The sequence below is a fragment of the Elusimicrobiota bacterium genome, from assembly GCA_016182905.1.
GTDB lineage: Bacteria > Elusimicrobiota > Elusimicrobia > UBA1565 > UBA9628 > GWA2-66-18.
Genome location: JACPFR010000044.1, coordinates 1 through 57,671, shown reverse-complemented (window position 1 = coordinate 57,671; position 57,671 = coordinate 1). Strand labels below are relative to the sequence as shown.

General features: G+C 68.1%; 44 protein-coding genes and 1 tRNA gene (1 of these 45 running past the window's edge). 38 read left to right on the top strand and 7 right to left on the bottom strand.

Annotation, left to right across the window (positions count from 1 at the left end; translation table 11 throughout):
• Together HYV14_13695 and HYV14_13690 are read left to right on the top strand one after the other, a co-directional pair.
• Window positions 1-806, top strand: partial view of a hypothetical protein gene (locus HYV14_13695; protein MBI2387040.1) — the 3' portion only. The gene continues 541 nt to the left of window position 1, outside the view; 806 of the gene's 1,347 nt are visible here — the last part of the coding sequence; its start codon lies beyond the left edge, outside the window; it ends in the stop codon at window positions 804-806.
• A gap of 7 nt (window positions 807-813) precedes the next feature.
• Window positions 814-1,575, top strand: coding sequence for a hypothetical protein (locus HYV14_13690; GenBank protein MBI2387039.1), 762 nt, complete (start codon window positions 814-816; stop codon window positions 1,573-1,575).
• A 240-nt stretch (window positions 1,576-1,815) separates the two neighbouring features.
• Here HYV14_13690 and HYV14_13685 read toward each other — a convergent pair.
• Window positions 1,816-1,872 (bottom strand) — tRNA-Phe (locus tag HYV14_13685).
• 158 nt (window positions 1,873-2,030) lie between these two features.
• On the opposite strand from HYV14_13685, the gene HYV14_13680 reads away from it, so the two are divergent.
• The 3 genes from HYV14_13680 to HYV14_13670 are packed head-to-tail and all read left to right on the top strand — an operon-like array spanning window position 2,031 to window position 5,595.
• A complete protein-coding gene (locus tag HYV14_13680; GenBank protein ID MBI2387038.1) occupies window positions 2,031-3,296 on the top strand; it encodes a hypothetical protein in 1,266 nt (421 codons plus the stop codon).
• Entirely contained in the window at window positions 3,293-4,303 is a 1,011-nt protein-coding gene (locus HYV14_13675) for a hypothetical protein (protein MBI2387037.1), read from the top strand. The genes HYV14_13680 and HYV14_13675 overlap by 4 nt, the downstream gene beginning before the upstream one ends.
• The gene (locus HYV14_13670; protein ID MBI2387036.1) at window positions 4,300-5,595 is read left to right on the top strand and encodes a hypothetical protein; all 1,296 of its coding nucleotides are present in this window, start codon (window positions 4,300-4,302) and stop codon (window positions 5,593-5,595) included. Before HYV14_13675 ends, HYV14_13670 begins: the two co-directional genes overlap by 4 nt.
• Before the next feature lie 34 nt (window positions 5,596-5,629).
• Here the strand turns inward: HYV14_13670 and HYV14_13665 are convergent, their stop codons facing one another.
• Window positions 5,630-8,692, bottom strand: a complete 3,063-nt coding sequence (locus HYV14_13665) for an FAD-binding protein (GenBank protein ID MBI2387035.1) — start codon at window positions 8,690-8,692, stop codon at window positions 5,630-5,632.
• A 286-nt stretch (window positions 8,693-8,978) separates the two neighbouring features.
• Between HYV14_13665 and HYV14_13660 the strand changes: the two genes are divergently transcribed.
• Window positions 8,979-9,428, top strand: coding sequence for a MarR family transcriptional regulator (locus HYV14_13660; GenBank protein MBI2387034.1), 450 nt, complete (start codon window positions 8,979-8,981; stop codon window positions 9,426-9,428).
• Between the two features lie 55 nt (window positions 9,429-9,483).
• Entirely contained in the window at window positions 9,484-9,666 is a 183-nt protein-coding gene (locus HYV14_13655; protein MBI2387033.1) for a hypothetical protein, read from the top strand.
• Between the two features lie 281 nt (window positions 9,667-9,947).
• Here HYV14_13655 and HYV14_13650 read toward each other — a convergent pair whose 3' ends face one another.
• Together HYV14_13650 and HYV14_13645 are read right to left on the bottom strand one after the other, a co-directional pair.
• On the bottom strand, window positions 9,948-10,862 hold the full coding sequence (locus tag HYV14_13650; protein MBI2387032.1) for an SIS domain-containing protein: 915 nt from the start codon (window positions 10,860-10,862) through the stop codon (window positions 9,948-9,950).
• Window positions 10,859-11,716: a class I SAM-dependent methyltransferase gene (locus tag HYV14_13645; GenBank protein ID MBI2387031.1), complete on the bottom strand. Its 858-nt coding sequence runs from the start codon at window positions 11,714-11,716 to the stop codon at window positions 10,859-10,861. Before HYV14_13645 ends, HYV14_13650 begins: the two co-directional genes overlap by 4 nt.
• A gap of 101 nt (window positions 11,717-11,817) precedes the next feature.
• Between HYV14_13645 and HYV14_13640 the strand changes: the two genes are divergently transcribed.
• A complete protein-coding gene (locus HYV14_13640; protein MBI2387030.1) occupies window positions 11,818-12,459 on the top strand; it encodes a hypothetical protein in 642 nt (213 codons plus the stop codon).
• Here the strand turns inward: HYV14_13640 and HYV14_13635 are convergent.
• Complete coding sequence (locus HYV14_13635) at window positions 12,456-13,871, bottom strand: acyl-CoA dehydrogenase family protein (GenBank protein MBI2387029.1); 1,416 nt, start codon at window positions 13,869-13,871, stop codon at window positions 12,456-12,458. The two genes, HYV14_13640 and HYV14_13635, sit on opposite strands and share 4 nt — an antisense overlap.
• Window positions 13,872-14,057: 186 nt before the next feature.
• Here HYV14_13635 and HYV14_13630 point away from each other — a divergent pair, with 186 nt between their 5' ends.
• The 12 genes from HYV14_13630 to HYV14_13575 all read left to right on the top strand — a co-directional run bounded on the left by HYV14_13630 (window position 14,058) and on the right by HYV14_13575 (window position 25,533).
• Window positions 14,058-14,687: an ATP-dependent Clp protease proteolytic subunit gene (locus HYV14_13630; GenBank protein MBI2387028.1), complete on the top strand. Its 630-nt coding sequence runs from the start codon at window positions 14,058-14,060 to the stop codon at window positions 14,685-14,687.
• A 158-nt stretch (window positions 14,688-14,845) separates the two neighbouring features.
• On the top strand, window positions 14,846-15,943 hold the full coding sequence (hrcA, locus tag HYV14_13625; protein ID MBI2387027.1) for a heat-inducible transcription repressor HrcA: 1,098 nt from the start codon (window positions 14,846-14,848) through the stop codon (window positions 15,941-15,943).
• Window positions 15,940-16,482: a nucleotide exchange factor GrpE gene (locus HYV14_13620; GenBank protein MBI2387026.1), complete on the top strand. Its 543-nt coding sequence runs from the start codon at window positions 15,940-15,942 to the stop codon at window positions 16,480-16,482. Before hrcA ends, HYV14_13620 begins: the two co-directional genes overlap by 4 nt.
• Window positions 16,479-18,341 carry a molecular chaperone DnaK gene (gene dnaK, locus HYV14_13615; protein ID MBI2387025.1) on the top strand — a complete coding sequence of 621 codons (1,863 nt, stop codon included), beginning with the start codon at window positions 16,479-16,481 and terminating at the stop codon, window positions 18,339-18,341. Before HYV14_13620 ends, dnaK begins: the two co-directional genes overlap by 4 nt.
• Before the next feature lie 26 nt (window positions 18,342-18,367).
• On the top strand, window positions 18,368-19,504 hold the full coding sequence (gene dnaJ, locus HYV14_13610) for a molecular chaperone DnaJ (protein ID MBI2387024.1): 1,137 nt from the start codon (window positions 18,368-18,370) through the stop codon (window positions 19,502-19,504).
• Between the two features lie 115 nt (window positions 19,505-19,619).
• Window positions 19,620-20,393, top strand: coding sequence for a 16S rRNA (uracil(1498)-N(3))-methyltransferase (locus HYV14_13605; GenBank protein MBI2387023.1), 774 nt, complete (start codon window positions 19,620-19,622; stop codon window positions 20,391-20,393).
• Window positions 20,390-20,905 (top strand): hypothetical protein, encoded by a 516-nt coding sequence (locus HYV14_13600; protein ID MBI2387022.1) that lies wholly within the window; start codon window positions 20,390-20,392, stop codon window positions 20,903-20,905. The genes HYV14_13605 and HYV14_13600 overlap by 4 nt, the downstream gene beginning before the upstream one ends.
• A gap of 172 nt (window positions 20,906-21,077) precedes the next feature.
• Window positions 21,078-21,416: a histidine triad nucleotide-binding protein gene (locus HYV14_13595; GenBank protein MBI2387021.1), complete on the top strand. Its 339-nt coding sequence runs from the start codon at window positions 21,078-21,080 to the stop codon at window positions 21,414-21,416.
• Between the two features lie 63 nt (window positions 21,417-21,479).
• Window positions 21,480-21,677, top strand: coding sequence for a 30S ribosomal protein S21 (locus HYV14_13590; GenBank protein ID MBI2387020.1), 198 nt, complete (start codon window positions 21,480-21,482; stop codon window positions 21,675-21,677).
• A 70-nt stretch (window positions 21,678-21,747) separates the two neighbouring features.
• Entirely contained in the window at window positions 21,748-23,502 is a 1,755-nt protein-coding gene (dnaG, locus tag HYV14_13585) for a DNA primase (protein ID MBI2387019.1), read from the top strand.
• Between the two features lie 14 nt (window positions 23,503-23,516).
• A complete protein-coding gene (locus HYV14_13580) occupies window positions 23,517-25,238 on the top strand; it encodes a sigma-70 family RNA polymerase sigma factor (GenBank protein MBI2387018.1) in 1,722 nt (573 codons plus the stop codon).
• 1 nt (window position 25,239) lies between these two features.
• Complete coding sequence (locus HYV14_13575; GenBank protein MBI2387017.1) at window positions 25,240-25,533, top strand: hypothetical protein; 294 nt, start codon at window positions 25,240-25,242, stop codon at window positions 25,531-25,533.
• Between the two features lie 9 nt (window positions 25,534-25,542).
• On the opposite strand, the gene HYV14_13570 is transcribed toward HYV14_13575, so the two are convergent.
• Window positions 25,543-25,938, bottom strand: coding sequence for a response regulator (locus tag HYV14_13570; GenBank protein MBI2387016.1), 396 nt, complete (start codon window positions 25,936-25,938; stop codon window positions 25,543-25,545).
• 3 nt (window positions 25,939-25,941) lie between these two features.
• Window positions 25,942-26,616 (bottom strand): hypothetical protein, encoded by a 675-nt coding sequence (locus tag HYV14_13565; GenBank protein MBI2387015.1) that lies wholly within the window; start codon window positions 26,614-26,616, stop codon window positions 25,942-25,944.
• Window positions 26,617-26,709: 93 nt separating this feature from the next.
• Between HYV14_13565 and HYV14_13560 the strand changes: the two genes are divergently transcribed.
• The 18 genes from HYV14_13560 to HYV14_13475 form a co-directional block, all read left to right on the top strand.
• A complete protein-coding gene (locus tag HYV14_13560; protein ID MBI2387014.1) occupies window positions 26,710-28,263 on the top strand; it encodes a FecR domain-containing protein in 1,554 nt (517 codons plus the stop codon).
• Between the two features lie 10 nt (window positions 28,264-28,273).
• Complete coding sequence (locus HYV14_13555) at window positions 28,274-29,518, top strand: hypothetical protein (protein MBI2387013.1); 1,245 nt, start codon at window positions 28,274-28,276, stop codon at window positions 29,516-29,518.
• 106 nt (window positions 29,519-29,624) lie between these two features.
• A complete protein-coding gene (locus HYV14_13550) occupies window positions 29,625-47,078 on the top strand; it encodes a hypothetical protein (protein ID MBI2387012.1) in 17,454 nt (5,817 codons plus the stop codon).
• On the top strand, window positions 47,075-48,046 hold the full coding sequence (locus HYV14_13545; protein MBI2387011.1) for a PorV/PorQ family protein: 972 nt from the start codon (window positions 47,075-47,077) through the stop codon (window positions 48,044-48,046). The genes HYV14_13550 and HYV14_13545 overlap by 4 nt, the downstream gene beginning before the upstream one ends.
• Before the next feature lies 1 nt (window position 48,047).
• Window positions 48,048-48,938: a hypothetical protein gene (locus HYV14_13540; protein ID MBI2387010.1), complete on the top strand. Its 891-nt coding sequence runs from the start codon at window positions 48,048-48,050 to the stop codon at window positions 48,936-48,938.
• Window positions 48,939-49,107: 169 nt separating this feature from the next.
• Window positions 49,108-49,848, top strand: coding sequence for an HNH endonuclease (locus HYV14_13535; protein MBI2387009.1), 741 nt, complete (start codon window positions 49,108-49,110; stop codon window positions 49,846-49,848).
• 58 nt (window positions 49,849-49,906) lie between these two features.
• A complete protein-coding gene (locus tag HYV14_13530; GenBank protein MBI2387008.1) occupies window positions 49,907-50,476 on the top strand; it encodes a hypothetical protein in 570 nt (189 codons plus the stop codon).
• A gap of 118 nt (window positions 50,477-50,594) precedes the next feature.
• Window positions 50,595-50,978, top strand: a complete 384-nt coding sequence (locus HYV14_13525; protein ID MBI2387007.1) for a hypothetical protein — start codon at window positions 50,595-50,597, stop codon at window positions 50,976-50,978.
• The gene (locus HYV14_13520) at window positions 50,975-51,544 is read left to right on the top strand and encodes a tyrosine-protein phosphatase (protein MBI2387006.1); all 570 of its coding nucleotides are present in this window, start codon (window positions 50,975-50,977) and stop codon (window positions 51,542-51,544) included. Before HYV14_13525 ends, HYV14_13520 begins: the two co-directional genes overlap by 4 nt.
• Window positions 51,545-51,566: 22 nt before the next feature.
• Complete coding sequence (locus tag HYV14_13515) at window positions 51,567-51,911, top strand: hypothetical protein (GenBank protein MBI2387005.1); 345 nt, start codon at window positions 51,567-51,569, stop codon at window positions 51,909-51,911.
• 71 nt (window positions 51,912-51,982) lie between these two features.
• On the top strand, window positions 51,983-52,228 hold the full coding sequence (locus HYV14_13510) for a hypothetical protein (GenBank protein ID MBI2387004.1): 246 nt from the start codon (window positions 51,983-51,985) through the stop codon (window positions 52,226-52,228).
• A gap of 4 nt (window positions 52,229-52,232) precedes the next feature.
• On the top strand, window positions 52,233-52,535 hold the full coding sequence (locus HYV14_13505; protein ID MBI2387003.1) for a hypothetical protein: 303 nt from the start codon (window positions 52,233-52,235) through the stop codon (window positions 52,533-52,535).
• Window positions 52,536-52,702: 167 nt separating this feature from the next.
• A complete protein-coding gene (locus tag HYV14_13500) occupies window positions 52,703-53,248 on the top strand; it encodes a GNAT family N-acetyltransferase (GenBank protein MBI2387002.1) in 546 nt (181 codons plus the stop codon).
• 49 nt (window positions 53,249-53,297) lie between these two features.
• Complete coding sequence (locus HYV14_13495; GenBank protein ID MBI2387001.1) at window positions 53,298-53,735, top strand: GNAT family N-acetyltransferase; 438 nt, start codon at window positions 53,298-53,300, stop codon at window positions 53,733-53,735.
• A gap of 120 nt (window positions 53,736-53,855) precedes the next feature.
• Window positions 53,856-54,392, top strand: a complete 537-nt coding sequence (locus HYV14_13490; protein MBI2387000.1) for a hypothetical protein — start codon at window positions 53,856-53,858, stop codon at window positions 54,390-54,392.
• A gap of 89 nt (window positions 54,393-54,481) precedes the next feature.
• Window positions 54,482-55,900, top strand: a complete 1,419-nt coding sequence (locus HYV14_13485) for a FecR domain-containing protein (protein MBI2386999.1) — start codon at window positions 54,482-54,484, stop codon at window positions 55,898-55,900.
• On the top strand, window positions 55,897-57,117 hold the full coding sequence (locus tag HYV14_13480) for a hypothetical protein (GenBank protein ID MBI2386998.1): 1,221 nt from the start codon (window positions 55,897-55,899) through the stop codon (window positions 57,115-57,117). Before HYV14_13485 ends, HYV14_13480 begins: the two co-directional genes overlap by 4 nt.
• On the top strand, window positions 57,117-57,671 hold a 555-nt coding region (locus HYV14_13475), incomplete at its 3' end, for a hypothetical protein (GenBank protein ID MBI2386997.1). The genes HYV14_13480 and HYV14_13475, both read left to right, overlap by 1 nt.

Sequence of the window (57,671 nt, the reverse complement as noted above, 5' to 3'; positions counted from 1 at the left end):
CCGATCTCGCGCAGATTTCTGCCGCCAAGGAAACCTCCACGGCGCACGTAGCGGCGATGCAAAAGGCTACGACGACCTGCAACGAGTTACAGGAGCGCTCGAAGACTGCGCTCACCGCCATCGAGACCCTGGAGAAAAACGCCAAGGCGAAGGCCGAGATGGTCAGCGATCTCACAGAGAAAAGCCTCACTCTGGAGAAGAAGGTCGAGGAGTACGAGGGCAATTTGGCGGCGCTCCAGTCCGAATTCGCTGCCATGAAGGACAAGATCGAGGGGCTCCTGCCCGGCGCCACGAGCGCCGGCTTGGCCTCTTCATTCTCCACACTGCGCAAGCGTCACGAAGAGGCCCGGAAGTGGTGGATGAAGGTCCTCTTCGCGTGCATCGGATCCCTGCTGATCATCGCCTACTTCGACGGCGGCTTGTCGGGACTCCAGGAGTGGGATGCGATCAGGCGGCACTTCGTTCAACGCCTGCCGTGGATCGTGCCGCCGATCTGGCTCGCCATCGTCGCCGGGCGCCAGTACATGATGGCCGTCCAGATGGAAGAGGAGTACGCGAACAAGGAAGCGGTTTCGACGTCCTTCGAGGGCTACAAGCGCGAACTGGCGTCTAACCCCGAGGCCTTGCAGGCCTTGTGCAACCGCGTCCTTGAAATCTTCGCTCGGCGTCCCGGACGCATCTACGAGGGGAAGCAGCAGGACGTCACGCCGCTCACGCCCGCGGTCGAGGCGGTACAGAAGCTCATCCCGGCGACGGTCGAAGCTGTGATGGCGAAGATCAAGGGAGTCCCGGCCGGCGGAGCCTGAGTCCGCAGTGCCCATCAAGAAATTGCCAAAGCCTGCCTCAGAGGAACGGGATTCATTGAAGTCCGAGAAATTGCCAGTGCGCGACAGTCTGCTTATCGCGGCACAAGGCGCTCTATCGTTCGTTCCGCACGTTGGAAGCGTTCTAGCACTCCTGCTCGACAAATGCGTCCCTACGGCCCTTCAGGCCCAACGAGATGAACTGTTAGCAACTTTGCATGACGACTTGGAGCGAGTGAAGCACAGGATCAGCGATGAGCGTCTTCGCTCCCAGGCCTTCAATATAATGCTTGTGCGAGTTCTACGAGATGCTGTGGTAGAACCTGCCAAGGAAAAGCAAGCGGCATTTCGGGCGATCCTGCTCAACGAGGCCATCGGTCCATCGACGAACCCGGAGGCGGAGTTGTTCGTCAAAATAACCGAGGACCTGACAGTCGAGCACATCCAGACCCTGCGGGTGCTTCACAATCCAGGAAGAGTCGTGAAAGAGAATCCTCAAGTGTCGGAAGCCATTCGTTCGGCAACCAGCCCGAATAGCTTCCGGCCAGCGCCTCTAAGCCTCGCGTCTCTTTTGCTACAGCCAGCGTTGCCCCATATTCCAAAGGACCACTGGAAAGTCTTGCTCACTGGGTTGGCGAGTTGCGGCCTGATCGAGGACATGGGAGAGACGTGGGGTGGTTGGGATAGGGCGATTGATCCTCGCCACGTCACGTTGAAGCGAATCACCACGCTTGGCGATAGATATATAGCCGCTATTACATTCAACGAATAAACGCCCTCTGTGTTGTGGCAGTAGTTGGTTTGCTCATCGCCGGAGAGTGAATCGCGTGGCATTTGCCAGTGACGGACCCGGCAATTGGGCCGTAGCGAGAGTTCTGATAGTGTCCACGACGGGCAGGAGTATTTTGTCGAGATGTTTGTCGAGATGACGGCAAAAACGCACATCCAACGACAAATCGCGATTTGCTGAAAAGGTCGCAAAACGCGGAATAAGTCGCTTAAAGGCGGGATTTGGCGGGGGCGGCGTCCGTCTTTTCAGACCGGTGCTCTACCACTGAGCTACCCCGCCGAGGTGAAGATACTATCAAATCGCGCCCCCGGTTTTCGCCCAGGGTCCCGGCGCCCCACCTCGTCTGCGGACTGTCCAGCGGGGCGGGCTTGGCCTTGGGTCTGCGCTCATGACGGTCATTGGGGGGAAGATATTGCGATATCTGATAGGATGGGAGCATGAAGCGCGCCGTCGCCGCGTTATTCTGCCTGACCCTCCAGGTTCGCGCCTGGGGCTTCTCGACCACGATGCCGACCGACGTTCCGGTGACCATCATCGTCGACAAGCCGACCCGCGGGAGCGGGGAAGGGGGCGCCTCGCCGCGCGAGCCCCGCGAGCCGCGCGAGTACTCGAGCCCCTCGGCGACTTCCGCCGACCCCGCGGAGGCCCTCGAGACGCTGGCCGTGATCGTCGCGGCCCCGGTGATCGTCGTCGGCGGCGCCATCTACCTCGCGGGCAAGGCCTTCACGGACTGGCTCGAGGAGCGACGGCTCGCGCGGGAGAGGGCGGAGCGGGACGCGGCGGAGTACCGGCGTTGGCGCGAGGAGGAGGATCGCCGCGAGGCCGCGGTGATCGCCGACCTCCAGCGGCGAGAGAATGCCGGCCGCGAGGCGGAGTGGAGCCGTGTCGGGATGCTGCTCGACGGGCTCGTCGACAGCGCCGAAGCCGCGGAGCTCGGCGCGGACATATTCCCTTACGATGACGCCGTCCTCGAGACCGAGCGCGTCGTGAAGCTCCGCAGCGGCAAGAACAAGTTCGCCCGTCAAAACGAGTACAACGCCGACATCTTGGCGGCGTATAAAGAACTATGGGCGGATCCTTCGTTCCGGACGACGCTTCGCCTGGTCACCCCCGTGCATTACAAAGGCCTTATCGCCTGGGAAAGCTCGTTCAATCCCGACAACAAGAAAAACTGCGGGTTCGCCAAAAAGAAGTGCGGCGGCAAGCCCGGAGCGATGCTCATAGGCGTCGGGCTGCTCTCGATGGTGCACGAAAACGCGACCGATCGAAAGGGCGCCGCCCTGCTCGTTACAAGCGAGGTCGACGAGCGACTCGACCCCGCGAAAGCGATCCGCGGCGGCCTACGCTCGCTTCGCCTGGTCGAGGAGAAGCTCACGGACATATACCAGGAGGCTCATGCGGCGCCCGACGACGAGGCTCTGCGGGAGTTCATCATGATCGGACACAACGTCGGCTACCCCGCTTTAAGAAGAGCGCTCCGCGAAGGGCCGCGCGATTACAATAAGCCGTTGTCGAGCCTCCGACTGGCCGATATGATGAAGCCGCGCGCGGGCAAGCCGCCTTTGTTGGAGGAAATCCTGAATAAGGGCGATCAGCCGGAGAAGTTCCAGAAGGAGGCCCGGCGATACCTCAAGAACGTGGCGGATTGGATCGAGGTCGCCAAACCTAAACCGCCGAAGCCGCCGAAGGAGAGCAAGCCATGAGAGCCGTCATCGCCGCCGCCTTGCTGCTGACGTCGTCGCCAGCCCTGGCTTGGGACAAGGTCTATGACGGAGCGGGCGTCGAACGCTTCGTCGAAAGGGACGGCAAGCTGTGGGCGTTGCCTGGCTTGTCGAGCTCGACGGACCGCGGCACGTCGTGGGTGGAAGGTCTCGACGCGGGCGGACTTCTCGATTCCGACGTTTCGGACGATCGGCGCGAGATCGCCGTCCTCCCCAAAAATTACCTGCATCTCCAGAAGTTGGACGACGAGGAAGAGACGCTGAACGAAGGCGTCCAGGCCCTTGTCGCGATCGCGGCTCGTTTCCTGGGCCGTTCGGCGATGGTGATCGGCTTCTCTCGGGACTCGAAGGACGACAAGGTCGGCGTTCTGATCTCGCGCGACGACGGCGCCTCCTGGACGACGGTGTTGAGCGGGCCGCTCGGCTGGCGCGTCCGGCCGTATGTGTTGGATGATAAGCGCGCGTGGATCTGTTCGACCGATGGGATTTCCGCCGTATGGCGCACGACGAACGGCGGCAAGGACTGGGACCGCTCGAAGTCCTCGACGCCTCTGTTCGGCGCGTGCGACGCGCTGTTCTTTCTCGACAAGAAGCGAGGCTGGGCGTCGATCGCCTCCGGCGCGGCGCGGACGATCTACGCGACCGACGACGGCGGCGACGAATGGGAAGCCCGCGGGACGATCTCGCTGTCGACCGCCGGTTCCGTCTCGCTGGCCTTCGCGGACAAGAACCGCGGCTGGGCGGCGGCCCCGGGCGCGTTCTGGGAGACGGCCGACGGCGGCAAGACCTGGGCCTCCAAGCCGGCTCCCCCGTCCGCCGTCCTTCCCGAAGCCGTGGCCCTGCGCTACGTCGAGGGGCGGGGAGGAGGCCGCCTGCTGTACGGCACTTCGCGCTCGGAGGACCTCCCCGAGGACGACGAGGCGAACGTGACCGGCCGCGAGACGCGCTCGCGCGGCGAGATATGGAAGCTGGAGGCCCCGGCCCCGTGAACCTCGCGGCGCTCCTGATCTTCCTGGCGTCCTCCGCCCCGGCCTCGCCGGCGTCGGACTCGCTGAAGACCGTTCGCTCCGAGATCAAGTCGATCTCGCTGCGGCCCTACGAGTACGAGCGGGAGGCGCGGGTCTTCAGCGTGTTCTGGGGCCTGCACGTCGCCGATACGATGCGCGCCGTCCGGGCCGGCGAGCCCCGGCCGTACCTCTCCTACGACCGCGAAGAGCGCATGTACTTCGACTGGCGCTCGCGCGAGAACGCGCGCCGCGGCGTCGGCGATCCGTGGTGGCGCCTCGAGGATTACGAGAGACGGAAGCTGTTCGGCGAGCAGTTGGCGCGGGAACGGCGGATTTTCGACTCCGTCCTCGACGATCACGCGACCTTGCCGCGCCGCGAGCGCTACCGCGACTGGCTGCTGGCGTCGGCGCCCGCGCCGGAGGCGTCCCGCATCCTGCGCGAGGCGCGCGACCTGGCGGCGGCCGGGCGCCGCGCGGAGGCCTTGACGCGGCTCGAGTCCGCGGGCGCCGACGCGGACTTCTCGCCCGAGCTGGTGCTGGCGCGCGCCGCCCTGCGCATGGCGGCGGGGGAGATGAAGCTGCCGTGGGACGAGTGGGACCGCTTCTACGAGGTCTTGAAGGCTCGCGACCCGAAAGGCGCCCGGCGCGAGCTGTCGTGGGAGATGCTGTGCCGCGCGGAGCAGTCGCGCAGCGGCGACTGGAAGTTCTCGCACTCCTACGGGAACCCGACGGCGGAGGAGTGGGACGCGCTCGTCCGGGCGGTCGGCCTCAAGCCGGGGGACGCCGACTTCGCCGCGCTGCGCGACTACCTGAAGGCGCACCTCGCGGCCGCCGCGGCGGCGGCCAAGGCCGCCCGCGGCCGCCCGGCGTGCGGCCTGGTGCGCGTGTCCGCGTCCGGCGGCGGCGACGCGGCGACGATCTCCGAGGGTCTCGCCAAGCTCGAGCCTTACGGCGGGCGCGGCGTCCTCCTGCTCGCGCCCGGGCGTTACGACGAGGCCGTGGCGGTGCGCGGAGGCCGCGTCGCGCTGCGCGGCCCGGGCGCGACCGTGGCCGCCCCGTACGGGCGTCCCGCGGTGAGCGTGCAGGGGGCCGAGGGCTTCGTCCTGGACGGCGTGGCCCTGTCGGCCCGGGGCGCCAACGCCTTCGAGATCCGCGCCAGCCGGGGCGCCACGCTCAAGCGCTGCGCGATCGAGGCCGAGGCCGGCCGAGGCCTCTACAGCGACGGCTCCGCCGAGGTGACGGTCGCCGATTGCTCGACGGCTGTGGCCCCCTGAGCGGTCGCACCCCGTCAAACATCCTGGCTCGTGATCAGCGCCGGCGGAAGGCGAGCGCGGTCATGACGGCCGCCAGGAAGGCGGTCAGGTTCTGTACCAGGTAGCACAGATACATCAGGTACTTCGACTCCGCGCCGGCGGGGACGGCAGCGAAGTGGGGCAAGATCAGCCAGCCGGCGAGGACTTCCGCGGCCATGACCGCCGCGAGCGCTAGAAAGCCCCTCCAGCGGGTCAGGTTCGAGCGCCGCAGCAGTCCGAGCGTCAGGCCGCTGGCGGCCAGCGCCAGGGCGGAGAACGCGGCCAACGGCGCCAGCGCCAAGGCCGTGCCGCCGAGCGAGAGCGCGGCGAGAGTGGACAGGGACCAGATCCAGATCGTGCGGGTGCCGACGAAGCCCCAGGCCATGGCCTCCGAGGCGTCACCGATCGCGCCTTCGCGCGCGATTTTCTCGAACTGCGGCATCATCAGCCAGGTGAAGCCGAAGCCCGACAGGATCTGGAACGGCACGAGCAGGGAATCGAGCCAGGCCGCCGACGGCGCCGCGGCGAGGGCCAGCGGCCCGCCTAAGAGCAGGATGAGCCCTAATCCCGCGAGCGCCAAAGCGGTGCGGCCCACGGCGGCCGCCTTCGCGGCGGGACCCGGGATCGCCGCGTGCCGGTCGTACCAGGCCTTGAGCCCGAGCACGATCGCGAAGCCGCCGGCCTGGGCGAGGTTGCGGTAGGTCATCAGCTCCTGGCCGAGATGCGCGAAGTCCATCGTCATCACCGAGGCGGAGACGAGGCCGATCGCGGCCGTGCCCGTGGAGATGTCGGCCGAGCGGTTGCGCAGCAGGCGGTGGATCTGCGGGGCGATGTAGGCGAAGGCGAGCAGGTTGGCCGTCCAGAACGCGGCCTGCGCCAACAGCGGGAACGCGAAGACGCTCGAGGCGACGGCGAGAGCGGTGAGGACGGCCGGCAGGACCCAGTCGCGCGGACGCGAGGTCTCGACCGACGGCCGCGCGATCGCCTCGGCCAGGCGCGCCGCGCGCGCGACCGCGCCCGGGATCGCGGAGTCGGCCGACAGCGCGAAGCTCTGCGCGCCCGCGAGGTACAGGTCGGGGTCGGCGGCGCTGGACAGCCGGTCTTCGCCGAGCGCGAACTCGTCGGCGTCCAGGCCGCGGCCGCCGGCGCGGCGCAGAAGCCCCGCCTTCTCGAGCGAGGCCGTCAGCGGGTCCGCGCGCAGGGCGCGCCGGTCGTAGCCGGACGCCCAGATCAGGGCGCCCGTGATCGCGGCGGCGCCGGCGGCGCTCCGGAGCGTGAGCGCGGCGCCGTCCCACGCGGCCTTGACCGAGCCGCCGGCGCGCGCGTCGAAGCGCGCGCCGAGCGCGTGGACGACGACGCGGCCGCGGGCGGCCTCGTCCTGGAGGTCGGCGTAGGTCGCGGGCGTGATCGGCGTGCCGAAGGCCTTCCACTCCTCGAGGGACCGGCGCGCCGCGTCGGGGTCGTCCTGCGCGCGCTTGATCGCCTCGGGCGCGGCGTGCGGGGCGGGAATCTGGAGCTGGGCCGAGGCCAGGGCGTCCTTGACGAACAGATGGACGATCAGGCCGCCGTTGAGACGCAGGAGGTCCATCACGGCTTTCGCGGCGGACTCTCCGCTGCCGATCACGGCGACGGTGCGGCCTCGAGGAAGGAGGGCGAGATATTCACGGACCTCGGGCGAACCGAGCAAAGAATCGTGCACGACCGGTAGGCGCGGCGGCGCGCGGCCGCGGCGCAGGGCCTGCACCGCGGCGGCGAGGCGGGAGGCCTGCGCCTCGAGGTCCGCGCGTCCGTTGAGGACGAGGCGGGCTTTTTCCGGCAAGGCCGAGGCGGCCGGCGCCGGGTCCTTGGTGTGCTGGACCTCGCCGCCGACCTGGCCCTGGGCCAGGACGAGCTTGCGCGCGAGCACGAGATGGCCCGCGGCGGTGCGTATCTCCCAGAGTCCGTCGGCGCGCTTGCGCGCGGTATTGACAGGAGCGTTCTCAACGATCCGGGAGCCCAGGCGCTCGACCTCGTCCGCGGCCAGCGCGAAGTGCTGCAGCAGCTCGACGCGCGCCGAGGCGACCGCGGGGTCCTCGTCCTCGAGGTCGAGGACGGCGTGGCCGATCGGCGGCCGGCCGTCGCGCGCGAAGCGCCGCGCGTCGGCGTCCTTGCCGTCGCGGCGCAGATGCTTCAAGCTCGAGACGAGGCCCGCGCGCTTGACGAGCGCGGGGTCGGAGAACGGCTCCTGCGCCAGCGAGTTGCGCGTCGAGTTCGTGCGCATGCGGTACACCGGCTTCATCGCCGCGTCGGAGAAGCTCTGCGCGAGCCAGCCGCCCTCGAACAGCACGACCTTGGCGCCCTTGTCGGCGGCCTGCAGCGCGGTCGAGAGCCCGGCGGGGCCGCCGCCGACGATCACGGCGTCGGCGACCGGCTCGCCGTCTCTCGTTTTCCATTTGGCCGCGATCAGGCCGCGGCGCAAAGTCTCGGCCGACGGCGTGCGCAGGTTGACGCGGACCATGCCTTCGGCGGTCAGCCTCGGCAGGTCGAGCAGGGCGCGAAGGAGCCGGCGCCGCGACTGGTCCTTCTCCGGGTCCTTGGTCGGCCGCGACAGGCGCCGCCGCAGGCCCGTCGCGGACACGGCCTCATCCGAGCCGGGAGCCGCGGCGTAGAGCCCGGCCGCCAGGCGCGCGAATTCCTCCCGCTCCGCGGGCGTGGAGGCGACGCCCGCCATGCCGTCGAACAGCGCGCCGGCCAGGACGGGATCGGCGACGAGCTCGGCTAACGCCGCGGCCGCGGGGCGCGCCGGGGCCGGATCGAGGGTGCCCGCGGGTTTCGCGGCCGCGGAGATGACCGGGAAAAGCGCCGCGGGAACGGCGGGAGCCGCGAGCGCGGGCGCGGCGAGAGCCGGCGCGAGGGGAACGACTGGAGGCGTCAGCGCCGGCAGCGACGCGGCCGGAAATAGGAGTCCGGACGGCGCCGGTAAGGTGAACGCCGGCGCGGGGACGGGCGCGCGCGCCTCGGCCGCGGCGAGCGACGCCGTGAGCGCCGCGGCCTGGGAGGGCGAGGGGCCGAGCAGGAGCGCGGCCAGAAGCAGTCGCATCCTTGATAAGCTGCCACGGACGCCGGATCGGTTCATGAAACGGCGGCTTACCACATCGAGCGCGAAGGTCCGGCGCCTTTCATCAGGTACGCGGCGATGACGAAGGTCCCGATCGAGCAGGCGAAGAGGACATAACCCCATTTTTCCATGCCTTCAGTGTACCCCGGATGCGCCCGCGGCCGCGTGGGGCCTTCGTCCTTCGGGGCCGCCGCAAAGGGCCTAGGACCTTGACAGTCGCGCGCGGGCGTGATATACTTCGAAAGTCGAAGCATTTAAGAATCGAACCATGAACCTCGAAGACCGCGCGCGCCGGCTCACGGACCACCTCCAGACGGTCATGGAGGAGGCGGAGAGCGCCGACAAGAAGAACACGGCGGTTCGGGAGAAGCTCACCTGGCAGGAGGTCCGCGTGCTGCGCGCGGTCGGGCGCCAGGAGTGCTGCCCGATGAGCGGCCTGGCCGACATGATCTGCCTTTCCCTCAGTTCGGCAACAGGCTTAATAGACCGCCTCGTCAGCAAGAAGCTCGTCAAGCGGGACCGCTCGAGCGAGGACCGGCGCGTCGTGCAGGTGGAGCTCACGGAGCAGGGCCGGGAGCTCAACGAGGAGGCGATGGCGGGCCCCGTCGAGTTTGCCCGCGGCATGCTCAGGGGACTCAACGCCGAGGAGCAGGACGCCTTGGTCTCGCTGTTCGGCAAGATCTCCGAGCGCATCAGGAAGGAGAAGGCGGCCGCCTGAGATTTTTTTTGCCGTAAACATTTCAAAAGTCGAACTATTCGAAAGGAGAATGAACATGGAGAACCAGGAAAAGGACGAGAAGGCGTGCTGCGACAAGTCGAAGTGCTGCGGCGGCAAGGCGCTCGCCGCGTTCGCGCTGCTGGCGATCGGCGCGACGGGCGGCTATCTCGCGGGCAAGTGCTGCACGGCGAAGACCGCGGCTCCGGCCGCCGTCGAGGCGCCCGCGCCGGCGAAGTAAGACGGCGGCCCGAGCCCCCGGCGGGATTTGAAAAGCATTTGACTGGACTCCCGCCGGGGGCGGGGCTATACTGAAAGTGCCGATAAGGTCGTACTCGAGAATCAACACCTCGAGCCGCTCCAAAGAGAAGCGGAGACCTACCGGTCCTGGCCGAACGCCTCGAAAGGTCAACTCGCGAGAGAACCTAGGGAATACCGCCGAGGGGGCGGGATTCTCTGGAGGACCACACGGAACTCCATCGAAACGATCGGCCTCGCTTTTGACGGGAAGCCCTCGCCGGGCTACAGCTCGGCGAGGGCTTTCTTGTAGGCGGGTTCGCTCGACCGGAGGTCGTCGGGGTCGATGCCGAGGGCGCGGCAGGCGTCGACGGTGAAGCGCTGGCCCCACAGGATCTGCGCCAGCCAGTCGGCGTTGGCGACGTCGAGGAAGGGCACGCCGATCGTGTCGAGGTAGCGGTGCGCGGCGTCCCAGCGGGTCTCTCCCACGGTGGAGAAGCCGATCACGAGCGAGCCTTTCCCGACCGAGATGTGCGGCCCGTGCAGGAACTCCTCGAGGCCGTAGGCGCGCACGCGCAGGTGCGCGGTCTCGAGCAGCTTGAGCGCGGTCTCGCAGGCGACCCACTCGCGCAGGCCGTCGCCGAGCAGGACGAGGTCGGTGTCCGGGGCCACCTTCGGCGAGTCGGGGCCCCAGTTCAGGCTCGTGCCCGCGCGGGGGAACGGCGCGAGCAGCGCGGGCTTGCCCGCCCAGCGCAGGAGCCAGACCATGGTCGTGGTGAAGGACTTGGTGAAGGCGCCGGTGTCCTCGAGCTCGCAGGTCTCGAGTCGGCGCTTGGGACCCTTCCACACCGCGCCCGCGCCGCACACGGCGACGGTGGAAGCGCCGGCGCGGCGGGCCATCGCCTCGGCCTTCACGGTGTAGGACTTCGTGCCCCCGCGATGGGAGAGGAAGATCCCGAGGTCGCCCCTCGACAGCTCGTACGGGCGCGAGACGAAGTCGTAGGAGTGCACGGCCCGCGCGTCGAGGCCGGCCCCGCTCCACAGCCACGCGGCGATGCGCGCCGCGTGATGGTTGGTGCCGACGCCGACGAAGAATATCTTCCTCCCTTTCGGGGGCTTCATCCACGCGGGCAGCGGCGCGCGCAGGGCCCGCGCGATCAGCTCCGGCTGGGCGAAGACGTTGGCCTCGAAGCGGCTCATCGTCCGGGCTTGAAGCCTCGCGCCATCATGAACTCGTACGGGATCTCGATGCCGGAGCGGGTCTTGTTCTTCAGGGCGCGGCGCAGGACGGTCTTCTTGACCCAGGCCTGGCCCTTCTCGTCGAGGCTGCGCAGCATCGCGCCGGTTCGCCCCGCGCCCTCGGTCATGGTCGTCCAGTATTCCTCGGGGGAGGCGAAGCGGAACGCGCCGTTGAGGCGCTTCGTCGAGATCTCCTGCAGCCCCGCGCGCGCGAAGGCGGCCTCGAGCGCGCCGTCGGGGCCGAACGAGTAGATCGTCGGCGCGCCGTACGGGGCCCGCAGGTCCGGGTCGCACTCGGTGATCGCGTGCAGGACGAGCGAGGTGAACAGCATCTTCTCGCGGCGCCCCTGGACAAGGCAGGCGACGACGCCGCCGGGCTTGACCACGCGCGTCATCTCCGCCAGCGCCTTGTCGGGCTGGGCGAACAGCATCAGGCCGAGCTGGGAGATCGCGGCGTCGAAGGAGCCCGTCTCGAGCTTGAGGTCGTGGACGTCCATCTCGGCGTACTCGACCGGGGCGCAGCGCTTGGCCGCGGGCACGGCCTTCGCGCGCGCGAGCATGCCGGGGGCCAGGTCCACGCCGAGCACGGAGCCTTTCTCGTCGACGCGCGCCGCGGCGGCGCGGCTCGCGATGCCGGGTCCGCAGGCCACGTCGAGGACGCGCCATTTCTTCTTGAGGCCGGCGAACTGCACGAACTCCTCCGCCGTCTTGGCGAACAGCGCGCTGGAGAGCTTCTCGTAGCGTTCCGCGGCCTCGTCCCAGACGGCGCGCGATTCGGCGGTGTGAGCGGCGGGGTCGAACGGGGTTTCTTTCACGCGGGGATTATACGACTTGCGGGCCCGTAGGCCAACGGACCCGGCCGGGGGAGGGTCCCCGGACCCTCGCCGGCGCCCCGAGACGCCGTTATCCTTAAAACATGAAAGCCGCTTTCCCTTTGCTGGCCCTCGTCCTCGCCGTGCCCGCGTTCGCCCAGGACTTCGTCTCGTCCGACCACGCCGACGGGATCGCCGCCGCGGCGAAGTCCGCGCGGACGTTGCGCGACAAGCTCACGCCCGCGCCCGTGGACCCGAGGCCGGTCAAGGCGCTGACCGACCGCCTCATCAAGGACGGCGAGCAGGTGGAGATGGAGCAGGGCATCGGCAACATCTACACGCGCGTCGGCCGCCCCGACGCGAACGGGCGCTTCAAGAGCCTCCAGGCCAACCTCGTCGAGATCCCCGCCGAGCTCACGGAGACCCCGGACGACTCGATGTTCCGCCAGGTCGTGATGCGGCGCTATTTCTCGCACCTCGAGGCGACGAGCGAGAGCTGGGAAGTGGACCCGAAGACGGGCAAGGGCAAGGTCCGCGTCTGGATCTATAAAGTGTCCCTCGACGGCCGCTTGATGTCCGTCGAGCATCAGATCGCCCCGGTCGAGCCCGGTGAGGACGGCCAGGCCGCGCCCGTCGAAGCGAAGGCCCGCTCCTACCGCCTATCCCCGTCGGACCCGAGCGTCCAGCGCCGCTGGAAGGCCATGACCAAGGAACTCCTGACCTTGGGCCGCGTCGTCGAGGCTTAGAAGCCCGACAGCAGCAGGTAGGCTTCCGCGACCAGTTCCTCGTCGCGCAGGCCGCGCTCGTCCTCGTCCCAAGTCCGGCTCTGCTTGACCATGGACGTGAACCGCTGGAGGGACTCCTCGTCGGCGTCGCCGGAGACCCGCGCCAGGAAGCTCTCCAGCACCCGCGGCCGCCGCAGGGCCTTCGCGGCGTGGCCCGCGAGTATGGGATGCGTGCCCTCCCAGATCTCGTTGACGATCGCGTCGTCGGCGAGACGGTTGAGCGGGGAGAAATCGTCGAGGATGCCGTGGCCGCCGATGAGCAGCTGCGCCTCGCGCACGATCTCGCTGCCGCGCATCGAGACCTCCACCTTGAGCATCGGCACCAGCGCCTCGGCGTCGGCTTCGCCCGCCTCGAGCGCGGCGAGGCCGCGGTAGAAGGCGGTGAGCATGCCCGCGTGCAGGGCCTCCATCATCGCGAGCTTGGTCCGCACCGCGGGCAGCGCCGTGAGCGGCCGGCCGTAGGCCAGGCGCCAGTCGGCGAAGGTGCGCGCCTCGAGCACCGCGCGCCCCGCGAAGCCGAGCGCCGCGGCGGCCACATGCAGGCGCGACACCGACAGGATCTCGTTGACGAGAAGCACCATCCCTTCACGCGGCCGGCCGATCATCTCGGCCTTCGCGCCGGTGTACTCGACCTCGACGGTGGCCTTGCCGCGCGTTCCGCCGATGGGCTTGAGGCGCAGGATCTTGTGGCCGTTGAGGCTCCCGTCCGGGTCCTTGCGCTTGACGAGGAACAGGGCGATGACGCCCTCCGGCGTCTTCGCGGTCGTGACCCACAGCTCGCCGGGATTGGAGCAGAACCATTTGGTGCCGTTCAGCGACCATGTCCCGTCGTCGTTCCTGCTCGCCGTCGTCTCGTTGGCCGCGACGTTGGAGCCGCCCTGCCTCTCGGTGATGAACTGGCCGCCGGTGAGCGCCCAGTCGGGGTCGTCGGATTTGAGGCGAGGGAGGAACTCCCGCATCTGGGCGGCGCTGCCGCGTTTTTCGAGCAGGCCGATCAAGCCGTCCGTCATGGCCAAGGGACACGTGATGCCGCCCTCGCCGCAGTAGTTGGCGATGATCGCGCGCGTCATGCGCTCGGTCAAGGTCAGCGGGCCGGGGCCGCCGTAGATCGCGCGGGCGAGGCGGCGGCGCGCCTCGATCTGCTCCGGGCAGTACTTCACGGCGCCGTCGACGAGCTTGGGGAGGTTCTCGGCCTTGTGGGCCTTGTCGATCAGGGCGTCGAGCGTGCGCCCGGCGAGCGCGCCGAACTCGGAGGAGCGCTCCTGCCCCTGCGGGGTGAGCATCGGCGACGCGATCTCGCGCAAGACGGCGTCGGCCTCCCAGAAGTTCATGCCGCGCGTTCCGGGGTAGCCGGGGAGGGCCTCGTTGTCCATAGAACGGAGGATAGGAAATAGCGGGACCGAACGCCATTGACACGCCGCGATACGGAGATTACACTCCGGCTTATCGGGGTCAGGAACCATTGATGTCGGGAGCGCGATACTCGAATCGAAAGCCTCTGCTCTCCTAGAAAACTGACCGGGCTTGCGGCGGCGCGGGGAATTGGCTACCATGCCGCCATGAATCTCATCCCCCAAGTCATCGAGCGCGCCACGCAGGGCTCCGTCATCGGCTACGACATCTATTCAAGGCTGCTGAAGGATCGCATCATCTTCGTCGGAGGCTACGAAGGCGAGTTCACCACCGACTCGGCCAACACCCTCATCGCCCAGCTCCTCTACTTGGACAGCGACGACAACACGAAGGACATCAACCTCTATATCAACAGCCCCGGCGGCATGGTCACGGCGGGCCTCGCGGTGTACGACACGATGCAGTTCATCAAGGCCCCGATCACCACGATCTGCATGGGGATGGCGATGAGCTTCGGCGCGGTCATCCTTGCGGCAGGGTCAAAAGGAAAGCGCTACGCGCTGCCCAACTCGCGCATCATGATCCACCAGCCCCTCGTGGGCGGCATCTCCGGCCAGGCCACCGACATCATCGTCGAGGCCAAGGAGATGGCCCACACCCGCAAGATCCTCGAGGAGATCATGGCCAAGCACACCGGCCAGACCTTCGAGAAGATCAACCGCGACATGGAGCGCAACAACTACATGTCCGCCGAGGAAGCCCAGAAATACGGCATCATCGACGAGGTCATCATGGGCGCCAAGGCCGTCGCGCTCAAGGCGATCCCCAACAAGTAAGCCCTTCCTTAGAAAAGATCGGCCCGGCGCGATTCGCCAAGGCGAATCGGAAGCCGGGCCGTCTTTTTTGGCAGTCGGAGGGGGGGATTGACAACTTTGGCGGCTTGCGGTAAAATATTAGCAGTCGAATAAGTGGACTGCCAGTATACGTCATAGCCATGAGACAACTGAAACCCGAGGTCGTCCAGGAGCGCAAGCGCCACCTTCTGCAGTGGATCGTCCACTATTTCATCAAGACCTCGAAGCCCGTCTCATCCTCCTTGATCGCCGAGGAGGCCGGCCTCGACCTGTCGAGCGCCAGCATCCGCAGCATCCTGCAGGAGCTCGAGAACGAGGGCTTCCTGCACCAGGCCCACACCTCCGCGGGCCGCGAGCCCACCGACAAGGGCTACCGCTTCTTCGTCGACTACCTGTCCGGCGTGCAGCGCCTGGCCGCCGCCGAGAAGGAGAGCATCGAGGAGCAGTACAAGAGCCGCATCGAGGAGCTCGACACCTTGCTGTCGGAGACCTCGCGCCTGCTCTCGCGCGTCTCGCACGGCGCCGGCATCGTGCTCTCGCCCCACATGGGCAAGCAGGCGATCAAGCGCCTCGAGCTCCTGCCTCTGGGCGGCCGCAACGTGCTGGGCGTCCTGATCACCGACTCGGGCCTCGTCCGCCATTGGCCGATCCAGCTCGCCTTCGCGCCGAGCGCCCGTCAGGTCAACATGCTCAACCGCTTCCTCAACGAGAACATCCGCGGCGTCAACGTGGACAAGGCGCAGAGCATGGTGCTCAACAAGCTCACGCAGATGGAGCGCGAGTTCGCGGAGCTGACGAGCCTCGCCCACGAGCTGCTCACCGAGGTGGGCCGCGTGGCCTCCCCCGAGTCGATCTACGTCGAGGGCGCGGACAACATCCTGAGCCGTGCCGAGCAGTTCGGGGACCTGAAGACGGTCCAGTCGCTGATGCGCGTCATCGGCGAGAAGGACCGCCTCGCCCTGATGCTGGAGCGGGAGCTCGAGGACGACGCGGCCAAGCCGGCGCGCGTGCGCGTGCGCATCGGCGCCGAGAGCGGCCTGCCCGAGCTGCGCAACGCCAGCGTCATCACGCACGTCTACCGCCACGGCGACCAGGTCCTCGGAGTCCTGGGCGTCATCGGCTCCAAGCGCATGGAGTACTCGCGCATGATGGGGTTGGTGGACTACGTCGGCCGCCTCGTCGAGGCGCGGCTCAACGAGTGGGATTTCGAGACGAAGGGATTGGAGGGCCGCAAGTGAGCGACGACGTGAGCGACCCGGTGAGGGAGAAGCCGACCGAGCCTATAGGCGAGGAAGTGCCCCTTCCAAACGCCGTTGGAAAGGGGCCGATCGAGCCGGACTACTATTCCCAGCTCCTGCGCCTGAAGGCCGAGTTCGAGAACTACCGCAAGCGCGTGGACCGCGAGAAGCCCGACTGGTACAGGCTCGGCGCCGCCGGAGTGCTGTCGAAGCTGCTGCCGCTGTACGACCTCCTGCGCCACGCGCACGAGGAAGTGAAGACCGGCCACGCGGATTCGCCGTTGGCGACCGGGATGGAAGGGATCTTCCGCGAGTACGACAAGCTTTTCAAAGAAGAAGGCGTGACGAAGATGGACCCGCTCGGCAAGCCGTTCGATCCGCACTACCACGAGGCCTTCGGCTTCGTGGACCGGCCGGGTTTCGAGGAGGGGGTGGTGGCCGACGTGCTCCAGGCCGGCTTCCTTCTCGGCGACAAAGTGCTGCGCACCGCGAAGGTGCGCCTGCAGAAGAAATCTGACGCAACGGAGGCAAAATCATGAGCAAGATCATCGGAATCGACCTGGGCACCTCGAACACGGCGGCGTCGGCGATGGAGGGCGGCAAGCCCACCATCGTCCCCTCGGCCGAGGGCACCAGCATCGGCGGCAAGGCGTTCCCGTCCTACGTGGCGTTCGCCAAGGACGGCCAGCTGCTCGTCGGCGAGCCGGCGCGCCGCCAGGCGGTCGCCAACCCCGAAGGCACCTTCATGGCCTTCAAGCGCAAGATGGGCACCGACCACAAGTACAAGGCCCCGGACGGCAAGGAGTACACGCCGCAGCAGCTCTCCGCCTTCCTGCTCCAGAAGGTGAAGCGCGACGCGGAGGCTTTCCTCGGCACCACGATCGACAAGGCGGTCATCACCGTCCCCGCCTACTTCAACGACAACCAGCGCCAGGCGACCAAGGACGCGGGAACCATCGCCGGCCTCGAGGTCGTGCGCATCGTCAACGAGCCGACGGCCGCCTGCCTCGCCTACGGCATCGACAAGAAGGGCAAGGACGAGAAGATCATGGTCTTCGACCTCGGCGGCGGCACGCTCGACGTCACCATCATGGACTTCGGCGGCGGCGTGTTCGAGGTCATCTCGACCTCCGGCGACACCCAGCTCGGCGGCACGGACATGGACAAGGCGCTCGTGGACTTCATCGTCGCCGAGTTCAAGAAGGAGACCGGCGCCGACGTCAGCAAGGACCCGATGGCCTATCAGCGCGTGCGCGAGGCGGCCGAGAAGGCGAAGATCGAGCTCTCGACGACGTTCGAGACCGACCTGAACCTCCCGTACCTCACCGCGATCGACAACGCCCCGAAGCACCTCGCGCTCAAGATCAGCCGCGCCAAGCTCGAGACGCTCGTCGAGCCCATCGTCAAGCGCTGCAAGACCAGCATCGAGCAGGCGCTGACGGACTCCAAGCTCAAGGCGTCCGACATCACGAAGGTCATCCTCGTCGGCGGCCCGACGCGCATGCCCATCGTGCAGAAGTTCGTCGAGGACTACGTCGGCAAGAAGCTCGAGCGCGGCATCGACCCCATGGAATGCGTGGCCGCCGGCGCGGCCGTGCAGGCCGCCGTGCTCACCGGCGAGGTGAAGGACGTCCTCCTGCTCGACGTGACCCCTCTGACCCTCGGCATCGAGACGTTGGGCGGCGTCATGACCCCTCTCATCGAGCGCAACACGACGGTGCCCGTCGAGAAGTCCCAGACCTTCTCCACCGCCGCGGACAACCAGCCGGCCGTCACCGTCCACGTCCTGCAGGGCGAGCGCCCGAAGGCGTCGGACAACGTGCCGCTCGGCAAGTTCGACCTCGACGGCATCCCGCCGGCCCCGCGCGGCGTGCCTCAGATCAAGGTGACCTTCTCCATCGACGCGAACGGCATCCTCAGCGTCAAGGCCGAGGACGTCGGCACGAAGAAGTCCCACCACATCACGATCAGCGCCTCCAACAAGCTGGACAAGGCCGAGATCGAGAAGTTCGTCAAGCAGGCCGAGCAGTTCGCCGAGGAGGACAAGGCGTTCAAGGAGAAGGTCACCGCCAAGAACGAGTCCGACACCCTGCTCTTCTCCGCCGAGAAGGCTCTGAAGGAGCACGGCGACAAGGTCTCGCCCGAGGACCGGCAGAACATCGACCGCGGCATCTCCGAGCTCAAGGAAGCGCTGAAGGGCGACGACCTCGCGGCCATCAACAAGGCCAAGGAGGCGCTGCTCAAGGCGTCGCATAAGCTCGCCGAGGAGATGTACAAGGCCGAGTCCGCGAAGGGCGGCGCTCAGCCCGGCGGAGCCGACGGCGCGGCGGGCGCGGAAGCCAAAGGCAAGGACAACGTCGTCGACGCGGAAGTCGTCGACGAGAAGGACTCTAAATAAGCCGGCCGGGGCGGTCCGGGTGAAAAATGGCTGAAGACTACTACTCGCTTCTGGGCGTCGCGCGCAACGCGACGGACGCGGAGATCAAATCCGCGTACCGGAAGCTCGCCATGAAGCATCACCCGGACCGCAACCCCGGCAACAAGGAAGCCGAGGCGCAGTTCCGCAAGATCAACAGCGCCTACGAGGCGCTGTCCGACGCGAAGAAGCGCCGGATGTACGACCAGTACGGCGAGGCCGGCGTCAACCAGGGCGCGGGCGGCTTCGGCGGCCAGGGCGGCCCCGGCTTCGAGGGCTTCGGCCAGGGCGTCGACGTCAACGAGGTGTTCGGCGACCTGTTCGAGAACCTCTTCGGCGGCCAGGGCGGTCAGCGCGGCGGCGGTCGCCGGCAGGCGCGCGGCAACGACCTCAAGTACGAGACCACGATCTCCCTCGAGGACGCGTTCAAGGGCGTCCAGCTCCCGCTCCATTTCCAGCGCGTCGAGTCCTGCGGCACCTGCCACGGCTCCGGCGGCAAGCCGGGCTCCGGCGTCAAGCGCTGCACCCAGTGCCGCGGCTCCGGCCGCGTCCAGGTGTCCCAGGGCTTCTTCGCGATGTCCCAGACCTGTCCGCGCTGCGGCGGCGAGGGCCAGATCGTCGAGGACCCGTGCAAGGACTGCAAGGGCCAGGGGCGCGTGCGCAAGGAGGCCGAGCTCAAGGTCAAGATCCCGCCGGGCATCTACCACGGCGCGACCTTGCGCATCTCCGGCGAGGGCGAGGGCGGCCCTCGCGGCGCCCAGCCGGGCGACCTCTATCTCGAGATCCACGTGAAGCCCGACCCGCGTTTCGAGCGCAAGGACGACGACCTGAGCGTCGGCGCCTCCGTCGATATCGCCACCGCCGCCCTCGGCGGCCAGACCACGGTCCCGACCATCGACGGCGAGCCGGTGACGGTCAAGATCGCCCACGGCACCCAGCACGGCGCCACCTTGCGCGTGCGCGAGAAGGGCATGCCCAAGCTCCACGGCCGCGGCCGCGGCGACCTGCTCGTCCACGTCCGCGTCGACGTCCCGCGCGACCTCACCGCCAAGCAGAAGGAGCTCCTCGAGGCGTTCCAGAAGACGCTCCACGACGAGCACGGCAAGAACGACAGCGTGTTCGGCCGCATCTTCGGCAAAGAGTAGAAACAGGGTGTCAGGCTCGCAAATTCGTTGAATTCTTTTCCGGAGTAATCGACGAATTTGCGAGCCTGACACCATCGCCATGCGCGCGGCGCGCGGATGTTGCTAGAATCGGCGCATGCCACAATTCCTCGTTGCGCCCGAAGACGTCAGCCTCAGCAAGTTCCGTCTCGCCGGTCCCGAGGCCTTCCACGTGTCCAAGGTGATGCGCCTCGCCGCCGGCGCCGAGCTGGAATTGTTCGACGGCAAGGGCGGGCGCTTCAAGGGCGTCATCGAGGCGGTCCACTCCGACGGCTCGGTGACGGGGAAGGTCACCGCCACGCTCAAGGCCGATGACAAGCGCGCGCCCGTCGCGCTCAACCTGTACCGCGGCCTGCTCAAGGCCAGCCACTGGGACTATGCGCTCGAGAAGGGGACCGAGCTCGGGGTGTCGGCCTTCGTCCCGCTGCTGACGCCGCGCACCGTCGTGCTGCTGCACGAGATCGAGCGCACGAAGGCCAAGGCCGAGCGCTGGTCGCGGCTGATCATGGCCGCCTCCAAGCAGTGCGGCCGCGCCGACCTGCCGCCGGTGCGCGACGCGGTGCAGTTCCGCGACGCGATCCGCGCGGTCAAGGACAAGGGGATCACCTTGGTCGCTTGGGAAGGCATGAAGGGCTCGATCGCGTCGCAGACTTTGGGCCCGGCCCTGCGCGCGGCGGACGCCAAGCGCGGCACGGAACCGCTCGAGGTCAGCCTGTTCGTCGGCCCCGAGGGCGGCTTCTCCGACGAGGAGATCGAGCTCGCCGAGGCCGAGGGCGCGGTCCTGTTCGGCATGGGCCCGCGCGTGCTCCGGGCGGAGACGGCGGCCATCGCGGCCGCGGCGCTCGTGCAGTACGAGCTCGGAGGCGTGTGAGCGTCGTCGAGAACGAGGACGGCGTCTCGCCCGCGACCGCGCGCCAGTTGCGCATCATCGCCGGCGCGATGGGCGCGGGCCTGACCATGATCGCCGGCCTCGTGGTCTGGTTCTACGCGGGTTCCGCCGGTCAGGTCCCCGATCCGAGATCCGTTCAGGTGATCAACACGATGACCACGACCGTGATGGTCCTGGCTTTGGGCCTGATCGTCGCCTCGGAGTTCGCCTGGCGCTCCGTGCTGCGTGCCTCGACGGGGCCTCTCAGCGGCCGCGTGCAGACCGCCTTCATCGTCCGACTGGCCATGCGCGAGGGCGCCGGCCTGCTCGGGCTCGTCGTCGCCTTCCTCGCCGCGCGCAACGGCGTCCTGCGCGCCTACCCCGCCTACTGGGCCGGTCTCGCCCCTTACGGGCTGTTCCTCGCCTTCCTGGCCGCGCATTGGCCGACCGAGGAGAGGCTCGGGGCGGAAGCCCGCGAGGTTCTCGCGGAAAATCCTTCATTTTTGAAAAAATAACGCCGGTGAAATAAGGCGGATTGGCATCGCGCGTGCGATGCGGATAATCCTTTTTAAATAATGGTTATTTTTATAAAAGTGCGGGACATCTGCGGCTCCGCCATTGGACCCATCGTGAGGGGGGAGCCGAGGACCCTTGCCCGGGGGGGCCCAGAAGGCTATAATCCTTCGGTTGCAGGAGTGCCTGTTCTGCCGTATCGTCCGACGCGAGATACCCGCCCAGATCGTCCACGAGGACGAGCAAGCGCTCGTCTTCAAGGACATCACGCCCCAGGCGCCGACGCATTTATTGGTGGTCCCGAAGAGGCATCTGGGGTCATTGAGCGCGTCGACGGACGGGGATGCCCCTTTATTGGGTCATTTGCAGAGGGTCGCCTGCCGGATCGCGGAGAGCGTCAAGCTGTCCTCGTTCCGGCTCGTGACCAACAACGGGAAGGGCGCGGGCCAGTCGGTGGATCATCTTCATTATCATCTGTTGGGAGGGCGGCCGATGCAATGGCCGCCCGGCTGAATCGCTTCGCTCTTGTCTTGATATTTTGCGTTCCATTCGTGGAAAGGTGGTGAATCTCTAACTATGGTTTTCATTAAACTGCGTGAAGGCGAGGGTCTCGAGGAGGCCCTGCGCCGCTTCAAGCGGGAGTGCGAACGCAACGGCGTGCTGAAGGAAGTCAAGCGCCGCGAGCGTTACATGAACCCCGCGATGAAGCGCAAGCTGAAGGCCGCCGAAGCGCGTCGCAAGCTGCGCCGCTCCAAGCGCCGCCGCACGCCCTAACGTTCGCCCGACGGGCCGGCGCCGCGCTCGCGCGCGGCGCCGGTCCGTCCCGATTTTCCGGAATTCTCGTTTGGCCCTGATACCTCCCGAAACGCTGGAACTGATCCGCTCCCGGCTCGACATCGTCGAGCTGGTGGGGGAGTACGTCCCGCTGACGCGCGCCGGCCGCAACATGAAGGCGCGCTGCCCGTTCCACCAGGAGCGCAGCCCGTCGTTCATCGTCACCCCCGAGCGCCAGACCTTCCACTGCTTCGGCTGCGGCGAGGGCGGGGACGCCTTCACCTTCGTGATGAAGTCGGAGAACCTCTCGTTCATGGAGGCCGCCGAGAAGCTCGCCCTGCGCGCGGGCGTGAAGATCGAGGCGGACCGCGAGCTGGGCCCCGCGGACAAGGAGCGCATCAAGATCCGCGAGGCGAACGAGTTCGCCGCAAGTCATTATCATGACTTGCTTAATAAACATCCTGACGCCGAGGCCGCCCGCCAGTATGTAGCCAAGCGCCGCCTCTCGAAGGCGTCCGTCACCGGCTTTTTGATCGGCTACGCCCCGCGCAACGGCAACCTCGTGCCCGCGGCCTTGAAGAAGGGGTTCTCCGAGGAGCTTCTGATGAAGGCCGGGCTCGCGGCCAAGCGCGCCGACGGCTCGCTGCGCGACTACTTCTTCGACCGCCTCATGTTCCCGATCCGCGACGCGAAGGGCGCGTTCGTGGGGTTCGGAGGCCGTACATTGGGCGATGGAGAACCCAAGTACCTGAACACCGCGGAGACGCCCGTGTTCTCGAAGAGCCGGGTTTTGTACGGGCTCTTCGAAGGTCTTCCTGAAACGCGCAAGGCGCGCAAGGCGCACCTGATGGAAGGCTACATGGACGTGATCGCCTCCCATCAGCACGGCCTGAAGACCGCGTGCGCGCCGCTGGGCACCGCGCTGACGCCCGAGCACGCCCTGCTGATCAAGCGCTACGCCGATTCGATCGCCATCGTCTTCGACGCCGACAACGCCGGCCAGAACGCCGCGGTGCGCGGCGCCGAGGTCGCGCTCGAGTCCGGGATCGCGACGCGCGTCGCCTCCGTCCCCGAGGGCAAGGACCCGGACGAGTTCCTGCACGCGAAGGGCCTCGAGGCGTTCAAGGCCGCCCTCGACGGCGCCCAGGACCTCGTCGCCTTCAAGACCGATCTGCTGATCAAGCGCGCCGGCGAGCTGACGCCCGAGGCGAAGTCCGCCATCGCCAAGGACGTGCTGTCGACCATCGCCCGCTGCCCCGACGAGGTCCTCAAGGACGAGTGGGTGCGCCGCCTCGCCTCGCGCCTCGGCTTGAACGAGGATTCCCTGAGGCGCTCCGGCGGCAAAGCCATCCCGCAAGCGAGCCGGCGGATCGCCTCGAACGCCGCGCCCGCCGGGGCGGTCGCGGCGAGCGCGCAGGGGCCGGTGAAGCCTGCGTTGATCCCGGCCGGCGACCTGCAGATCCTCGGCCTGCTGTTCAAGACGCCCGCGTCCGCCCCGGAGGTCTCCGCGGCCGACCTCGAGTCCGCCTCGGCGCGCGAGATCGTCACGGCGCTTAAGACCCTGCCGCTCGACGGGAAATGGGGCCCGCGCCTGCTCGACGCGCTGCAGCCGGCCGAGCGCGCGGTGGCCTCGCGCCTGCTCGGCGACGAGCTCGGTTACGACGACCCCGCCGCGACCTTGCGCGCGCTCGTCGGCAAGCGCCGCACGCAGCGCCGCTTGAAGGAGCTCGAGCCTCTGGTTTTGTCGGGAAACGCACCGGTGGATCCGGGGCTGCGCGATGAGTACCATCGGCTGGCCGCGGAATTGAAGGGCACCAAGCGCTAGGCGTAAGGAGAGACATGGCGATTCAGACGAGTCAGGCGATGAAGAACTTGATCGGCCTCGGGAAGGAGCACGGCTACCTGACCCTTGAGGAGATCAGCCGCACCGTGTCGGCGGCCAACATGAAGTCGGAGGAGATGGACGAGCTCATGACGGCGCTCGAGGATCTCGGCATCGAGGTCGTCGACCGCAAGAAGCCGGCCGCCGCCGCCGCGCCCGAGCGCGGCCGCGAGCGCTTCTCCGAGGACTGGGGCGGCAGCTCCGACATCTCCAACTCGATCCGCATGTACCTCTCCGAGATGGGCCGCGTGCCCCTGCTCAACCGCGAGGAAGAGGTCACCTTGGCCCGCAACGTCCGGGAGCGCGAGAAGGAGCTCCGCATGCTCGTCCTCGAGTCCCCCGTCACGATGCGCGAGATCCGCTCGTGGGAGACCTTGATCGAGGCGCAGGAGATGACGCCGAAGGAGCTGATGCCCCGCGGCCGCAAGACCAACGCCGAGCTCTCCGGCATGCGCCGCAAGATGAAGTCCGTCGCGCAGTTTATCACGAAGGCCGAGAAGCAGATGGCTGCGCTGCGCCAGAAGCTCCTGCCGCAGAACCTGAAGCCGCAGCGCAGGATCAAGCTGCAGAAGAAGATCGAACAGATCAACAAGCTCGTCATCGCGCGCATCCTGAACCTCAACCTGAACCAGGACAAGATCAAGCGCCTGACGAACAAGATCAAGAACCTCGCGGGCAAGATCGAGGAGTGCCGCGACGAGATGGAGCGCTACCAGCGGCGCTACGGCTGCTCGCACGAGGAGCTGAAGTCGTACTTCGCCGCGCTCAAGAAGGGCAAGATGCGCCCCGAGGCGTTCCGCGCCAAGACCGGCTACGCCCCGACCGCCGTCGAGGCCGCGATGGAGAACATGGAGGTGGTCGTCGACCGCATCGACCGCATCCAGAACACGCTGCCGATCCCGATCGACCGCTTCCTCGAGCTCAACGACAAGATCATCCGCCTCGAGGACACCATCCTCGAGGACAAGCTCAAGCTGATCAAGGCCAACCTGCGCCTCGTCGTCTCGATCGCGAAGAAGCACGTCAACTCGAACCTGGAGCTCTCGGACCTCATCCAGGAAGGCGGCTTGGGCCTCATGAAGGCCGTCGAGAAGTTCGAGTACAAGCGCGGCTTCAAGTTCTCGACCTACGCGACGTGGTGGATCCGCCAGTCGATCAACCGCGCGATCGCCGACCAGGCGCGCACGATCCGCATCCCGGTCCACATGAAGGAGCTGATCAGCAAGCTCACGAAGGTGACCCGGCGCTACCGCCAGGAGTTCGGCCGCGAGCCTTCCCTCGAGGAGTACACGCGCTCCCTGCATATCAGCATGGACAAGGTGAAGAACGTCCTGAAGATCATGCAGGAGCCCGTCTCGCTCGCCACGCCGATCGGCGAGGACGAGGATTCCTACCTGGAGGACTTCATCGAGGACAAGACGACGGCCGCGCCGTCGAACACGGCGTCCTCCTTCCTGCGCAAGACCGAGATCGAGAAGGTGCTCTCCTCGCTGACCGACCGCGAGGCGAAGATCATCAAGCTGCGCTTCGGCATCGACTCCGGCTACCCGCGCACGCTCGAGGAGGTGGGCCGCATCTTCCGCGTCACCCGCGAGCGCGTCCGCCAGATCGAGGCCAAGGCCATCCGCAAGCTGCGCCACCCCTCGCGCAGCAAGGGCCTGCGGGACTACCTCGATTAGCATGCGCCGCCGTCAGCACCGCCATCCCGCCCTGGAAGCCGCGGTCTTCGCGGCGGCTCTCCTGCTGGCCGCCTTCGTCGGGCGGGAGTTGTGGCTCCGGCGCGCGGCGGCGCCGTCCCCGGAGGCGCCTTCGGCGGCCGCGGAGCCCGCCGCGCTCAACCCCGACAAGCCGCCGCTGCCCTCGATGACCTCTCCCGGGCGGACCGAGACCGCGGTGACCGCGGTGCCGTCCATCAAGCTCTCGCGCGTGCAGCGCCGCAAGCCCAAGCCGGCCGCGGTCCCCGCCCCGAGGTAAGGCGGCGCGCTACGCGCCGGGCTTGGGCGCCACGGCGCGCGCGACGGCCTCGCGCAGGCCGGCCGGAGTGAAGGGCTTCTGGAAGAAGCCGGCGACCTGAGGCATCGCCTCGAAGAGGGGGCGCATGTCGCCCTTGGCCGTGACGACGAGGATCGGGACCTTGCCGGCGCGGGGATGTTCGCGCAGCGCCGCCGCCACGCCGAAGCCGTCGAGGACCGGCATCATCACGTCGAGCAGGATGAGGTCCGGAAGCTCCGCGGACGCGTCGTCGGGGGCGACTCCGAGCTTGGCGAGCGCCTCGCCCCCGTGGGAGGCGTCGGCGACCGTGTGGCCGACCTTCTCCAGCACCGCGCGCATGAGCAGGACGAGGGTGGGTTCGTCGTCGACGATCAGCAGCTTGGCCATGGCCTATCTTTGCGGCCGCAGGAGGTCGCGCAGGTAGTCGGCGGCGATGTCCTTCGCCCCGAGGCCGAGCGCGATCGCGACGGCGAGGCCGATCGAGCCGATGAAGATCTGCACCGTCGGGATGAGGATCTGCGGGCGCACGCCGAGCTGCTCCAGGGCGATGACCCCGGAGGCGCCGATGGCGACGGCCTGCGCGGCGACCGCGACGAAGGACCCGCCGCGGATCGAGTTGGCCGACGCCGCGTTGCGCAGGATGTGCGCCAGCAGGCGGCCGAACAGCAGGCCTCCGAAGAGGATGAGCACGGCGGCGATCAGCGAGGGGAGCACCCCCACGAAGCGCTCGAGGAGCTCGGACACGACGGTCATGTTCACGGCGTTGGCCGCGGACACGATGAACAGGAAGAGGATGAACCAGTGCGCGACCCAGGCGAGCACGAAGGTCGGGGACTTGCCGAGGCCGAGGCGGGACAGCACCTCGTTGATGCCGACCTTGCAGGTGTGGTCGTCGAGGCGGAGCTTGCCGAAGGACGCCTCGATCAAGGTCCGGACGGCGCGGGCCAGGAACATCCCGACCAGCAATAAGAGGAGGGCGGCCGCGAGGGTCGGGATGGCGCCGGCGAACCGGTCATAGGCGCCCAGGAACGGGTCGACGAACAGGCGGACGAGGTTCTGTCCCATGAGGCGATTCTAGCATGTTCCTCCATATTGGTTTCTTGTGACCGAAACAGCGTTGACAGGTGACGAGCCCCAGGCTATACTTGGCTAACTTACATGAGCCTTGAATTCCAGCAGGCCGAGCCAAGGAATTCACGGACCGGGAGACGCGCGGCGTTCGCCGCCGTCCTTCTGGCCGCCTTCTTCCGCGCGGCCGGCGCCGGGGCGGTCTCCATCACCTCCGCGGACGGCAAGGTCCTCTTCCTGAAATCAGGCTCCTACACCTGGGCCCAGGTGTCGAGCGGCCAGGTGCTCGCCCCCGGCGACCAGCTCAAGACGGCCGGCGGCGCGCGCGCGACGGTGACGTTCGACGACGCCTCCCGCGTCGACCTCAGCCCCGGCTCGTCGTTCACCCTCAAGGAAGCTTCGCCCGAGGCCAGCGGGATGGAGCTCAAGCTCGGGTCGCTGAAGGCGTGGATCTCCAAGAGCCTCAACCGCCGCTTCCAGGTCCGCACCCCGACCGCCGTCTGCTCCGTCCGCGGCACCGAGTTCGGCGTGGACGTCGACGGGTCCGGCGACACGCGCGTGCAGATGTTCGGCGGCCTGCTCGCCGTGGCCGACAAGGCCGGCAACGAGGTGCTCATCAAGGACCGGGACAGCGTCAGCGTCACGAGCGAGGGGCTCGGGCGCGTGACCGACGCCGGGACGCGCGAGGAGCGCGGCGACTCCGAGGCCCGCCAGGCCGCCAAACGCGAGGTGGACCTGCGCATGAGCAAGGAGGAGGTCCAGGCCGCGGCCGCCGAGGAGAGCAAGCTCTCGGAGTTCCAGGAAGGCAAGGCGATCATCGACGTCAACGGCAACCGGGTCCGCATCGAGGAGTACATCGTGCGCCCCGCCGCCGACCAGTTCAAGCTCGTGGTGCTCAACGAGCGCGACACCCGCTTCGACTACTTCTTCTATCAAGGAACCTTCAACCAGGCGCTGCCGACGGACATGTCCGTCGCCCTCCGCCAGATCACGGGCTGCCTCGACGCGGCGTGCTCCTACTTCCTGACCTCCTACCGGACCGGGCGCTCGAACACCCAGGACAGCATGCTCGAGGTCGCCAGCGGCGGGCACCAGGTCGATATCAACAACAACGCTGTCGGCGCGGTGGACGACGTCGCCGCGGCCTACGATCCCGCGACCGCCACCTTCATTCCCCTGGCGACGGGCCGGTCGTTCTACCAGACGCTCTTCGACAACTACAACCTCACCTTCAACGGCGTGAGCCACCAGAGCTGGGCCGGCGTGAACATCCAGAACATGGAGAACGGGCAGGCGCTCGCGCCCGTCTTCACGAACGTGACCACCGTGCAGAATGCCCCTGGCTGCGCGCCGCCGGACTGCACCTACAACGAGATCGGGGAAGGCGTTTTCCATGACGTCGTTTACGCGGCCAACGGCGACGGAAGCGTCTGGGAGAAGTACGACAGCTACGTCATCAATGACCTCGGCAAGATCGCCAAGGCGAGCGACTTCGCCGCGACCAGCTTCGGCGGCCAGTCGTTCAAGCAGACCTTGCTGGGCTGGAATTTCCAGACCATCGTGACGGCCTCCGAGTTCGGCGGCCGCAAGATCGACCTCGTCGTCGAACCCAAGATCTTCATCCAATCCGGCTTGATCCCGTGATCGTGCATTCGTGATAAAACCCCTCTTCTCCTGCGTGGTACTGCTCGCCGCCGCCCTCCCCGCTTCCGCGGTCGAGTGGACGCCCGTGCTCAACGGGTCGGTGTCGGGCGGCCAGTACTTCTTCCAGGGCCAGCGGGGGAACCTGGGCGGCAACGCCGCCCTCACCGCGGCGGGGCTCGTCAAGCTGAGCGAGCGCTGGAGCCTCCTGCCGATGTACAACGGCTCGTATCGCGGGACCAAGGGCGTCGACGACGGCGTCGCCTCCGGGACCTTGTTCCAGCAGCAGATGGACCATACGGTGTCGATGACCGGGATCCGCAAGCTCGAGGAATCGACCTGGCGCGTGAAGCCCTCCGCCGGCTACAAGCGGGAGTTCCTCAAGGAGACGCGCGACGAATCCTGGGGCCGCGGCCTCTTCGACTACGAGAAGATCTCGGCCGGCGTCGAGTTCGAGAACATGTATAAGGAACCGTTCTCCCTGCGGGCGGGCCTCGACGCGTTCCGGGTGCGCTTCCCGAGCTACGAGTCGCTGGAGTCGCGCTCGGGCACGGACCCGTTCGGCAACCCGCTCGGCCGCGAGCTGGCCTCGAAGCACGTGCTGGACACCTACAACTGGCAGGCCTCCGTGTCCGGGACCCGCCCCTGGCCCTTCGAGGAGCCCAAGTATGTGCTCTCGGGCTCGTACTCGCTCCTTTATAAGGACTTCCTGGATCAGCGCATCGTGCAGACCGATGGCCAGTTCCAGGATACCGGCCGCAAGGATTTCCTGCAGTCCTTGGGCGGCTCGATCATGCGGCCGATCCCGATGCGCGTGTTCGACGGCGACGGGCGCCTCGATCTGAGCATGGCCATGAGCTTCTCCTACAACCGCTCGAACCAGAACACCTTCGACGCGACCTTCGCCCGCTTCCTCGGCGACTCGTACAGCTACTGGACCTTCGGCGCGGGGCCCGCGGCGGTCCTCTCGTGGGGGGACAAGAAGGCTCCGGCGTGGACCTCCGCCTCCTTCCGCTGGAACCGGCAGAGCTATCTCGGCCGCCTCGTCCAGGACGAGGTCGGCGCGTACGGCTCGGCGAAGCAGAAGCACGACCGCTACACCTTCTCGCTGGGCTACGGCTATCCACTCGCGCCCAAGCTGACGCTGACCTTCCGCACCAACATCCTGTGGGCCGCGTCGAACCACAAATATCAGAAGAACTACGCGTACGCGTACCGCGCGATGAACTATCTCATCGGAGTGGCGTACGAATACTAGATGTCGGGAACAGCTTCGCAATGTGACGGATATCACCTGGCAACATCCTTAATAAGGGTATATACTCAGCGTTAGCCGACGTGCCGCATCACGGAACACCGAGACCGTGACCACCGAGAACCGCCGTATTCCGTTCGAGCCGCGCGCCGTCCTCGCAGCCCTAGGGCTGGCGTTGGCGCTTTTGCCGTCGGCTGCGAACGCCGGCCTCCTCCCTCGCCTCAGCAGCACCACGCACACGGCCGGCCTCGACGACGTCGCCCTCGCCGTGGCGCGCGACGGCAACGGCAGCCTCTTCGCGGTCGGCTACTCGAGCGCCACCGGCCAGGGCAAGAACATCTGGGTCAGCCGCTGGAACGAGTCGAGCCTCACGCTCGTCTCCAGCATGACCTTCAACGGCACGGCCAACGGCAACGACACGGCGCAGGCCGTGGCGGTGCAGCCCTCGGGCGAGGTCTTCGTGATGGGCGTCTCGTCGAAGGCCGGCCAGGGGCCCAGCCTCTGGATGGGCAAGTTCACGAACTCCCTGGCGTTCGTCAGCAGCAACACCTTCCCGATCTCGATCAACCCGGGGATCGTCTACAAGAAAGGCCTCATCGTCGCCCCCGGCGGCGGCAACCTCTTCCTCGCCGCCGACACGACGATCGCCGGCCCCGGCGAGAACCGGATACTCCTCGCCGAGGTGTCGCCGAGCCTCGCCATCGTGTCGAGCACGACCTTCTTCAGCGGCTTCAACAGCAACTTCGGCTTCGCCGTGGCCCACGACGGCGCCAACCTCTTCGTCGCCGGCTCCGTCGCCCCCGCGGCGCTGACCTCGAACAACACCTTCGTCGGGAAGTTCGGCTCCTCCCTCGTCTTCATCGCGAGCGCGACCGTGGCGGGGGCGGGCGGGAACAGCGACGAGCTGCGCGACGTCGCGATCGGCTCCGACGGCAACGTGTACGTCGCGGGCTACATGAACAACGCCGGCGTCGTCGCCGACCTGTACGTCGCCCGTTACAGCCCGAGCCTCGCCTTCCTCAACTCGACGTCCCTCCCCGGCCCTGGGACCACCAACGCCCACGCGAACGCCCTCGCCCTGACGAACGACCGCGTCTACGTCGCGGGGAACATGCAGGCGGCCGGGCAGGGGAACAACGCCTGGCTCGGGGAGTTCGACTACAGTCTGACGCTCCGCTCGAGCTCGACGCTCAACTCGGGCGGGACGAACTTCGACGAGCTGTGGGGTGTGACGCTCGACCAGTCTAACCGGAAAGCCTACGCGGTCGGCACCGTGACCGATCCGACGCCGAAGGCGTTGATCGCCAAGTACAAGATGCCGGGCCCGGGCAACGAGTTCCTCGCGACGGTCGTCTCGACCGCGCCCGCGTCCGTCGACGGGACGAGCCTGGACGTGCCCGTGCTTTACGCCGACCTGATCGGATATCCGAGCCCCGCCGGCCTCGGGACCTTCACGCTGAACCTGTTCGGCGACGTCCCGTCGAGCCTGTTCACGGCGGCGATGTGGCGCGACAACGGCGACGGCTCCTTCAGCCCGGCGAGCGACGTCTTCGTCGCCTCGGTCACGTTCCAGCCCCCGGGCGGCGGCCTGCCGGCGCGCGCGATGCTCAACGCCTCGGGCGAGCCGGCCGTCGTCTCCGCGCGCTACCATTTCGCGGTCCACTTCAACGGCGTGCCGTCGGGCCGGAAGGTGCAGTTCGGCTTCCAGCTGGGGGCCGATTTCGGCGCGTCGCCCAACGATCTGGCGCTGCCCGCCCTCTCGGACCAGATCCTGGTGCGCCAGCGGCTGTTCGCGAACCCGAGCAACGGCGTCTTCAACTATCCCGCGCCGTCGGCCGGCGCCGCCAACAGCGGCGGCCTCGACACCGGGATCTTCGTCCAGGTCGGCCAGCGCGTCCACGGCGAGATCGAAGCCGGCGACACGTGGAACGTCCCGGGGGCCGTGTCCGCCGACGGCTCGGCTCCGACCGGCGGCCTCAACGCCGGCTTCAACCGAGGTCTTCTCGTCGGGCGCATCGGCTCGGGGGCGTGGTTCCCGATGGGCCAGTCGTCGACCATCACCGCGACCTCGGCCGGCTCCCTGTACGTCGCTCCCAACGACACGGATTACACCGACAATTCCGGCTACGTCCGTGCTTCGTTCGAAGTCCTGCCGTCCACGATCTCGAAGCGCTGGCTCGGCGGCACCTTGGGCTTCGAGACCAGCGCCGACATCAATCAGAACTGGGTCGGCGGCCGGCCGTCCTACGGCGAGAACGTGGCGTTCGACTCGAGCGCCTACGACTGCGACTGGAACCTGTCCAACGTGTCCCTGGCCTCTCTGTCCGTCTCGACGGCTTATGCGGGGACGATCCGCCTGATCCAGCCGCCGTACCAGAACAGCAACCGGCTGACGGTGGACGGCGACGCGGAGATCCGGGGCGGCCTGTTCAGCGTCGGCAAGGCCTCGTTCTCGCAGACGAACTCCTTCGCGGTGAAGGGCAGGCTCGTCGTGCGCGACACCGCGACGATCGACCTGAGCGACGGCCGGCTCGAGCTCGGCGTCGGCGCGGAGGTCCGCGCGGGCGCGCTCCTTCGGGCCTCCGGCACGTCCTCGATCTGGAGGATGATCCCCTCTCAGGCCTGGTACCTCCGCGTCGATCAGGCCACGGTCAACGTGACCGCGACGTCGATCAGCCTCGACGGCGTCGACTTCGTCGACTTCATCAACGCCACCGTCCTCTCCTTCGACAACGCGAGCATCACCACGAACCTCACGTCGACCTCTCCGTACGTGCGGTTCACGGCGTCGTCCCCCGTCGCCTATACTTTCAACAAGTGGGATTCCGGCTCGTCTTCCCGCAACCCCGGCGTCAACGCCGCGGGCGTCGTCGCGGGCTCGACCATCGTCTTCAACGACTCCGTCGGGATCGCCGGCACCAGCTTCGGCTCGACGAAGACTCAGGACCCGAACGGCGTCGTGCGCTGGCTGCCCGACGGCGGCGGCGCCCCCGGCTCGATCGGCGGCACTTTGTCCGGACCCGCCGGAAGCTACATGGTCATGGCCTCGACCTCGCCGAACGGGCCGTCCAGCACCGGTCTCGGCGGCGGAGGCTCCACCACCGTGAGCCCCGGCGGCTACTCGGTCCTCAGCCTGCGCGCGCCCGGCACCTATTACCTGTTCGCCTACCAGGAAAGCGGCGGCAACCGGATCCCCTTCACGCCGGCCGGCGGCTTCGGCCACCCGGGCAATATGATCTCCGAGCCGGTGTTCATCCCCAGCGGCGGCACGCCGGGCGGCATCAACATCACCGTCGAAGACTGGGGCGAGATCGGCGGTTCCTTTAATAATCAGTCGAACCAGGCCGGACCGGCGCTCGTCGAGACCTGGGTCGGGCAGCCGAATCTGTCGGCCAGCACGCGCCAGGCGCGCGGCCTGGCCAATCCCGGCTACGCGATCCTGACGAAGGCGACGTCCCCGGTCACCGTGTTCGCCTTCATCGACGCGAACGGCAGCGGGGCCTGGGACGTGTTCGAGGCGTCGACCTCGGTCACCGGCGTCAACGTGAACCCGGTCTCCCAGACCTTCGTCGGCAACTTCGGCATCTTCGGCGGCGACGCGGCGCCCGGCGGCTCGGTGACGCTCGCCACTTCGGCCGTCCACCGCGGCGCGGTCGGCTCGTCGGGCGTCAACGCGATGATCCGCGCGCGCCTGACGGCGTCCGGCGGCTCGGCTCAGCTCTCCGCGCTGCGCCTGACCTACCAGGGCGGACCGCTCCCGAACCCCGGCTCGTCCTTCAGCGTGTGGGCGGACGACGGCGACGGGCTCTTCAACATGATGTACGACCTGCAGCGCGGGTACGCTCCGATCTTCACTCTCGGCCCGAGCACGTACACGGTCAGCTTCTGGCAGCCGGCGTTCCTGCCCTCCGGCGCCTCCAAGGACTTCTTCATCGCGCTCGACTTGGGCGGCAGCGCGCTTCCTCCGGGCTCCACCGCCGGCATCCTGATCGAGTCGGCCACGAGCTTCACCCTCTCGATCGGGACCTTCTCGGTCACCCCGAACTTCCCGGTGCAGACCGGGGCCCTGCCGATCATGTCCTTGGTCCGCGCCAACGAGACGGCGACTCCCGACCTGCAGGGCGGCGCGGGGACGGGCTCCTACTTCTTCCCCGGCCAGATGATCTCGGTGATCTCGACCGGCTCCTGGCGCACCGGCCCGTCCGACTCGGCGACGGGTCCCGGCGGCGCGCCCGGCACGACGGGCCTCAACACCGTCCTTCCCTCGGCCAACCTCGGCGAGCTGATCGGCCGGACCCAGGCGGGCGCGAGCTACTCCTCGCCGTGGGTCCGCATCGGCGCCTCGAGCGCTCCCTTCCCGTCGCCCGGCGACGGCGAGCTGCGCCTGGCGATGAACGACTTCGTCGGGGCCTACTCCGACAACTCGGGTGAGGTCTTGGCCGGCTTCACCGCCTCGGGCTCCAGCGTCGGCGCGATCTCCGGCCAGGTGTTCTACTCGACCCCGGTCGCCGGCACGCTCACCGTCACGGCGCGGCTCAACGGCACTACGCCGAAGAACTCGACGAGCTTCGGCGTCGCGGCCTCCTCGTCCTATCCGTTCTGGATCAACAGCCTGCCCCCGGGCGAGTACGATCTCGCGGTCGCGCACGGCTCGAACTCCAATTTCGGCGTGAGCGTCCAGAAGGTCCAGGTCCAGGCGGGCGCGACCTCCTACCTGGACGCGACGATGTACCAGAGCTCGGGCGGCATCAGCGGCTCGATCGTCTACGGAGGAGTGCTCGGCCAGGGCAACTTCAGCGTCGGCGTGGCCACGGTCACCGACTTCACCGGCCGGGTCGAGTTCTTCGGCGGCACCCAGCTGGCCGCGGCGGGCCCCTTCTCGTTCGTCGGCCTGCCCTCCCCGGCCACCTATTACCTCGTCGCCTATCGCGACGGGGACTGGAACGGCAAGCCCAGCGGTCCCGAGCCCCTCGGCTATTACGGATCCGCCGGCGGCGGCCTCAGCACCTTGCCCGCGTTCCTTGCTCCGATCTACGTGCCCAGCTCCGGAACCGTCTCGGGCATCAACGTGACCCTTCAGGACATGGGCTCCATCGAGGGCTCGGTGACCCTCCAGGGGGGCGCGACCGGCACCATCGTCGTCGAGACCGGGCGCGGCGTGCCCGGCTCGCCCGGCTACGAGACCGAGAACCGCGTCATCGTCCCGATTTTCGGCGTCGTCCCGCCCGCCGGACTCCCTTATACCCTCCATCTGCTGCGTCCGGCCACCGGCTACAGCGTGTTCGCTTTCCTCGACAAGAACTTCGACGGTCAGCCCTCCGCCGGCGAGGAGCAGATGACGGCGCTGTCCACCGTCTCGGTGCCCTCAGGCGGGCGCGCCCGCTTCGACTTCGCGCTGAACGTCCTGGCGCCCCCGGCGGCGCCCGCCTCGTTCCAGGCGGCCGCCTCGGCGCCCTCGGTGCGCTTCGACTGGAACCTGGTCCCCGGCGCGGCCGGCTATCAGCTGCGCCGCGCGGACAGCTCCGTGTTCACCTCGCTCGGCGCGTCCGTCAGCTACTACATCGACGCCCTGCCGGCCAACACCTCCTCGCAGATCCGTTCGATCACCGCGTTCAACGGCAACGGCACCTCGGCGGCGGCCGCGCTGTCCCAGGCCGTCTATACGCTGGCGGCGATCCCCGGCAACCCGGTCCCGGACCCGGTCGGAGCGACGAGCGCCGTCGTCTCCTGGAGCGGGGCGAACCCCGCGGGCACGGTGTACGAGCTGACGCGCTCGACCGTGATCGCCGGCGCGTCGGCGCGCGTGTACCTCGGCTCCGGGACCTCGGTGTCCGGCCCGCTGGCCCCGGCCTCGACCTATTTCTGGACCGTCCGCGCGCTCGACGGCAACGGCCTGTTCTCCGCCTTCAGCGGCGCCGGCTCGACGGTGACCTTGCCGGCGACCGGCCCGTCGCTGTCCGGCGGCCTCTACTACGGCGGCGCCCAGACCGCGGGCGGCCGCGGCTTCGTCATCGAGGCCTCGACGAGCCTCGCGACCTTCTACCCGCGCGCGTCTTCGGCGGCCCTGCCCGGCGCCCTGCAGCAGCCCTGGTACCTGCCCGTGCCCGCGGGCACGTATTTCGTGCGCGCGTTCGTCGATCTCGACGGCAACGGCGCCCTCCAGCCGGGCGCCGATCGCGGCGTCGTCGGGTCGAGCGTCGTGGCCGGCTCCCCGGTGACCGGGGTGAGCTTCGCCGTGTCCGTCGACACCGTGCCTCCAGGCCCGCCCGCCGGCGTCGTCGCGGTCCCCGGCTTCAACAAGATCACGCTGACGTGGGTGCCGCCGACGAAGAACGCCAACGGGACGAACCTCATCGACTTGGCCGGCTACGCGGTGTTCCGGGCCACGTCCCCGACCGCGCCGTTCGCGTCCCTGACCCCGGCGCTGCTGTCCACGGGCACGGCCTCGTTCGTCGACGGCCTTCCGATCCCCGGCATCCCCAACATCTACGTCGTGCGCGCCCGCGACATCGGCGGCAACTCGTCGGCGCCCTCCGGCGCGGTGTCGGCCGCGCCCTCGTCGGGCGGCTCCATCTCCGGCCAGATCCGCAGCTTCAGCGCGGCGGCGGCCGGCCAGTACCGGGTGCGCCTGAGCCTCTCTCCGTCTCCCTCCGCGCCGAGCGTGGCCGAGGCCGCGGTGTCGAGCTACACCTTCACGGGCCTGGCCGACCGGACCTACTACCTGCGCGCCTTCCGCGACGTCAACGGCAACGGCGTCGAAGACCCCCTGACCGAGCCCGCCGGCACCTTCGGCGGACTCAACCAGCCTTTCCCGATCGCGATCATCAACGGCAACGCGGTGTCCGGCGCCGACGCGACGATCTGCGACCGCTCGCCCTTGGCCCCGCCGTCCGTCGCCGGCAGCCTGAGCGCGGCCGGCTGCCCGGCTCTCGACAAGGGCCCCGGCTTCGTGACCAGCCTGTACGCGCTCTCGGTCGGCGGCGGAGTCGCGGGCTCGTTCGGCGTCGGCACCCAGGTCAACCTGGCCGTGTCCACCGAGACGCTGTTCGCGACCGACCTCATCCTCCTCGGGCCGGACGGCAACATCGTCGCCCGCGACAACCGCGTCGGCGGCGCCAACCTCTCCACGACCTTGAACGCGCCCGGCATCTACCTGGCCGAGCTGACCAGCTTCCAGTCCGGGGTGTTCGGCAGCTTCCGGCTCAACATGCGCCTCGAGGGCGGCTACGCCGGCGTCATCGGCGGCTCCGTGACCTACACCGGCGCCCGGACCGGACTGGTCTACGCCCAGCTGTACAACTCGCCGAGCGCGCAGTCGGTGCCGATCCTGACCTCGACCTCGAGCGCCGCCCTGCCGCTCTCCTACTCCTTCCCCGGGCTTCCCGACGGCGCCTACTACGTGCGCGGTTTCCGCGACTCCAACGGCAACGGCGTGCGCGACGCCGGCGATCCCTCGGGCCAGTACGGCGTCGCGGCCAGCTCGGCCCTGCCGGTCCAGGTCGCGGGCGGCCAGGCGGTCGGCGGCCCGTTCCACGTGGCGCTCGCCGACCCGGCGGTCGGCGTCGTCCGCGGCGCGGCGCTCTACGAGGGCACCGTCGGCGGGGCCCTGCGCGTCGAGGCCGGCCGGCCCGCCTGCCCGGGCTGCAGCTCGATCGGAGAGGTCGTCGTCTTCACCACCGTCGCCGCGGGCAGCGTCTACACCTTGCCGTTCGTGCCCGCCGCCACCGATTACGTGATCCGGGCCTTCGTCGACGCCAACGGCAACGGGCGCTCCGACGCGCTCGAGTCGTCGATCTCGACCTTCCCGATCACGGTGTTCGTCAACGCGACCTCGACGATCAGCCTGATCGTGCAGGACGGCGGCTTCGGCCAGGCCGGCGCGGCGGTCGTGGTCGGCACCGTGTCCTACTCGGGCACGGCCGCGGGCCCGGTCATCGTCGGCATCTCCCGCGACCCGCAGTTCCGCAGCGTCGACTACCTCCTGACTTTGCCGGCGACCGGCTACTTCGAGCGCTCCGGCCTGCTGGGCGACACGACGTACTACATGGCCGGCTTCATCGATTCGAACCTCAACAACAGTCCCGACGAGGCCCTCGGCGAGCCCGCGAACGCCGGCTCCCTGGCCTCCTACGGCGGGGCGGTCAGCTTCGACAACCCGCCCCAGATCTTCGTGGCCGCGACGGGCGCGACGGGGGTCAAGCTGAACCTCTCCGACCCGCCCAACGGCTCCGTCCAGGGCGTCGTGCGCTACGCCGGGTCCGCGTCGGCGTCGAACTTGATCGTGCAGGCGTATCCCGCGGCCGCGACGGCGGGCTTCTGGAAGCCGGCGACCCAGGTCATCCCCCGCGCGGTCGGCGTGAGCACCTACGCCTACACGCTGTCCTACCTCTCGGCCGAGAGCTATTACGTCAACGCCTTCGTCGACTCGAGCAACAACGGCTGGCACGACTTCGGCGAGCCGTTCGGCAGCCGGCCGCCCGTCGCCGTCTCGAGCGGCGCGAACGCCTTCCCGGTATACGGCGCGAACGTCGAGATATTCGACCCCGGCTCGCTCGGGCCGGCGCTGACCGCCGGCCGCATCCGCGGCGAGATGATCTATTTCGGGACCCAGGCCGGCCCGCTGTACGTCCGCTTCTTCAACAACCCCGACCGTCTCGGCGCGCCGGTCTACACCTTGCGCGTGCCGGCCACGGGCCTGCCGGCGGCCGGCTCCGGCGAGTTCGACTTCGACCGCCCGAACCTGCCTTTCGAGACCTATTACCTCGACGCCTTCCGCGACCCGAGCGACTCCGGCGTCTACAATCCCGCGGCCCACGCGTTCGGCAAGATCAACCAGGGCCAGGCGGTGATGCTCACGCAGGAGCGGCCGGACCGCTACGTTTTCGGCGGCACGATCTCCGACCCGGGCCAGGGCGGCAGCGTCAACGCCTTCACCGGCTCCTTCGCCGCGCCCGGGGGCGCCCGCTTCGACGGCGGCGCGACCGACCTCGGCGCGATCGTTCAAGTCGATTCCACGACTTCTTACGGGCCGCAGCCCATCGTGCTCGGCATCACCGCGCAGAACGGCGGCGTCGAGGGCTGGGGCGTGCGCTACAGCTCGACCGGCGTCCTGCTTTCCTCGGCGGTGGTCTCGACCGGAGACGATCTCACGATCGGCCAGTTCGCCATCGGTCCGGCCAGCATTTTCCTCCCCGGGCGCATCGAGACCCCCGGCACGAACAGCTCGACGGCGACGCTGACCGAGTACGATTCCGCCTTCGCTCCGCTGAATTACGTCGAGTACGCGAACTACCAGGGCCTGGACGGGGTGACGTACAACGGCGGCTACATCTACGCGGCCTCGCGCTACCTGCCGACCAACGAGGTCCGCGCCCTCAAGATCAACGCGGGGACCCTCGCCGTCCAGTTCAGCGGCGCGTTCTCCAACCCGGTCTCGTGCTCGGGGGTATGCTACACGCGCGTGCAGGGCTCGGTCCTGAGCCCGGACGCGCAGACCTTCGTCGTCTACGGGATCGTCAACCAGCAGGGCGACGAGGATCGCGGGCTGCACTTCCTGCTCAAGTTCGATACGGGGATGAACTTGATCTCCTCGAAGGACGTCACCTCCGTGGGGGCCCCCGCGAGCGGGGGCGTGAGCATGGCTCTCGACAACTCGGGCGCGCTGTACCTCGCGTTCTCGTCCGACGGCGACACGGCGCGAACCTACAAGTTCGACGTGTCGGGCGCGGCGATCGCGCAGACCGGCTCCGCGGCGTACGGCCCGATCAAGGTCCACTTCAGCGAGGGTCTGGGCAGCATCAAGCTCGATCCGGCCACCGGCCACTTGTTCGAGGTCTGGGAGAGCACGAGCGGAGCCGGGGACTACCTCCTGCTGCGTTACGACCAGTCGCTCAACCTCGTCGGGCAGCGCACCTTCGACGGCTTCGACAACGCTCACGAGGACACGGGCCTCAGCCTCGCGGTCTACAACTCGTCGACCGTGTTCCTGACCGGCGCCGTCGACAACGGCCAGAACCTCGACTGGGGCACCGTCCGCCTCAACGGCAACGCGAGCGGCGCCGCGAGCGGCGCGGGCTCGCCCGTCGCGATCACGACCGCCAACGCGGTCAACTTTATGAGCGGCGCGGCCACGTACGGCGGCACTCTCGTCACCTCCGGCACGGTGCGCATGAGCCTGACCCCGCTGTACGCCGACGTGCCGATCCGCTTCGCGACGGCGCCGTTCGGCGGCTCGTCGCCGTTCCTGTTCAACAACGTCCCGACCGGGGTCTACGACGTGCGCGCCTTCGTCGACCCGAACGGCAACTTCCGGCCGGACGAGGGCGAGCCGATCGGCGCCTCGACGCTGTACGGCATTCCTTTCACCGCGGGCTTCAGCAGCCAGACGCCGGCCATCCCCGTGCAGATGTGCGACCGCCGCCAGATCGCCTTCGGCGTGGACGTCGTCCAGTCCTTCGGCGCCTCGGACTGCACCTCCCCGGACCGCCCGGGCGCGCCTCGCCGCCTGTACACCTTCCGCGGCACCCGCGGCCAGCCGGTGACGATCGCGATGAAGGCGGTCGGCTTCTACGACTCGTACCTCGACCTGTACGGCCCCGACGGCGACTGGCTCGAGTACGACGACGACCGCGGCGGCGACGGGAACGCCTTGATCTCGAACTTCGTCCTGCCCGAGGACGGCGTGTACACGATCGACGCCGGCGCCTACGCCTCCGGCTCCTTCGGCCAGTTCAAGCTGTCCCTGTCGGGCTCGGCGGGCGCGCTCGGCGGCATCTCCGGCCGCGTCAACTACGCCGGCAGCCAGGGCGGCGCGGTCGTCGTCGGCCTGTTCGACTCGCCCGCGTTCTCGAGCAGCACCTCGGCCGGCGGCCTCGTCCTGACCAGCACGCGCGCCTTCGCCTTCAGCAACCTGGCCGTCGGCACGACTTATTACCTCGGCGCCTTCATCGACGTCAACGCCAACCAGGTCCCGGACGCGGGAGAGGACGGCGGCGTGTTCGGCCTCGAGGGCGTCCCCAACCCGATCTTCCTCGCGGCCGGCCAGATCGCCTCGGGCATCGAGATCGGGGTCGTGCCCTCCACCGCCGCGGCGGCCTCGGCGGCCTACGTGACGGGTGCGGCGACCTACGCGGGGACGCGCACCGGCTCGCTCGTGCTCGAGTTCTGGTCCAGCGCCTCGTTCACCGGCCACCCCGTGGCCAGCCGCGTCATCCCGACCGGCGTCGGCTCCTACGACGTCGCGGTCGCCGGCGGCCTGCCTTATTATGTCCGCGCCTTCATCGACGCCAACGGCGACTTCGCGCTGCAGCCCGACGAGCCTCGCGGCGTGTACGGCCCGGCCGGCCAGGGCGCCGAGCAGGTGTACGCCCCGGCCGGTCAGACCTTGGTGGGCATCGACCTGCTCCTCAAGGACCCCGGCCTGGCGGCCAGCGGCGCGATCTCCGGCGAAGGCACGGCGGTCCTGTCCTCCACCTTCGCCGTCTCCGGCCAGCAGGCGACGATCATCGTCACCTACACCGCCGGCGCCAACGGCATCTCCGGCGGCGCCACGGGCGGCCAGGTAGGCTTTACGGCGCCTCCCGGCTTCCCGTTCCCGTACAACTCGCCCGCCGGCTCGAGCGTCACCGTCACGAGCGCCTTCACGACCTTCGGCCCGGTCACCTACTCCGGTCCCTCGGCCTTCGTCAAGCTGACCGGCGCCGGCCTGGCCGCGGGCCAGACGCTGACGATGGTGTGGTCGAACGTCTACATGGCCTGCCAGGTCGGCGCCGCCACCGTCACGGTGTCCGCCCTGAAGACCACCGCCGTCGCGACGGACGTCCCGCAGCCGCTGCTGCTCGGCTCGCCCTCGCTCGCGGTCGTCGCCGGCCCGGCGCGCTTCGTGCAGCTCGACGAGCCCTACTTCTCGGTCAAGCAGGGGGAGTTGTCCGACGTCCGCCGCCTCGAGACCCGCGATCAGTGCGGCTCGCGCGCGTCCGTGACCGCGCCGCTGACCGTGGACCTGCGCTCGACGCGCTTCAACGGGACGAATTTCGTGCCCGACGCCGAGGTCGGCGTGACGACGAGCACCGTGCTCTCGACCGCCGCCGCGGTCGCCGTGAACTTCGCGGTCGGCGAGTCCTCGAAGGCCTTCTACGTGCTCGCCGCGTCCACCGGCTTCAAGAACCTCGAGCTGCACTACAACCTGATCTTCGACACGACCTTCTACTTCGGCGTCAGCGCGATGCCCGCCGACGCCCTGACCGCCGTGTCCGTGTCGACCGCGTCCAACGGCGTGGCCCTGTCGAGCGCGGCGATCGGCCTCGGGCTCAACGGCCAGCCGAACCAGGTCTTCCTGAACTTCACCCTCGGCGACCCGAACCAGCCCTGGCACGTGCTCGTCTCCTCGCTGCCGTTCAAGTCCGGCGAGACGCCCGCGGCGGTCTGGGAGCGCTGGGGCTACGGCCAGCCGAACAAGGGCGAGATCGCCTGGGACGGCCGCTACAGCCCCTGGATCAACGGCGGCGTGCGCGTGCCCAACGGCCTCTACTACGTCCGCGTCGAGGTCGGCGGCGGCGGCGGCGTCAAGGACGACACGATCCGCCTGAGCGTCGCCCTGCCCCAGTTCGCGGGCCGCGCCTTCGACCCCGGCACCGTCCCCAACCCGCCGCTGTCCGGCGTGAACCTTCGCGTGTACGGCCCGACCGGCTACTTCACGGCGACGACCCTCGCCGACGGCTCCTACGTGCTGCCCGGCCTGGGCGCCGGCGCCTACCGCATGAACGTCGGCCGCCCCGACTACGTCGACGGCGCGATCGACCTGACCTTGAACACCGCCGGCGCGGCGACCGCCTTCATCTCGCGCACCGCGGGCCTGCTCGTGTCCTCGAACGCGTCCGGCGGCCTGGACCTGTTCGTCAGCCGCGCGCCGCGCCTGATCGTGGTCCCGTCGCTCGACCCCTCGGTGGCCGCCGCGGTCACCGACCAGTGGGGCAGCCTGCAGATCCGCCCGTCCACCGCCGCCGCCCAGCAGGCGTCCACCATCTACGGCCCGATGCGGCTGAGAGGGGGGACGACGACCTTCGACGACGGCGGCCAGTGGGACTCGGCGACCCAGCAGTTCATCGCCAAGACCTTGCTCGGCTTCAACGTCCCGGTCGGCACCTACACCGTGCTCGCCGACCTGAGCGGCTACTCGCGCTCGACCGGCTCGGCGTACGTCGGCGCCGACGGCGCGCGCCTCGACTTGACGCCCTTCCTGCCGAAGGCCGTCATCACCGGCCAGGTCGGCCTCGGCGTCGGCAACCCCGCGCCCGCCCCGTACGGCCTCGGCGTCGGCATCAGCGCGGTCGCGCTGTCCACCGACATCGCCTCCTCGAGCCTCTCCGGCGGCACCTTCATCCCGGCCGGCTCCACCTACGCGGTGTACTCGATCTCCGGCTTCGACCCCGGCGGCTACATCCTGCGCGCCAACACGCAGGGCCTGAGCGCGGTGACGACCGGCCCGATCGTGGTGGCCGGCACGGCGACGATCACCGGCATGGACTTCCCGGACTTCGGCGCCGGCGCCTCGATCACGGGGACGATCACGGTCGCCGCGCCCAACGGCAGCCGCATCTGGGTCAACGCCTGGTCGCCCGGGTCCTTCAACTTCGGCTCGACGCAGGTCTACGTCAACGGCGGCGCCGCGGCCTACGCCCTGCCCGGCCTCGACGCGGGCGCGACCTACCAGCTCTACGCGAACGTCGACGCCGAGGGGGAGTACGAGGCCGTCGGCGGCTTCCCGCGTCTCGTCGTGCCGCCCGCGACCGACAACTTCACCCTCGCGGCGGCCTCCGGCGTGATCGACGGCCTGATCATGCTGCGCCCGGGCACGTCGGACTTCAACAACGTGACCTTGACCGTGCTCACCATCGCCTCCCTGCGCCCCGACGACGTCGGCCGCACGTTCACCGAGGTCGCGACCGCTTTGCCGAACTTCAGCTGCGGCGGCCTGCCCGCCTCGAACCCGTCCTCGTCGCCGGTCGCGGGCGCCTGCGTCGGGACCGTGTCCTCGGCGACCTTCCGCGTCACCGGCCTCAACACCCAGACGCTCGACGTCCGCTTCCTGCACAAGACGACCGGCCAGTCCTCGCGCCACCCGGTCTCCGCGGTCAACGGCTCGACCTTCTCCGTGGTCTCCGACCTGCGCGGCTCGACGTTCGCGATCTCGGGCTTCCTCGTCAACCAGATCACCGACACGCTCTTCAACACGAACGCGAAGATCCTCGCCAACGCCCCGTACGTCGCGCCGCAGAACTACCCGGCGGGCCTCTCCTCGACGACCGCGCGCGTGACCGCGGTGCGCCAGGAGATCGACTCCTACGGCGTCGCGATCTCGACGGTCTTCAACCCGATCAGCAGCCGCGTCGGCTTCCTCGACGCCTCGGGCGCCTTCACGATCCCGAACTGCCCGAACGGCGTCTACGTCGTGCGCACGACCGACCTGCGCTCGTGCTCGACCTGCGCGGTCATCGCGCCCTCGGTCGGCCGCACCGTCACGGTCTCCGGCGCCGACGTCTCCAGCGTCACCTTGACCGTCTCCAACGGCTACAACGTCTCCGGCACGATCTCCCTCGACGGCGGCCTGCTCGACGCCCGCGTCTTCGAGCTGCGCGTCCTCAACAAGCGCCAGGAGGTCGTGCGCTCGACCGTCGCCTACCTCGGCGACCTCAGCCTCGGCGCGATGTCGGGCTCGGTGGACTACGCCTTCACCAACCTCCCGGCCGGCGAGTTCTACACCCTCACCGTCCGCGGCCAGCTCTTCCCGATCAAGTACGTCGGCCGCCCGCTCAAGTTCCCGGACCCGGCGCTCTCCCCGAGCGGCCTGCAGTCGAACCTGACCGCCCAGAACGTGACGATGCAGCGCGCCGCCTACATCACCGGCCGCCTCAAGGACGGCGGCACGGGCGAGCTCATCTCCGCGTCCAACGCGGGCTGGCTCGCCCCGAACTTCGCGATCGCCGCGACCGCCAACCCGTGGACCGAGGGCGGCTACGTCGTCGCGCCGTCCTCCATCAACAACCGCCCGATCGAGGGCGACGGCTACTTCCGCGTCGGCCCGCTGGTGCCCGACGTCTCCTACGACCTGCGCCTGGCCCAGGCGACCTGGGACCCCAACTTCTTGGCCGCCGGCAGCCAGAACTACGCGCCCGTCACCATCTCCGGCCTCAAGCCGACCCCCGGCGAGATCCGCGACATCGGCATCGTCTCGCTCGGCCAGGGCCAGTCCATCACCGGCGTCGTGCGCTCGACGACCACCGGCCTGCCGCTGGCCAACATCAAGGTCACCGCCCGTCCGTCCTTCGGCTCCGAGGAAGACCTGGTCGTGCAGACCTTCTCCAACCAGCTGGGCGCCTACTCCCTGTGGGTGTCGAGCGCGGTCTCCAACCAGTACAACCTCGTCGCCGCGCCCCGCGACGGCAACCAGGCCAGCGACGGCTTGTACTACGGCAAGGTCGAGCTCACCAACCTGAACCTGCAGACCCAGACCAGCGCCAACTTCCTCCTCACCCCGCTCTCCGTCGTCGTCACCGGTCAGGTCGTCGTCGCCGACGCGGCGACCGGCGGCGCGCTCAGCTATCCGTTCGGCGACAAGCGCGGCTTCCCCGCCGCCGCCATCAACCTCCAGCCGGTCGGCGTCGTCCCGGAGAACCCGCTCGGCGACATCGAGGCGACGACGGTCGAGGGCGGCCTGTTCAGCATCCCCGGCCTCTCCACCGGCGTCTACAAGCTCCACGCGACCAGCCTCGGCTACGCGGTGTACAACGCCACCGTCTCGGTCATCGGCTCCTCCTTCTCCATCTTCACCGGCTCCAACACGGCGGTGAACCCGATCACGCTGACGCGCGGAGCGACCGCCACCGGCCGCATCCTCAAGTCCGACGGCACCTCGCCCAACTCGAGCGAGGTCGTCGGCGTCGCCGCCGCCAACTTCGGCGCGGGCGAGTTCGTCGTCGGCTCCGTCGAGACGGACGCCGTCGCCAAGACCGTCAACGCCTACACCATCTCCGGCTTCAAGCCCGGCATCTCGTACGACATCGTCCTGCTCTCCGGCTCCAACGGCCAGGAAGTCTCCTTCCCGGCCGAAGGCGCGGGCGTCGTCTTCACCGCCTCCGAGTCCACGACCACGAAGACCATCAACCTCACCTACAAGCCGGCCGCCCTGGACTGCCTCGGCACCGCCAAGGCCCTCGACGCCGCCCGCTCGCGCTTCCTCGTCCAGGTCGACTGCCTCAAGCCCCTGCGCCAGCAGACGGCCGCCGACGACGACCTGAGCACCATCCTGACGCTCTCCACCTTCACCGCCGCGGGCGCCGCCCTCGTCTCCCCGAACGGCACCGGCGTCCTCAACAACCCGTCGAACTCCACCAACCGCCGCCTCCTGACGGCGACCTACACGCTGGCGCCCCTCGAGACCCGCTTCTCGATCCGCATCCGCGCCTACGCGGCCGAGGTGGACCCGACCACCGGCGACAACTTCGCCATCGACAAGGTCTTCGACTTCTACGCCGGCCTCGACTCGTCCGCAGACGGCCGCGCCACCAACATCAACGGCGGCAAGGTCGGCATGAAGCCCTCCGCGCAGGACGAGCTGCTCGGCCTCGACGAGCGCTCGGGCATCGATCTGCCCCCCGGCGCCTTCGGCGAGGGGTCCGACAGCCTGGCCGACTCCGGCGTCGTCGCCAACCCGACCACCACGGTCAACGTCTCCATGACCAAGGGCCGCGACCAGGCCCTGGCCAAGGCCCTGAGCGTCGCCACCCTCGGCTACGCGCCCGCCGCCCTCCAGGTCGCCGACGTGCCGTCCGCCTTCCCGGCCGAGATGTGGGCCGCGATGTCCACCTACCGCACCCAGGCCTCCACCACCCAGATCGGCGGCGCCAACCCGATCTCCGCCTTCTACTCCATCTTCCTGCCCGCCGGCATCCGCCACCAGCTCAAGCAGCGCGCCGACCTGACGCTCTCCTACAACCTGGCCGCCTCCACCTCGACCACCGACGACAAGATCCAGGTCTACTTCTACAACGCCGTGCTGGGCCGCTTCGTCCCCGAGACGGTCAACCGCCGCCTCGACACGGTCAACAAGACGATCACCGTCTCCGTCGACCACTTCTCCACCTTCGTCGTCCTCGACTCGACGCCGGTCGCCACCTCCACCGTCTCCTTCGGCGGGGCCGACATCGCCGTCGCCAACTTCCCGAACCCGGCCGACTGCATCACGCACTCCAACATCGCCCGCAACTCCACCCTCTTCGGGTCGGGCGGCGTGCACGCGCCCTTCACCGGCACGATGATCCGCACCTCGATCCCGCTGTCCGGCACGCCGCAGGACCTGAAGATCAACATCTACACCGTCACCGGCGAGAAGATCCGCACCATCGAGCAGGGCCAGGTGCCCGCCGGCCAGACCTACTACACGCCGTGGAACTGCACGAACGATAACGGCCAGACCATCGCCAGCGGCGTCTACATCGGCGAGGCCATCCACGGCGGCCGCCGCAAGTTCTTCAAGATCGCCATCATCAAGGGGAGCGGCCTGTGATATATAGAAACAGCGCCATCCTGATGTTCATGCTCCTTGTGGGGGCGCTGCCCGCGTCGGCCGCCAAGTCGGGGGGGACCTCCGGCGCCCAGTTCCTCAAGCTTGGCTCCGGCGCCCGCGCCGGCGCCATGGCCGACGCCTTCACCGCCGTCGCCGACGACGCCTTCGCCGCCTACTACAACCCCGCCGGCCTGGCCCGCCTCAAGAGCCCGCAGCTCGGCGGCGCGCACTCCGCCCTCTTCCAGGGCGTCAGCTATCAGTCCCTCGCCTTCGTCATCCCGTTCGGCCGCTCCAACGGGCGCGAGCGCATCGAGACCGCCAACAACCGCCATGCCGTCGGCCTCTCCATCTACTACCTCGGAGTGGGCGACATCGAGCGCCGCACCGGCGACTCCACCTTGCCCGTCGGCACCTTCAACTCCGCCGACTCCGCCTACGCCGGGACCTACGCCTACGCCCCCAACGACAACCTGAGCCTCGGCTTCACCGGCAAGTACATCCATCAGTCCATCGACTCCTTCAGCGGCTCCGCGATGGCCGCCGACCTGGGCGTCCTCTACCGGGTCAATCCGCACACGGAAAAGCCGGTCAACCTCGCGCTTTCCATCCGAAACATCGGCAACCGCATCGGCTACGTCTCGAGCCAGACCGACCCGCTCCCGACCACGGTCGTCGTCGCCGGCGCCGCCGAGCTCACCAAGGGCCTCACCTTGGACCTCGACCTGGGCAAGGCCCGCGACTTCGACCTCTACGCCGCCTTCGGCATGGAGGGCCGCCGCAGCCTCACCGAGGGCGTGGGCGGGGCCCTGCGCTTCGGCTATACCTCCTCTCGCCGCGACAACGGCGGCCTGGCGGGCGTGACCGCCGGCGGCGGCCTTTCCTTCAACAAGGCCAACTTCGACTTCGCCTGGATCCCGTTCGGGTCTCTCGGCGACGCCTTCCGCTTCTCGCTCCTCGTCAAATTCTAGAGTGAAGCCGAGTTGGGAGACCCTCAAGCTGGTGCGCTGGAGCGCGCAGGGCAAGACGCGCGCCTTATGCGCCGGCAGCGGCCTGGCGCGCGTCTCCGGCGGGTTCTGGGCCGTCGCCGACGACCTCAACCACCTCATCCGCATCCCCGACGGCAAAGGCCAGGGCCGCGGCTACCGGCTGTTCCCGGGCGATTTGCCGGCCTCCGCCGGGGAGCGCAAGCGGGTCAAGAAGGACCTGGAGTCGCTCATCGACCTGGGCGCTGGACGGCTCGTGGCTTTTCCGTCGGGCTCCAAGGACCGGCGCGCGCGGGGCTCTCTGATCAGGCTCGACGCTCGGGGGCGGTTTAAAAGCGCGTGCGAGGTGGACTTCCGGCCGCTCATCGATCTTCTCGAGACATCGGTGCCGGGGCTCAACATCGAGGGCGGGTATGTGTCCCGGCGCAAGGTCGTGCTCCTTCAGCGCGGCAACGGCAAGGCGGGCTTCAACGGCCTCGTCAAACTGCGGCTGAAGGCCTTCCACAAAGGCCTGGCAGGCCGCTGGCGGGCCTCGGCGCTGCGCATACGGGTCAGGCGGGTGCCGCTCGGTTCCTGGGGGCGCATCGCGCTCTCGTTCACGGACGGGTTCTTTCATGAGGGCACGGCGTACTTCGCCGCGGCCGCCGAAGGGGGGAAGGACACCTACCGGGACGGCAAGGTCGCGGGATCGGTGATTGGGGCGATGGTGAAGGGCAAGAAGCCGGTGATTCTGGCCCGGCTCAAGGGCGAGAAGATCGAAGGGCTGGCGCTCAAGTCGGTGAAGGACGACCTGCTCGAGGTCTGCGCGGTGACGGACGCGGACGATCCGCGGCGGGCGTCGCGGCTGCTGCGGGTCTGGGTCAAGAAGACCGCGTAAGCGGGCGCCCCGACATCGCAGATCAGGCCGCTCCCCTGTCTATCATGTCTTACCCAAGGACCCGGAACGACTGGTTAATTGCTGATATTCGCTGTACAATCCAAGGATGGCATCAATCCATTCCGGAATTGAGCTGGTCAGCCTAATTATTGCTTAAGCAAACCAAGATATGGCAAGAACCCACGGACACGGAAACCCAGACTGGACGCGCGATGAAACAATCCTGGCCCTTGACCTTTACTTGAGCTGTAAAGAGAAGGTCCCATCTCGAAACGATCCTCGTGTTGAAAGCCTGTCGGAATCCCTTCGCCGACTCCCATATCATGCCGCCTTGTCTCGGAAGGAGTCTTTTCGGAATCCTGCAGGGGTAGCCTTCAAGCTTCAAAATATTCGAAAAGTGGCAACAGGCAAGGGCTTGGGGAATGTTTCGGAGATGGACCGTAAAATTTGGCCCGAACTCGGCTCGCGCCCAGAGGAGGTCCGACGACTCGCAGAACTGATTCGGAATGGTGTTCAGGTCGCCCAGTCACTACCCAATTCGGAAGGAGATGACGACGATAGTGAGTTTGTCGAAGGACGCATCGTCACTCAGAACCACAAACGGCGGGAGCGCAACCCGCAGGTCAGAAGGCAATTGCTTAAGGTCCGATGGAGCAAAGGCCGGCTGGCCTGTGATATGTGCCTAGAGCAGTCAAAGTCCGCCGAGCCGTCCTTTGAAGATGCAGGGTTCGAAGCACATCATTTGGTGCCAGTTTCTATGGCGATGGAACGAAAGACACGACTCAGCGACATTGCCCTCCTCTGTGCGAGTTGTCACAGACTTCTTCATCGGGCGATTGCGAGGGAAAAACGTTGGCTGAATATTCAGGACGGCAGAAGGATTCTGCGACTACGCCAAGAGGTTGCCTAACATCGGCTTCAGCCGACGCGCGCCAGTGCGGAGCGCCATTAGCGCGCGCGGCTGAGCCATGCGTTGGCAGACGAATCATATGACGAAAGAAATAGAGGTCGGAATACTCGCGCAGGAGATTCATGACGTTCGAGATAAGATTCTCGTAAGGTATCGGCTAACGAATTACACCCTGTACCTATTGCTTGCGGGCGCCCTGGCAGGCGGCACCCTCCTCGATAGGAAGCCGTTGAGTTGGATGATTCTGTTCGTTCCGCCATGTCTAGTGCTAATTGCTGCCTTTGCAATCCTTCAGCTTGCCTATACCCAGAACCTGACCAACTATGTCAAGGCGAAATCTCGAAAATTGAATTCGTTGTTGGGTTCAGATCTGGTGGACTACGAAGTTCATTATGCCGGTTCGAGGAAATTTGTCCGATATACCTACATTCCCATTTTCATCATCTGGGGAACGTGGCTGGTGTTCTATGGTTGCAGCCTATTTCAAGCGCACCAGTTGCTTGGCGCGAATGGAGACTGGTGGAGCTATCTCAGCGTGAATCTCCTATTGTTCCTGCTGCATATCATCGGTTGCTACAGGATCATCTTCAAGCTCCCTTTCGTTGTTTATGAGGCGAATGAGAAGTAATAAATCATGCTGCCTAGCCAGTTCCCTTTAGACGTCTGAAAACAGGGTCCTGTTGCGTCCGGACGCACCAGCGCAAGGCTAGGCAGCTGCGTCTGCTGAACTGATCGTTAAGGAATCCATGACAAAGAAACGCCTCGCCCGGATCGGAGTGGTCATCTTGATGCTCGGCGTCCTCTGCGTCGTCGGAGGGCTCGTCGTCGTCGGGAGATTCTCCGGAGGCCCCGTCGTCACGATCGTCAACGAGACGGAGGCCCGTCTCAGCGAGGTGAGCTTGACCGGGGATGCCTGGCGTCACGCCGTGCCCGACCTCGAACCCGGCGCGAAAGTCGAGGTCTCGCCGGCGTTCCGGGGGGAAACCGGCATGTCGATCTCGTTCTCGGCCGGAGGCAAGACCCATTCGCCGAAAGCCGGGATCTATCTCGAGAGCTTTGGCGGCTACCGGGCCGTCGTCGTCATCCATAAGGACTTTTCCGTGCTGATGAACTACGGCGCCTCCAAATGAGCGGCCCCCGGATCGCGCTGACCCTCGCGTTCTGCCTCGCGGTCCCGGCCGTCGCCCGGGCCGCCGACGAGACCGTCGCGCCGTCCACCTCGACCGCCGAAGGCGTGCCCAACTTCCGCGAAGTGTCCCCCGGCGTGTACCGCGGCGGCCACCCGACCGCCGCCGGCTGGGCCTTCTTGAGAGGCAAGGGCGTGAGGACGGTCGTGAAGCTCCATCTCGCGTCGGAGGGCTCCGACGACGAAGCCGCGGCTTTAGGCATGACCGTGATCGACGCCTCCGGCCCGCCGGCGACGATCAAGGACGTCTTCGGCGCCCCGGAGCCGGAACGCCTCATGCTCGCCGTCGAATCGCTGCGCGACGAGAGCCTGAGGCCGGTGTACGTCCATTGCCTGCACGGGGAAGACCGGACCGGCTTGGTCGTCGGCCTGTACCGGGTGCTGCACGACGGGAAGACGAAGGCCGCCGCCTACCGGGAGATGCGCCTGCACGGCTTCCACCGCTCGCTGCGGGGCCTGCGGGCCGTGTGGAAGCGGTTCAACGGTCGATCCATCCCCGGAGTCCGGTAGAGGTTTCATCAGAGGGAGCGTCATGAATAAGCCCAAAGCGCTCGTGCTGGCCGCGTTCACCGTCTGGCCCATCGCCTACATGTTCTTCTTCATGGCGACCGTCGCCTCGTCGTTCTTCTTGATGAGAGGAGGCTCGAATCAGATGCCCTCGTTCTTCGGCGTCCTGATCGTCCTGCACTTCTTCACGATGGCGGAGATGCTCGGCCTGCTCGTGTTCTACATCCTGCACCTGTTCAAGACCGACGAGATCGCGCAGGACAAGAAGGCCCTGTGGGCCGTGGTCCTGTTCATGGGCAACGCGATCGCGATGCCCGTGTATTGGTACCTGTTCGTGTGGAAGCCGCTCCAGGGCGAGCCCCAGGCCTGACGCGTCCAGAAAGGCGGGCCAGCGCCACTATGACCATTGTCATAGAGAGGTTTTCGACCTACAATTTACGGGTGACGGTCTTCGAAGCCTCGAACGACACGCTCAAGGAGTTCTATCTGTTCATCTCCACGCAATCCTTGGGGACGGTCGTACGCGCGCATTGCGACCGCCCTCCGAAGAAGATCGCCCATTGGCGGAAGGGCCAGGCGATCTTCTACAACGAGGTGGAGGTCCTGCCCGACGAGGCCCAGGCCTGGGAGTTCCTGGAAAAGTACGTCGGCACGCTTGAGCGGACCGGCTGGAAAGTCCTAGTCTAGGCGCATGACGCAGACGACGCTCGAAGCCGCGAAGGAGCAGGTCCGCCGTATCATCGGCTTGCTGGGCCGATCCGGCGAGGCGGCCGACGGGGCGTGCGCCGCGAGGCTGGAGGATGAGCTGTCGTCGATGGACGGGCGCTTCGGGACGAAGGAAGCCCTGTTCCGGATCGGCGAGTCCTGCCATCCCAAGGCGCTCGGCGACCGGTTCATACCGGGCCTGAGCGACGGCGAGTGGCGTCGCGAACTCGAGGTCCTGGAAGGGCGGTGCGCGGCGGCCTTCGACGAGCTCGAGCGCGCCCGCCCCTGAGCGCCGCGCGATCGCGGATTCGGCCGCCCCTGTCTATCATGTCTGACTCGTGGTCTCGGAAAGACTGGTTAATTGCTGATATTCGCTGTACAATCCGAGGACGACTGATCTCTTGACGGAATTGAGCTGGTCAGTCTGATTATTGGTCAGGCGCCTTAGAGACAACGATGTCAACGATCCGATCTGCAGAACCTTCCGATGCAGGGAAGCTGGCCGCGCTGGCTGAGCGAACATTTCGGGATACATTTGGCGGCGTGAATGCGATTGAAGATATGAATCTTCATTGCAAAACCAGTTACGGCGAATCGATCCAAGCGGCGGAGATCTCGAATGCGGAGATGGTCACGTTGGTATGTGAAGAGAAAGGGAGTCTGATCGCATTTGCACAGCTTCGCTGGGGAAAAGCGCCGGATTGCGTCTCCGCGAACCGTCCCGGGGAGATTCAAAGACTCTATGTGCTGAACGCATGGCACGGCAAAGGTATCGCAAAAGACCTGATGGCGGCGTGCATGACTCAAATGGAGAAGCGCGGATCGGATGTCGCCTGGCTCGGTGTTTGGGAGCGAAATCCAAGAGCGATCTCGTTCTATAAGAAATTCAAGTTTGTAGAAGTCGGAGACCACATTTTCAGTTTAGGGGCTGATCCGCAGCGAGACATCGTCATGGCACGCCCGATCGGCGGCTCGGCGGGGAAACGTGACGATCGAAATTAAGATCCGCCGTGCGGATGGTCTTCATGAGTTCCAGTGGTGTGCGAGTCTGATGGCGAGCTCTGAGCCCTGGATCACCCTGCGCCGGAATTATGATTCCGCATTAGGCGTCCTTCAAGACCCATCGCGGGAGGTGTATGTCGCGACCATCGGAGGCGAGCCTGCGGGCTTGATCGTCGTGGTGATGGGGGGAGCATTCAGGGGTTACATACAGACGGTCGCTGTCGATCCGGCGCAGCGCGGTCACGGGATCGGATCCCGCCTCATCCGGTTTGCTGAAGAGCGGATCCTTGCCGAAACCCCGAACGTGTTCATCTGTGTTTCTTCTTTCAACTCGAGGGCCAGAGAATTGTACGCGAGGCTGGGCTATGAACCTGTGGGAGAGCTGAAGGACTATGTCGTCCGGGGATACTCTGAACTGCTGTTGCGCAAGACGGTAGGGCCTCTCGCCGATTTCCCGCGAGGGAAATCCGACGCGGCGGCTCCATGAACGAGCCTCGGCACGAGCGGCCGGAGCCATAACGCAGGCCGCCTCCCCGTGATTTGAGCCTAATTTGGTCGCGGCCTCGGCTCGCCGGGGGCATACTATGCGAGGAGCCCGGAGGCGAACATGGATATCCAACCCCTGCTGCTGGCGTACACCGCCGCGGCGCTCGTGGCCCTCGGCGTGACGGCCGCGTTTTCCGCCTCGATCGAGCAGACGCTCATACGGCTGCTCCCCGAAGGCGTCGCCATACACTGGGCGAAGTTCATCAAGTTCGGCGTGTTCGCCGTCTCATTCACCGGCGGCCTGCCCGCGCCCCTCGGCGGCGGCTTCATCGACCGCAACGCCCCGCCGGGGCCGCCTCCGGGAGTGGCCGAGGGCCTGATGATCGTCATGAACTCGGCCAGCGGCGCGCTGATGGCGGCTGCGTGGGTGCTGCTCGCGTTCTTCGGCACAACCTTGATGGCGCTGATCGCCGGCCGCGCCTACCAGGCCCTGCGCAAGTACCGGGAGGAGCAGGCGGCCGAAGTCTCCCGGCGCGAGGCGGACAGGAAGGAGGATAAGGCGCGCCAAGAGTCCCAGCCGGTGAAGCGGAAGGAGCCGGCCGAGGCGCGCCCCGTCGTACAGGAGAAGCCCGGCGCTCATTCTCCGCCGCGGAGATAGTCTGATTTCAAATTCGGCCGGGAAAATAGGCTGAAACTTGTAACAAAAGCGTTCACCGCTGACGGGGGAGCGCTGTTAGACTAATAGGAATGCCCCCGTTCCGGGTTTTCCTGACAGCGGCGCTGGTTTTCGCCGCTTCGACCGCCGCTCGCGCCGCCGTCCTGCGCGAGGCGACGGGCCTCGTCCAGGTCCGGCCCGCCGGGGGCGACAGCTGGCGCCCCGCCGGCAAGACGCCCCGCCCGATGGGAGAGGGGGACGGGATCCGGACCGGCTTCAACGCCAAGGCGCGCGTCGAGCTCAACGGCGGGACGGTCCTGATCGCCGAGGGCAACGCCCACGTGTCCGTCGAGGTGGACACGCCCGGGCACACGAGCGTCCACGCGCTGTTCGGCACGGTGAGGATGATCGCGGACGCGCCGCGCGGGCGGTCGGTGTCGGTGCGCACGCCGACGTGCGTCGTGCGGGCGCGCGGGGAGCGCGTGCTGGCGCGCGTGACCGTGGCGGGGGGCGGGAACACGACGGTCGAGGTGGAGGAGGGCGTGGCGGGCGTCGAGGACAACCGCGGCGCGTCGGTGATCCTGCGCAGGGATCAGCGCATCGAGGTGGACCTCGCGGGCGTGCACGAGCCGACCGCCGCGCCGACGCCGGTGCAGGCGCGCAAGATCGACTTCATGGCGTCGATGCGGCGGGAGCTGGGCTTCGAGCTGGGGCGCGACGCGGACTTCGCGGCGGCCGCGCGCGAGACGCGCCGGGCGGAGCGCGAGCAGGGGCGCCTGCTGACCGACGCGGACGGACGGCGCGTGCGCGTCGAGGAGTACGTGGTGCGCCCCGCGGGTAACCGGCTGGCGCTCGTGGTGATGAACGGGCGGCCGGAGGGCCTGTCCTACTACGCGTGGGACGGGACCTTCGACGCGGCGCTGCCGGCGGACCTGTCGGGCGTCTTCGCGAGCCTGAGGGGCGGCGCGTCGGCGAGCGCGTGGACGGTGACGGATTTCACGATGACGCGCGCGGACGCGGCGGATTCGCTGGCGGAGAAGGGCTCCGGCGGCCATCAGGTGGACGTGAACGGGAACGCGGACCCGCTCGACGACGTCGCGGGCGGCGGCGCGGCGTTCCGGACGATCTTCGACCGCTACGGCTTGTACGCGAACGGGGCGCTCAAGCGCGGGTTCACCGGCGTGAACCTGCAGACCTACGCGGACGCCGCGGCGAGCACGACGAACGATCCCCTGACCGGGGCCTTGCTCGGCGCGGCGCTGCCGGTCGTCGTGATCAACACGACCTTCCCGGACGCGGCGGCGGCGCGCCAGGTGAGGCGCGAGTCGTACGGCGACGGGACGACCCTCGTCCGGGAGACCCTCGCGCTCGACTTCGGCGGCGGCGCGGGGCCGCGCTCGGGCTTCGCCTCGCCCGACCGCAACGTCGAGGACCGGACGACGTTCGGAGGACGGACGATCAAGATCGTCCTGCCGTCCGACGCCATCGGCGCGACGAGGCAGACGCCGTGAGGCTGTTGATAGCCGTCGTGCTCTCGATGGCGGCCGCGTCAGCGGACGCGATCGAGATCACTCCCATCGCGGGCATCCAGGCGCTCGGCGGCGTGCACTTCTTCCGCGGGGACAAGGGCGCGCTGTCGGGGAACGCCGACGCGGTGTTCGCGCCCGCGATCCGGCACGACGAGGACTGGTCGTTCCTCCCGTCCGTGCGCTCGTCCTACGAGGGGACGCGGCGCGTGACCGACACGCTCGGGACCGCGACGCCGGCGCAGGAGCGCATGGAGCACAAGGTCGCGTTCCGCGCGGTGTGGGCCGACCCGGCGTCGCGCTGGCGCCTGAAGCCCGGGATCTCGTACAAGCTCGGGTTCCTGAAGGAGACGGCCGACGAGTCCTGGGGCGGCGGCCTGTTCGACGAGCGGCTGTGGACGGTCGGCGCGGAGGCGGAGTTCCTCACGCGCGAGCCGCACTCGGCGCGCGCGGCGCTCGACTGGTTCGACGCGTCGTATCCCAACTACACGAGCCTCGAGTCGCAGGCGGCGCTGCAGTTCGCGGGCGCGCCGGTCGCGCGCGAGCTGGTGGGCGACAGCGTCCTCGACCGCAGCGGCGTGCGCCTCGGAGCGGCGTTCGACATGCCCGTCGGCGAGCGCGTGCGGCTCGACGCGGGGCTGTCCACGGTGTGGTCGCGCTACTCCAGCCAGAAGGTCGTCAACGACGCGGGGCAGTTCGACGCGGACACGCGCGCGGACTTCCTGACCGCGCTGAGCGTCGCCGCCCGGATGCCGCACGAGTGGAACGCCGACCTGCGCGCGCTGGGGTCGCTGACCTTCGGCCTGGGCGTGCTGTCGTCGAACCAGAACGGCTACGACGCCTCGCGCGGGGCGTTCCTGGCCAAGTTCTACGACTATCGCGAGGTGTCGGTGACGCCGGCGGTGAAGCTGCTCGTCGGGCCGCAGCGCGCGCCGGTGGCGGTGGACCTCTCGATCGGCTGGCGGCGACGCTCGTACGCCGGGCGCCGGGCGCAGGACGAGACGGGGGCGTACGCCGGCGGGCCGCTCTCGACGACAGAGTGGACGGTCGCGAGCACCTTGACCTATCCGATCGTCAAGCGCTTCAGCCTCGTGTTCACGCTCGAGCGGGCGAGCGCCAAGTCGAACCAGCGCTTCGAGCGCTACTACCGCTACGCGTACGAGGCGACGAGCGCGCTCGCCGGCTTCCGGTGGGACTGGTGATGAGGCGCCTGCTCGCCGCCGTCTGCGCCGTCATGCTCGCGGGCTCCGCGCGGGCGGCCGCGGTCGTCTGGACCGGCGGCGCGGCCGGGGACTGGAACGTCGCGGGCAACTGGACGCCGGCGTCGGTGCCCGGGGCGTTCGACGCGGTGACCATCCCGTCCGGGACCGTCGTGGCCTACTCGACGGACCCGGCGCTCGGCGTCGCCTCGCTGACCTTGGGCGAGGCGGGCGTGACGCCGGCGGCGGTGCTCCAACTCTCGACCGGGCTCGCGGTCGGCGGGACCATGCTCATGCGCGACGGCGCGGCGCTCCAGGTCTCCACGGGGGCCTCGGTGGCGGCGACGGACATCGCCCTGCTCCCGGGGACGAGCGTCGCCTTCACCGTCGCGCCCGCCGCGACGGGGCCGGCGCCCTTCCTGAGGTTCTACGCCTCGGGCTCGTTCAACCTGGCCGGCGGCTCGACAATCACGGCGCGCGGGCGCGGCTACGCGGCCGGCGCCGGGGCGGCGGCCGGGGCGGGCGCGGGCGGAGGCGGGGCGGGCTCGGCGGGGGCG

Bases quoted from the DNA above. Each gene is read 5' to 3' on its own strand.
- HYV14_13580 (MBI2387018.1), top strand. From the start codon at position 23,517: ATGGCGATTCAGACGAGTCAGGCGATGAAGAACTTGATCGGCCTCGGG.
- HYV14_13570 (MBI2387016.1), bottom strand. From the start codon at position 25,938: ATGGCCAAGCTGCTGATCGTCGACGACGAACCCACCCTCGTCCTGCTC.
- HYV14_13575 (MBI2387017.1), top strand. From the start codon at position 25,240: ATGCGCCGCCGTCAGCACCGCCATCCCGCCCTGGAAGCCGCGGTCTTC.
- HYV14_13485 (MBI2386999.1), top strand. From the start codon at position 54,482: ATGCCCCCGTTCCGGGTTTTCCTGACAGCGGCGCTGGTTTTCGCCGCT.
- HYV14_13650 (MBI2387032.1), bottom strand. From the start codon at position 10,862: ATGAGCCGCTTCGAGGCCAACGTCTTCGCCCAGCCGGAGCTGATCGCG.
- HYV14_13560 (MBI2387014.1), top strand. From the start codon at position 26,710: ATGAGCCTTGAATTCCAGCAGGCCGAGCCAAGGAATTCACGGACCGGG.
- HYV14_13505 (MBI2387003.1), top strand. From the start codon at position 52,233: ATGACGCAGACGACGCTCGAAGCCGCGAAGGAGCAGGTCCGCCGTATC.
- HYV14_13515 (MBI2387005.1), top strand. From the start codon at position 51,567: ATGAATAAGCCCAAAGCGCTCGTGCTGGCCGCGTTCACCGTCTGGCCC.
- hrcA (MBI2387027.1), top strand. From the start codon at position 14,846: ATGAGACAACTGAAACCCGAGGTCGTCCAGGAGCGCAAGCGCCACCTT.
- dnaJ (MBI2387024.1), top strand. From the start codon at position 18,368: ATGGCTGAAGACTACTACTCGCTTCTGGGCGTCGCGCGCAACGCGACG.
- HYV14_13495 (MBI2387001.1), top strand. From the start codon at position 53,298: ATGGCGAGCTCTGAGCCCTGGATCACCCTGCGCCGGAATTATGATTCC.
- HYV14_13490 (MBI2387000.1), top strand. From the start codon at position 53,856: ATGGATATCCAACCCCTGCTGCTGGCGTACACCGCCGCGGCGCTCGTG.
- HYV14_13680 (MBI2387038.1), top strand. From the start codon at position 2,031: ATGAAGCGCGCCGTCGCCGCGTTATTCTGCCTGACCCTCCAGGTTCGC.
- HYV14_13520 (MBI2387006.1), top strand. From the start codon at position 50,975: ATGAGCGGCCCCCGGATCGCGCTGACCCTCGCGTTCTGCCTCGCGGTC.
- dnaK (MBI2387025.1), top strand. From the start codon at position 16,479: ATGAGCAAGATCATCGGAATCGACCTGGGCACCTCGAACACGGCGGCG.
- HYV14_13565 (MBI2387015.1), bottom strand. From the start codon at position 26,616: ATGGGACAGAACCTCGTCCGCCTGTTCGTCGACCCGTTCCTGGGCGCC.
- HYV14_13525 (MBI2387007.1), top strand. From the start codon at position 50,595: ATGACAAAGAAACGCCTCGCCCGGATCGGAGTGGTCATCTTGATGCTC.
- HYV14_13665 (MBI2387035.1), bottom strand. From the start codon at position 8,692: ATGCGACTGCTTCTGGCCGCGCTCCTGCTCGGCCCCTCGCCCTCCCAG.
- HYV14_13500 (MBI2387002.1), top strand. From the start codon at position 52,703: ATGTCAACGATCCGATCTGCAGAACCTTCCGATGCAGGGAAGCTGGCC.
- HYV14_13535 (MBI2387009.1), top strand. From the start codon at position 49,108: ATGGCAAGAACCCACGGACACGGAAACCCAGACTGGACGCGCGATGAA.
- HYV14_13655 (MBI2387033.1), top strand. From the start codon at position 9,484: ATGGAGAACCAGGAAAAGGACGAGAAGGCGTGCTGCGACAAGTCGAAG.
- HYV14_13605 (MBI2387023.1), top strand. From the start codon at position 19,620: ATGCCACAATTCCTCGTTGCGCCCGAAGACGTCAGCCTCAGCAAGTTC.
- HYV14_13635 (MBI2387029.1), bottom strand. From the start codon at position 13,871: ATGGACAACGAGGCCCTCCCCGGCTACCCCGGAACGCGCGGCATGAAC.
- HYV14_13630 (MBI2387028.1), top strand. From the start codon at position 14,058: ATGAATCTCATCCCCCAAGTCATCGAGCGCGCCACGCAGGGCTCCGTC.
- HYV14_13660 (MBI2387034.1), top strand. From the start codon at position 8,979: ATGAACCTCGAAGACCGCGCGCGCCGGCTCACGGACCACCTCCAGACG.
- HYV14_13675 (MBI2387037.1), top strand. From the start codon at position 3,293: ATGAGAGCCGTCATCGCCGCCGCCTTGCTGCTGACGTCGTCGCCAGCC.
- HYV14_13530 (MBI2387008.1), top strand. From the start codon at position 49,907: ATGCGTTGGCAGACGAATCATATGACGAAAGAAATAGAGGTCGGAATA.
- HYV14_13640 (MBI2387030.1), top strand. From the start codon at position 11,818: ATGAAAGCCGCTTTCCCTTTGCTGGCCCTCGTCCTCGCCGTGCCCGCG.
- HYV14_13590 (MBI2387020.1), top strand. From the start codon at position 21,480: ATGGTTTTCATTAAACTGCGTGAAGGCGAGGGTCTCGAGGAGGCCCTG.